The sequence below is a fragment of the Stenotrophomonas sp. S39 genome (assembly GCF_016624665.1).
In the GTDB taxonomy this organism is placed as follows: Bacteria; Pseudomonadota; Gammaproteobacteria; order Xanthomonadales; family Xanthomonadaceae; genus Stenotrophomonas.
The window spans coordinates 1-46,685 of the sequence record NZ_JACVTT010000031.1; the positions used below are offsets into that span (position 1 = coordinate 1).

Consider the following 46,685-nt stretch of genomic DNA (forward strand, 5'->3'; position numbering starts at 1 on the left):
GAGCCCATGCTCGGCTTTCCCGTGAAATGCAGCCGAGCATGGGCTCGGCTCTACAGTAGATCCACGCCATGCGTGGGTGAAGCCGTCCAGTAGATCCACGCCATGCGTGGATGGCGTCATTTCTGCAGCGTCATCTCATCCAGCACCCACATCGCCGGGCGCGTATCGCCGGTGAAGTTGATGCACAGATCGTCGCGACCCGAGATCCCCTTCGGCAGCGCCGCGCGCAGGGTGACAAAGCCATCGGCATCGGTGTTGGCCGGCAGCGGTACCTGGGCCACGACCTTGCCGGTGCAGTCACCGCGACGGACCAGCATCTCGCCGTTGCGGCTCCTGGCCTTCTCGAACTTGCGCGCGGGCTCGTCGTGGGCCAGCTGGAAGTAGTACGGAATGCGCCCGGCCCGGACTTCAACACTGCCGATGCCGTCCAGCTGTGCCGACGGCCAGCGCCAGCACGGCTGGAAGATGTCCACGGTGAAGACCGTGCGTGCGCCTTCGCGCGGGCCGTCGTCTTCCAGGCGCAGCACCAGGCCCTTTTCGCCCACGCAGCTGCGCAGTTCCTGGCTGTGGCGGCTGAGCAGCGACTGCGCGGTGAACGAGGCCACCGTCGGTGCGGCGGCCAGCGGCTGGCCCTGGAAGAACGCGGCCGCCTGCACGGTGGCCGGCAGCGGCTGGGTCAGCGGCTGCTGGTACAGCGGCGAGGACGCCGTCACCGGGCTGCCGTTGGTGCTGTAGCGCACTTCATAGCCCAGCGGGTTGGCCAGCGACACGGTCACCGTGTTCGCGGCGCGCTCGTCGGTATGGGCCACGCCCACTTCGAACGGTGTCTGCGCATAGGCCAGGCCCCAGGCGCGGTAGCGTTGCAGCTGCGCGGGCAGGCGGGCGAGGAAATCGCGGAAGTCGCGCTGCTCCGGCGTGCTCCAGCCGGTTTCGGCCACGGCGGCCAGGCGCGGGAACAGGTTGTGCTGCAGGCGTGCGTAGCTGCGCGTGTGCTCGGTGAACATGTTCGCCTGCAGGCCCAGGATGTGCCCGCGCTTGTCGGCGGCCAGCTCGGCCGGCACCGGCTCGAAGGCGTACAGCTTGGCCAGGTTGACCTGCGCCGGGCGGCCCGGCGGCTCGTTCGGCGAGCCGGTCTGCAGGTAATCCAGGTACAGGTGGCTGACCGGCGACATCACCACGTCATGGCCGCTGCTGGCTGCAGCCAGGCCGCCTTCGGTGCCGCGCCAGGACATCACCGTGGCCTGCGGCGGCAGGCCGCCTTCGAGGATCTCGTCCCAGCCGATCAGCCGGCGGTCGTGTTCCTCCAGGAAGGTCTCCAGGCGCTTGATGATGTGGCTCTGCATGGCCATCTCATCCTTGATGCCCAGTTCGCGCATGCGCTGCTGCACCTGCTTCGATGCGATCCACTGGTCCTTCACCGCCTCGTCGCCACCCACGTGCACGTACTTGGCCGGGAACAGCTGGATCACTTCTTCCAGCACGTTCTCCAGGAAGGTGACGGTGCCGTCCTCGACATTGAACAGGTTCGGGAACACGCCCCATTCGCTGATCGGCTTCAGCGGGGTGCTGATCGAGCCCAGTTCCGGGTAGGCCGCGATCGCCGCCGTAGCGTGGCCGGGCACGTCGATTTCCGGAATCACCTGGATATGCAGCGCGGCAGCATAGGCGATCACTTCACGGATCTGCTCCTGCGTGTAGAAACCGCAGTACGGGTATTCCTGCTTCGTCACCGGATCGATGCCGCCATCGCCGGCCGGCAGGCGGCAGCTGCCCACTTCGGTCAGCTTCGGGTAGCGCTTGATCTCCATGCGCCAGCCCTGGTCATCGGTCAGGTGCCAATGGAAGGTGTTGAGCTTGTGCGCGGCCATGGCATCGAGCACGCGCTTGATTTCATCCAGGCTCTGGAAGTGGCGTGCCGAGTCGAGCATGAAGCCGCGCCAGCTGAAACGCGGCGCATCCTGGATCTGCACGGCCGGCAGCACGCCCTGGCTGCCGCCGGTGGCCAACTGGGCCAGGGTGGTGGCGCCGTAGAACAGGCCGGTCTCGTTGCCGGCCTGCACCAGCACGCCCTGAGCGGTGCTCTCCAGCGTGTAGCCCTCGCCGCTGTCGCGGAAGGTGGGAATGATCTGGAAGCGGATGCCGCCGGCCTTTGCCGCGGTCTTGCCGCTGGCCAGCGCCAGGCGCGGGCCGCCACTGCGCGCCAGCAGGTCGGCGAACTGGGCTGCCACGCGCTGCTCGGCTTCGCTGTCGGCGTGCAGGGTCGTGCCTGCGGCCACGGTGATGCCGGCACCACTGCCACGCTGCACGTTGGCCGGCGCGGGGATCAGCATCAGGCTGCCGGCGCGCAGCTGCGGGCCGGGGCCGGTATCCAGTGCCGGCAGATCGGCAGCCTGGGCGGCGGCGGGAAGCAGCGCCAGGCCCAGCAGCATGCTGGCAAGGGGGAAGGGTCGCATCGTCTCACTCCTGTGGTGGGCGGCTCGCTGTGCCGCGCGTGGCCGCCGCGCAGGCGGCGATTCCGGTCTCCCATCGTACGACGGGCCCGGAAATCCGGGCCCGTCGCGATGTGCAGCTGGTGCAGTCTTAGAACTTGAAGTGCAGGGTGGCCATGTAGCGGCGGCCACTCTTGTACTTGCCAGCCAGGTGTTCCTTGTCGCCCAGGTACTGGAAGTAGGTCTCGTCCAGCAGGTTCTGTGCGTCCACCGTCAGCGACCAGTTGTCGTTGAAGGTGTAGCCGAAGCTGGCACCCAGTTCCGCGTAGTCGTCCACGCTGGACGGGGCGGCACCGGCCACGTAACCGCCGGCCAGGTAGCTGTCACGCCAGTTGTAGGTCAGGCGCGCATTGATCGGGCCCTTCTCGTAGTACGGGCTGAAGGCAATGGCATTGCGCGACTGGTAGGGCAGCGGATCGCCGGTGTTGTTCTCACCATTGGCGTAGGTGTAGTTGGCGGTCAGGCCGAAGCCGCTTTCGCCGAAGGGCTGCTGGAAGCTGATGTTGAAGCCCTTGACGTGGCCGCTGCCGGCGTTGCGCGGGCGCTGGATGCTGTAGTCGCAGTAGCCGTCGGCGGTGCAGCCGTTGGTACCGACGAGGTTCGCCCAGGTGGCCGGCGAGGTATCGCGGATCGAGTTGTACTGGCGCTCGATCGTGGCCGAGGTATCGATGTAGTTGTCGATCTTCTTGTAGAACACCGACCAGGCCACCACCGCCTGCGGCGCGTAGTAGTACTCGGCCGAAGCGTTGAAGTTCCACGACTCATACGGCGACAGATCGGCGTTGCCGCCCGAACCGGTCAGGGTGGTGTCGTTGAGGAAGGTGTTGTTGACCATCTGGTTGTACGGCGCCCAGGCGATCACCTTGGCCGCGGCGAAGCGGAACACCCAGTCGTTGTCGGTGTCCCAGGCCACGTTCAACGACGGCAGCACGAAGTCTTCCTTCTTCGTGCGGGTCTGCCACTTGCTGTCCAGGTCGGTCAGGGTGGGCGTGCCGCCGTAGACGAAGCCGCTGCCTTCGGTCTTGGAATCGACGTAGCGCACGCCCAGGTTGCCGCGCAGCGGGCCGTTGGAGAAGTTCAACTGCGCGTAGGCCGCGTTGTTGGTCTGGGTCAGCGCCCAGCTGTTGTTGAGGTAGCTGGCCGGATCGGGGTTGCTGTAGTCGATCGGGCTGTTGCGCACCCAGTTCAGCACGTTGTTGCGGCCGGCCTGCACGTGGTGGCCCTGGTCGCTGGTGAAGCCCTGGATGTCGGTCAGGCCGATGGTGCCCACGTCGGCCAGCGTGCCCGGGGTGACGCCGCCGTACACGTTGAGGGTGAAGGCCTCATCGTGCTTGCCGTGGCGCACGCCGAACTGCAGCTGGTTGAAGATGCTGTCGAACTGGACGTTGAAATCGAGCTGGGCGTAGGTGTCCTTGCTCTCGGTGGAGAACACGCCGTTGTTGCCGAACCAGCCACCGGCCGAGCCCCAGTTGGCCGGGTCGCGGGCGCCTGCCGGGTCATCGAAGGTGATGCCCTTGTCCATGTTCCAGCTGTAGCCGCCGTTGTAGAACGGCTCGATGAAGTACTGGGCCAGGTTCTTGTTGTCGGACTTGCTCTGGCCGGCCTGGCCGGTCACGCCCCAGCTTTCGCCCTTCCAGGCGCCGCGCAGGTCCACGCCCTTGGTGACCACTTCGGACAGGCGCACGTTGTTGTCATAGATCAGCGTGCCGCTGTTGGCGATGGCGCTGGGGTTGGAATGGCCGCTGGTGGCCACGCCATTGCGCACGTCGCCGAGCTGGTTGACGGCGTTGACGGTGCCCGGGTTCCAGGTCAGGAAGGAATAGAGCGACTGGTTGTAGTTGTCGAACTTTTCCTTGATGTACATGCCGCTCAGGTTGAACTCGAGCTCGTCGGTCGGCTTGAACTGCAGGTTGACCACGGCGCTGTCACGCTTGCGTTCCTGCTGGAACCAGGCGGCGTTGAACGAGTTCGGCACGTCCACGTCGGCGGCCACGCCGGTGGCGTTGGGGAAGGTGCTGGCCTTGGTGTAGCCGAACACTTCCTTGCCCTGGCGGTCGACGGCTTCTTCGTAATGCTGCGCCGACACGGCCACGCCGAAGGTTTCGTCGTTGTTCTTCCAGCTGTACAGCACGGCAGCGTTCGGCTTGCCTTCGCTGGCCTGCTGGCTGTAGCTGTAGCCCACCGAGGCGGCCACTTCGTTCTGCTTCAGGTCCAGCGGCTGGCGGGTGTGCATCAGCACGGTGCCGCCGAGGCTGCCTTCGGTCAGTCGCGCTTCGGACGACTTGATGATCTCGGCGCGGCCCAGGATCTGCGGGGCCAGCAGCGTGTAGTCGAAGCCGCGGTTGGGCTGCTCGCCATAGAGCCAGATGGCCTGGGCCACCGGGTGGTTGTCGAGGAAGGACAGGTTGAGGCTGGGGTCGGTGCCGTCGATGCTGACGCGCTCGCCCTGGCCGAAGCGGCGGTCCAGGGTGACGCCCGGGATCTGCGACAGCGCTTCAGCAACGTTGGTGCTGGGGAACTTGCCGATGTCCTCGGCGGTGATCGCTTCGGACACACCGACGTTGTTGCGCTTGGTGTCCAGCGACTTTTCCAGGCTGGCGCGGATGCCCACCACCTGCACGGTGTCCAGGTCCTGCGGGGTGGCCTGCTGGGCGTGCGCCGAGAAGGCGAGGCAGCCGACGATGGCTGCCGAAAGCAGAGTCTTGCGGGTGTTCATGATGTCTCTCCTCATCACTGATGTGCGTTGTCGGCGGCGAACGAATGGCAGGTCATGCCTGGCGCCAGCAGGGGCTGCCGGGCGCGATGGTGCGATTCCAGTGCGTCGTGCGTACTGCGGTGCTGCGTACTGCTTGCTGCGTACTGCGGTTCAGGCGTTGGCGTGGAGCAGGAACCAGCTGGCGGCGCCGATGACGCCCAGCTGCCCGTGCTCGACCACCTTCACCGGGATGCGTGCCAGCGCTTCGCCCATCGGCCCCTTCTGCAGGTAGCGTTCGACGAAGGTGCTGGCATGCAGGTATTCGCGGATCTGCGGCAGGATGCCGCCGGCCAGGTAGACACCGCCCTGTGCGCCATAGAACAGCGCCATGTCACCGATGGTGCTGCCGAGCAGGCCGCAGAACACATCCAGCGCCTGGCGCGCCAGGGCATCGGTGCCGGCCATCGCTGCGGCGGTCACCGCATCCGGGCTGGCCAGTACCGGTGCCTGCCCCTGCAGCGCGCAGATGGCGCGGTACAGGTTCATCAGGCCGGGGCCGGACAGCGCGTGTTCGATCGACACGTGCGCGCGGTCGCGCTGCATGTGGCGGACGATCGCCATTTCCAGTTCGGTGCTGGCCGCCAGCGTCGGCTGGCCGGCTTCGGTGGGCAGGACCACCGGGCCGTTCGGGGTGGGGATCCACAGTGCGGCGCCCAGGCCGGTGCCGGGGCCGACCACCAGGGTCGGGCCGCGCGGTGCGGTTTCGGGGCCGCACAGGTGCAGCACGCCGCTGGCATCCACCTGCGCGGCGGCATAGGCCACCGCTTCGAAGTCGTTGACGATGTGCACGTGCTGCAGCCCGACGTCCGCTTCCACCTGGCGGGCCGACAGCGGCCACGGCAGGTTGGCGGTGATCACCGTACCGTCCTCGCGGGCGAAGCCGGCGGTGGCCACCACGCACTGGCTGGGCCGCGCGCTGTCACCGAGGAAGTCGGTGAGGATCGCGCTGAGGCCGGCGTAGTCGGCGTTGCGGTACTTGCGGTATTCCAGCAGCTGCACCGGATGTGCCTCGTCTCCGCTGGCCTGGGCCCGGGCCACGCGCACATGGGTGCCACCGACGTCGGCAGCCAGGAACGAGGGCGCGACTCGGGACAGGACATGGGCCGGGGCGGGGTGGCTGGCGGTCACGCGGGCTCCTGCTGCAGGTGAGGGCCGGACCCACGAAAGGCCCGGCGATTGGGCGGAGTCTGTAACTGCGCTGACAACGATGTCAACGAGTTCGTGACACTTTCGTTGCTGCGCCGCAACGAATGAGAGACACGGTAAACGTTTACATGGTCTTGACCTGGCGTTAACCCGAAAGCCGTTGCGCCATGGGCCTCTAGGGCCAGAGCGCATTCAGCGCGGATCAGTTGTGTCGCCTTGCGCAGTGCAGCACGGCCGCATCGGGCCTGTGCAATCAAGTTGACAAACCGCTGTGGTCCATCGAAAGAATGTGACAACGTTGTTCCCAGCCACTCTCCGACCCCGCCTTCTGCGGTGGTCGCCGCAGGAGCCCACCCGATGTCCGCCGTCACTGCTGCAAGCGCGCGCCCGAACGTTGCCGCCTCCATCGCCATCGTCGGCGTGCTGTTCTTCCTGATCGGCTTCTTCACCTGGCTCAACGGCCCGTTGATCACCTTCGTCAAGCTGGCCTTCGAGCTCAGCGAAGTCGGTGCCTTCCTGGTGCTGATGGTGTTCTACCTGTCCTACTTCTTCCTGGCCTTGCCGTCGTCGTGGATCCTGCGCCGCACCGGCATGAAGAAGGGGCTCAGCCTGAGCCTGCTGGTGATGGCCGGCGGCGCGGCGCTGTTCGGTGAATTCGCCACGCAGCGCTGGTACCCGGGCGCACTCGGTGGCCTGTTCGTGATCGGCAGCGGCCTGGCCCTGCTGCAGACCGCGATCAATCCCTACATCTCCATCCTCGGCCCGATCGAAACGGCCGCGCGCCGCATTGCGCTGATGGGCATCTGCAACAAGATCGCCGGCATGCTGGCACCGGTGCTGATCGGCACGCTGGTACTGCATGGCATCGGCGATCTGTCGGCCACCGTCGCCACTGCCGACGAGGCCACCAAGGCGCAGCTGCTCAACGAATTCGCCGCCAAGATCCACGCGCCCTACCTGGCCATGGCCGGTGTGCTGGTGGTGCTGGCGGTGGCGGTGCTGTTCTCGCCGCTGCCGGAAATCAAGCCGTCCGAAGCCAATGCCACGCCGAAGGCCGCGGGTGCTGCCGAACGCCGCAGCATCTTCCAGTTCCCGCACCTGTGGCTGGGCGTGCTGTGCCTGTTCGTCTACGTCGGCGTGGAAGTGATGGCCGGCGATGCCATCGGTACCTATGGCCACGGCTTCGACCTGCCGCTGGACCAGACCAAGATGTTCACCTCGCTGACCCTGTTCGCCATGCTCATCGGCTACGTGGTCGGCCTGCTGCTGATCCCGCGGGTGGTCTCGCAGTCGCGCTACCTGACCCTTTCGGCGGTGCTGGGCGTGCTGTTCTGCCTGGGCGCCTGGGCCACCCACGGCTATGTCTCGGTGGCCTTCGTGGCGCTGCTGGGCTTTGCCAACGCGATGATGTGGCCGGCGATCTTCCCGCTGGCCATCCGCGGCCTGGGTCGCTTCACCGAAACCGGCTCGGCCCTGCTGGTGATGGGCATCGCCGGCGGCGCGATCATTCCGCAGCTGTTTGCGGTGCTCAAGCAGCACATCGATTTCCAGCTGGTGTTCGTCCTGCTGATGGTGCCGTGCTACCTGTACATCCTGTTCTACTCGGTGATCGGCCATCGCGCCGGCCTGCCGCAGGACAAGGTCTGATCGGCGATGATGGACGGCAGCCAACCCCAGGAAAAGCCGATGCGCAGAGCGACCATCAAGGACGTTGCCGAAAAGGCCAAGGTCTCGCTGAAGACGGTGTCGCGGGTCATCAACAACGAACCGTCGGTGATGCAGGCCACCCGTGCGCGGGTGCTGCGGGCCATCGCCGAACTCGACTACGAACCCGATCCGTCGGCGCGCAACCTGCGCAGCGGCACCACGTTCGTGATCGGGCTGGTGTACGACAACCCCAACCCGTACCACATCATCGGCGTGCAGAACGGCGTGCTCGCCGCCTGCCGCGAAACCGGCTTCGGCCTGCAGATCCATCCGTGTGATTCGAGCTCGCCGATGCTGGCCGATGAACTGGCCGACTGGGTGCAGCGTTCGCGCCTGGCCGGGCTGGTGCTGACCGCGCCGATGTCCGAGCGCCGCGACCTGATCCAGACGTTGACCGCGCGCGGCATCAAGCTGGTGCGCATCATCGCCGCCACCGAGGATCCGGCCGATGGCGCCTGCGTGTTCGTCGACGACCGCGAGGCCGCCTACGAAGTCACCGAGCACCTGATCCAGCTCGGCCACCAGCGCATCGGCTTCCTCTGGGGTGGCTCCTCGCACCGGTCTTCGGGTGAACGCTATGCCGGTTACGAAGCCGCGCTGAAGGACTACGGCATGACCGTGGACAAGCACCTGGTGGTGCAGGGCGACTACACCTTCGACGATGGCTTCCGGGGGGCGCGCCGCCTGCTGGCGCTGCGCGAACCGCCCACCGCCATCTTCGGGTCCAACGATGAAATCGCTGCCGGCGTGCTGGCGGCGGCCAAGTCGGCGGGCATGAACGTGCCCTACGACCTGTCCATCGCCGGCTTCGAGGACAGCCCGTTCTCGCGCCAGTCGTGGCCGCCGCTGACCACCGCCAAGCAGGCCACCGAGGACATCGCCCGCCATGCCGCGCGCCTGCTGATCGCGCAGCTGCGCAGCGATGCCTACGACGATGCCCCCGCCGCCCTGCAGAACCAGGGCTTCGTGCCGCAGCTGGTGGTGCGCGGTTCCACCGCACCGATGCGCCCGGCCAGCGTGCGCCCCCTTCCTTCCGATCCCGCCTGAGTCCGCCATGTCGCTGTCCGACCCCACCGCCACCCTGATGTTCGCCGAGGCTGCTGAAGCGGCCGACGTGGTTGCCCGCCAGTTCGCCCGCAACCACGCCACCCTGGAAACGCTGGCCGCCAGCCTGCGCGCGGCACCGCCGCCGTTCGTGGTGACCTGCGCGCGCGGCAGCTCCGACCATGCCGCCACCTACGGCAAGTACCTGCTGGAAACCCAGCTGGGCCTGGTGGTCGCCTCGGCCTCGCCGTCGGTGGGTTCGGTCTACGCCGCACCGCTGCAGCTGCGCGGTGCGTTGTTCATCGTCATCTCGCAGTCGGGCAAGAGCCCGGACCTGCTGCGCAATGCCGAGGCCGCAAAGGCCGCCGGCGCGCGCGTGGTTGCCCTGGTCAACGTCGAGGATTCGCCGCTGGCGCAGCTGGCCGACACGGTCATCCCGCTGCATGCCGGTGCTGAGAAGAGCGTGGCGGCGACCAAGAGCTACCTGGCCTCGCTGGCCGCGCTGCTGCAGCTGGCCGCCTACTGGAAGCAGGACAGCAGCCTGCGCGCCGCGCTGGACCTGCTGCCCGATGCACTGCGTGCCGCGTGGCAGTGCGACTGGAGCGCGGTCTCCGATGGCCTGGTCGATGCCACCAACCTGTTCGTGCTCGGCCGTGGCCTCGGCCTCGGTGCGGCGCAGGAAGCGGCGCTGAAGTTCAAGGAAACCTGCAGCCTGCATGCAGAGGCCTACAGCTCGGCCGAGGTCAAGCACGGCCCGATGGCGCTGGTCGGCCGCGGCTTCCCGGTGCTGGCCTTCGCCCAGCCTGATGAAACCGGTGCAGGTACGCGCGCGGTGGTCGAGGAGTTCAGTGCGCGCGGTGCCCAGGTGTGGCTGGCCGGCGCCGGGGGCGACCTGCCGGTGGCCGTGGCGCCGCACCCGCTGTGCGCACCGCTGCTGACCGTGCAGAGCTTCTACCGCGCCATCAACGCACTGGCGATCCGCCGTGGCTTCAATCCCGACCTGCCGCCGCACCTGAACAAGGTCACGGAGACGGTCTGATGGCCACGGTCCTGCGCAACGCCCGCATCCTCACCGGCGATGATTTCCGCGACGACCTGGCGGTGGTGATCGAAGACGGCCGCATCATCGCGCTGCTGCCCGATGCCGCCCCGCAGCTGGGCCAGGCCGACGAGCAGGTGGACCTCGGCGGCGGCTGGCTGCTGCCGGGCTTCATCGACGTGCAGGTCAACGGCGGTGGCGGTGCGCTGTTCAACAACACCCCGGATGTCGCCTCGCTGCGCACCATCGCGCAGGCCCACCGGCGCTTCGGCACCACGGCGATGCTGCCGACGCTGATCAGCGACGACGTGGCGGTGATGCGCGAAGCGATCGCGGCGATGCGCGAGGCGATCGCACAGGCGGTACCGGGCGTGATCGGCATCCATCTTGAAGGCCCGTACATCGCCCCGGCGCGCAAGGGCACCCATGACGCCAGCAAGTTCCGCGTGCCCGATGCCGAGGAAATCGCCCTGGCCGCCTCGCTGGACAACGGCGTGACCCTGCTGACCCTGGCGCCGGAACGCGTGCCACTTGAGACCATCCGCGCGCTGGTCGAGCGCGGGGTGATCGTCGCGGCCGGGCATACCGCAGGCACGTACAAAGAAATCCGCGATGGCCTGGATGCCGGCGTGCGCGGCTTCACCCATCTGTACAACGCGATGTCGCCGCTGCAGGGGCGCGAGCCCGGTGCCGTCGGTGCAGCACTGGAAGACCGCGACAGCTGGATCGGCATCATCGTCGATGGCGTGCACGTGCACCCGGCCAGCCTGCGCGTGGCGCTGGCCGCCAAGCCGCGCGGCCGCCTGCTGCTGGTGACCGACGCGATGCCGCCGGTCGGTGCCGATGACCCCAGCTACGTGCTGTACGGTGAGACCATCACCGCCATTGACGGTGTCGTGCGCAATGCCGCTGGCGCACTGGCGGGCTCGGCGCTGGACATGGCCACCGCCGTGCGCAACACCGTGCAGCTGCTCGGCCAGCCGCTGGCCGAGGCCGCGCGCATGGCATCGACCTACCCGGCGCAGTTCCTCAACGTGGATGACCGCTTGGGCCATATTGCCGAAGGCTACCAGGCCGACCTGGTGCTGCTGGACGATGCCCTGCAGGTGCGTGGCACCTGGATCGCCGGACAGTACGAGGCGGCCTGATGAACGCTGCGCCGCCACGCCGGCTGGGCTCGATCGACGCCCTGCGCGGGCTCACCGTGGCGGCGATGCTGCTGGTCAACAATCCCGGTGACTGGAGTGCGGTGTTCGCGCCGCTGCGCCACGCGGAATGGCATGGCTGCACGCCCACCGACCTGGTGTTCCCGTTCTTCCTGTTCCTGGTGGGCGTGTCGATGGCCTTCAGCGTGGCACCGCGTGCACAGGATCCCCTGGCACGCCCAGCGCTGGCCAAGGGCGTGCTCGAACGCGCGCTGCGCATCGCCATCGCCGGCGTGCTGCTGCACCTGCTGGTGTGGTGGGCGCTGCACACGCATCACTTCCGCATCTGGGGCGTCCTGCAGCGCATTGCGCTGTGTGCGGCGGTGGTCGGCGTGGTGGCGGTGTATGCGCGGCCACGCGTGCAGGCCGCGCTGCTGGTGGCGCTGCTGGTGGCCTATACGGTGCTGCTGCTGAGCATCGGCGATCTGGCACCGTGGACCAACCCCGCCAGCCGCCTGGACACCACGCTGTTCGCGCCCTTCATCTACCAGTGGCAGGCCGATACCGGCCTCGGCCACGACCCGGAAGGCCTGCTGAGCAGCCTCGGCGCGCTGGCCAGCACGGTGCTGGGCCTGCTGGCCGGGGCCCTGCTGCGCCATGGGCGTGCGGGCGCACTGGCCGGCCTGGGCGTGGCGACGGCCGTGCTGGGCCTGCTGCTGGCCAGCGTACTGCCGCTCAACAAGCAGCTGTGGACGCCGAGCTATGTGCTGTGGACCGGCGGCCTGGCCGCGCTGGCGCTGTGGCTGGCGCACCTGCTGATCGACCGCCGCGGCTGGCCCGCGCTGGGCCGCCGCTTCGGCGTGAATGCCATCACGGCCTACCTTGGCGCCTCGGTGATGTCGGTGCTGCTGTTGGCGACCGGCGCCTGGGGCTGGGTGTGGCAGCAGCTGGCCACCGCGCTGCCCGAGGCACAGGCGCTGGCGTCGATGCTGCAGGCGCTGGCGTTCGTCACCCTGTGGTGGGGCGTGGCGTGGTGGCTGGACCGGCGTCGCATCTACCTGAAGATCTGAGGGCACCTGTCCTTGGATTGGCCTGAACGCCTTCATGCACATGCACGCCACGTGATGCCCGCGCGATTTCACACTCGCACTGTGATGCTTCCGGCATAACGTCACACCTGAACCCTTCATGGCGCCCCAGCGGCGCCCGCAGTGTCCATATCCGCAATTCCTGACTTCCCGATCCAGGAGTGCCGTATGTCCGTTGCCGCACCGCGTCCGCGCCGCTTGACCCGCTGCCTGCTGCAGGCCCTGGCCGTTCCCGCCGCACTGGCCGCCACCGTGCCCATCGCCTGGGCAGGCTGCGACAGCGTCGCTCCGCTCACCGGGCAGACCGTCACCTGCAGTGCCGCTGCACCCAACCCGCAGACCGTGCCGGTCAGCGCCAGCGGCGAATCCGGTATCACCGTCACCGTCGCCAGTGGCGCCCAGCTGCAGCAGAGCGGCGGCGGCAGTGCCATCACCCTGGTCGGTGCCGGTGGCCACCAGCTCGGCAACCAGGGGGCGATCAGTTCGGCAGGCGGCGTTGCCGTTCAACTGGGCGGCGGCAGCCGCGTCGACAACCTCGGCAGCATCAGCGCCGGCAACAACACCGCGCTGCAGTTCGTCGGCGCCGGTGACAGCGTGCTGGTCAACCGCGGCACTCTCACGGGCCTTGCCGGCGTGCAGTTCGGTGCCGGCAACGATCGCCTGGAGATGCTCGATGGCAGCATCAGCGGCGGCGTGCTGCAGGGCGACGGCAACGACGTGCTGCTGCTCAGCGGCGGCATCGTCGACCGCGTCGACCAGGGCAGTGGCGATGACCAGATGACCGTCAGTGGCGGCACGGTCACCGGGCTGGTGACGCAGGGCAGTGGCCGCGATGATTTCGTCATGACTGGCGGCACGCTGGGCGCCCTGCAGCAGGGCGACAACATCGATACCTTCCGCATGAGCGGCGGCCGCATCATCGGCGCCTTCGAGGATGGCGACCAGGCCTGGATGACCGGTGGCCGCATCGGCCGGGTCAACATGAAGCTGGACAAGAACCTGTGGGACCAGTCCGGTGGCACCGTCGACGGCAACGTCGTCACCGGCTTCGACACCGACACCATCATCATTTCCGGCACCGCCTACATCGGCGGCAACATCAGCGTCAGTGGTGGCAACGACAGCGTGACCATCACCGACGGCACCGTGCGCGGCCAGGTACTGCTCAGCACCGGCAACGACACCTTCAACTGGAACGGCGGCGGCATCGTCTACGGCGCCATCGATGGCGGGCCCGACGACGACGTGGCCACGCTCAGCAACCTCAACCAGGCCAACCTGGGCGCAGTGCCGCTGTTCGATGGCGGCAGCGGCACTGACCGGCTCAGTTTCAACAACGTCAAGACCACCGGCGTGGCCCGCTTCCAGAACTGGGAGGCGATCAGCCTGGCCAGCAGCACCGAGCTGACCTTCGATGGTGACCTGGTGCTGGGTGATAGCGGCACTGGCACCGGTACGCTTACCCTGGACGACACCAGCACGCTCTACGCAGGCAATGGCGCGCATGCACTGCGGCCGTTCGCAGCCGGCGCGCTGGTGGATGTGGTCAACGCCGGCCGCATCGACCTGACCGGCAGCGGTGCCGGTGATGTCTTCAGCATCCGCGGCAACTACCGCGGCGAGGGCGGCGGCCTGTACCTGCGCACGGTGCTGGCGGGGGATGGATCGACCAGCGACCGCCTGGTGATCGACGGCGGCAGTGCCAGCGGCACCACCGGCATCGGCATTCTCAATGCCGGCGGGGGCGGCGCAGCCACGCTGGCCGACGGCATCCTGGTGGTGCAGGCGCTCAATGGGGGGACCACGGCGGCCAATGCGTTCTCGCTGTTCGCGCCGGTCGCGGCGGGCGCCTATGAGTATTTCCTGTTCAAGGGAGGTGTCAGTGCGGGCACGGGCGAGAACTGGTATCTGCGTTCGACGCTGGTGGCTGGTCCCGTTCCGGCACCCAATGGGATTGGCATCAATGCGGTGCCACCACCGCCCACGCCCGATGTCGCTCCGCCGCCGCCGATCACGCCCGCACCTCCGCCGCCGCCGGAGGGCGCGGTTGATCCGGACCTGACCGCGGGCGAAGCCGCACCGCCGCCACCGCCGCCCGAGCCCGCCCCTGTAGCGCCGCCCAGCGACCCGGCCGTGCCCGACGTACCGGTGGCCGGCAGCAGTCTGCCGGGCGCCGGCGCCATCCCGCCCAGCCCCGGTGCGCGCCCGGCACAGGGCGACGTGGTGCCGCTGTACCGGCTGGAAACCGCCGCCTACGCGGTCGTGCCCCCGCTGCTGCGCGAGACCTCGCTGGCCAGCCTCGGTACCTTCCACGAGCGCCAGGGCGAACAGCGCCTGCTCTACAGCAATGGCACCTTCCGCACCGCCTGGGGGCGGCTGGTGGGGCAGAGCAGCGACATCCAGTGGAAGGGCGACGCCCAGCCGGGCTTCGACGGTGACCTGATGGGCGTGCAGGCCGGCCTGGACCTGTGGGCAGGCGCGGGCGACCACCATCGCAACCAGATCGGCGTGTTCGTCGGCCGCACGCGCGCGCAGGGCAAGACCCTCGGCACGGCGCTGGGCTGGGAAAACGTGGAGGTCGGGCAGAGCCGGTTGGATGACAAGCACGTGGGCCTGTACTGGACCCTGACGGGCAGCGAGGGGGGCTACCTCGACGCCGTGGCCATGCAGAGCCGCTACGACGGCCGCACGCGGTCCTCGCGCGGGCTCGGCATCGACGTCAAGGGCGACGGCACCACGCTGTCGCTGGAAGCGGGCAAGCCCGTGCTGCAGTTCGGGCAGTCGTCGTGGTGGCTGGAGCCGCAGGTGCAGGTGATCTGGCAGCGCAGTTCGCTGGATGACCAGCGCGACCTGGTGTCGGCCGTGCGCTTCGACAATGACAACGCCTGGACCGGCCGCATCGGCCTGCGCCTGGCCGGCGATTACCAGCTGGCCGACAACGGCTGGCAGCCGTACTTCAAGGTGAACTACTGGCACGGCCGCACGGGCGAGGATCGCATCCAGTTCGACAGCGACACGATCATCAATTCGCAGCGCTCGCGCGCGCTGGAAGCCGGTGTCGGTGTGGTCGCGCGCTTCAACCGCACGATCAGCGCCTACGCCGTGGCCGACTACACGCGCGAACTGGGCGGCGACAGGAACGAGAAGCGCCGCATCATCGAAGGCAACATCGGCCTGCGCGCCGATTGGTAGCGCCGGGCCGTGCCCGGCGGTGGTGGCAGGCACGCAACACCCGCCGCAGGCGCGTATGCTGTTTCTGTAACCCACGACGAAGGAACGTCGAATGCACGTCGATCTGCGCGTCATGGCTGTGGCACTGTTCTGCGCCATGGCCTTGGCCGCCCCCGCTGCAGCCATCGAACTGCCCACCGCACAGGCGCGCATCGAACTGCTGGACATGCTGGAACGCGAGGCGCTGTACCGCGATCGCGTGGACTGGCCAGAGATGCGAGCGCGCTTGAGTGCCGCACAGGGCAACCCGGAGAAGATCCGTGACGTGCTCAAGGAAGCCATCGGCCGCAGCTCGGGCGGGCATGGCGCCTGGATCAGCGCGGAGCGGATGCAGGCGGAAGGGAAGCGGCTCGGTCGCGTCAACGCCGCCCGCACTGCCGCGCCTGGCGCAGTGGGCGCCCCTGTCCCTGCACCGCGCCTGGATCCGCGCATTGGCTGGGTGGACGTCGGCGGATTCTCCGTTGTTCCTGGCCCGGCCGCGCAGCAGCAGATGCAGGACCGCGCAGCGCGCTGGCAGGCGACCATCCGTGAGCAGGACAACGGCACCCGCTGCGGGTGGATCGTGGATCTGCGTGGAAACACCGGTGGCAGCATGTGGCCCATGTTGCTGGGCGTCGCGCCGCTGCTGAGGAGCACCGCCGTCGCCGACGAGATCGTGGGCGCGTTCGCTGAAGCAGATGGGCCGATGCTCTGGCATTCCACGCCTTCAGATGTACGTCTTGGTGCGGATGTGATCGTTGACCTCGGCCAGTCTGCCTATCAAGCGAAGCAGCGGGGTGCGCCCCTGGCTGTCCTTGTCGGGCCGCTCACAGCCAGTGCCGGCGAAGCGACGGTGCTGGCCTTCCGCGGTCGGCCGCAGACACGCAGTTTCGGCGAGCCGACTGCAGGCGTGTCCACCGCCAACGTGGTGCGTACTCTGGTCGACGGCAGTTCGCTGGTGCTGACCACCAGCGTGATGCAGGACCGCAACGGCCGCGGCGATGGACTGAAGATCACGCCGGATCAGCGCACCCGCAGCGACACCGCCACCATTTCCGCTGCACAGGCCTGGCTGCTGGCACAGCCGGCGTGCGCCATACGCTGACAAGGATTCAACAATGAACTCACGTTACCCCGCGCGCGCCGTCGTCGGCGCCGCCCTCCTGATCGCCTGCATGGGCCCGGCCTTCGCGGATCCCGCTCACAGCGTGGAATTGCCTTCCCCCGAAGCACTCGAACAGATGCTGCACCTGCTGGAAACACAGGCCCTGTATCGCGATCGCGTGGACTGGAACGATGTGCGCGCGCGGCTGGCCGCCGCAGGCGATGACCGTGCACAGCAACGACGCGTGCTGGATGAAGCGGCCACGCGCAGCAGCCGTGGGCATGGCCGATGGATATCGCCCAGCCAGCAGCGCGAACGCTCAGGCCGCGCCCAGCGCCTGAATGCCGGGCAGGGCGCTGCGTTGGCAGAATCCCCGGCCGTCAATGCCCGCATTGGCGTGCTGAAGGTCGGCCCGTTCGTGGAGGATCTGCAGCGCAGCGAGCAGGAGCGTCATGACGCGCGCAAGGCCTACGCGCTGGCGCTGCAGCAGCGCATCGTCGATCTGGATGACGGCACGCGCTGCGCCTGGGTGGTGGATGCAGGCAGCAACGGTGGCGGCAACATGTGGCCCATGCTGCTGGGGTTGTTGCCGTTGCTGCAGGGAACACCGGATGCCCAGGGGGCAGTGATCGGTGCTTTCCGCAGTGCCGATGGCCTGCAGTGGTGGCGGCAAGGGGAAGGTGAAGTGCGGCAGGACGGCACGCAGGGGCTGCGCTCGCGGCAGGCCGCTTATCGCCTGCGAGCAGGTAGCGCTCCGGTCGCGGTGCTGATTGGTGCACGCACCGCGAGTTCAGGTGAAGCCGTCGCGTTGGCATTCCGCGGGCAGGCGGGCAGCCGCAGTTTCGGCCAACCCAGCGCAGGCTTTTCCACCGGCAATCGGCCCGTGACACTGGTGGATGGCACCACGTTGCTGTTGACCCACAATGTGATGGCTGATCGCAACGGACAGGGTGACGGTGCCAAGCTGCAGCCCGACGAGACCACGGCCACCGGACCAGCAACCCTGGCCGCCGCCCAGGCCTGGCTGCTGGCCCAGCCCGCCTGCAAGGACGGCTGACCGATGATGATGATCGGCCAGCAGGAACGGGTGGTGGTGGTCGGCCCGACCGAGGCCCATCACTGCCTGCGCTGCCAGACCGAAACCGGCTTCGCCCCGCGGCTGCGCTACCGCATGGCGCGCATCGATCTGCTGTTCGGCTTCGTCTACCAGCGCCGCTACGAACTGGCCTGCACTGGCTGCGGGCATGGCTGGCTGCTGGATACCGACACCATGGACCAGCAGCTGGGCGGGGTGCCGATCCCGTTCCGCCACCGCTTCGGCCTGCCGGTGATGCTGGTGGTGGTGGCTGGCCTGGCGGTGGCCGGGTGGATGTGGCGGCAGGGCTATCTGGCCTGAGGCCCCGTCCTGCTAAAGTGACAGCCTGCAATCACGTACCGGAAGCGACCATGGACCACGACACGCCGTTCGAACCCCTCAACGACCTGGAGGTCCGCCTGCTGCAGGCACAGGACGGTACGCTGACCGCGTCGCAGTTCCTCGATGGCCTGCTGACCGCGCCGGTGTTCGTGCTGCTGGACAAGGCCATCGGTGAGGATGGCGCCTGGGACGAGACCATTTCGCCGTTGGTGCTGACCAGCGAGGGTGGCGAACCGATGTTCGCGGTGTTCACCGCGCCCGAGCGCGCCGGTCTCTGGCACGAGCAGCTGCCGCAGTTCGCCCATGCGATGCCGATTGCCGTGCACGCGCTGCTGGCCGGTATCGGCGAGGGCGTGGGCCTGGTGCTGAACCCGGGCCTGGATGTGGGCATGGAGATGATTCCCGATGCGGTGGCCCAGCTGAAGGATCGCGCTGCGGCGATTACCCGCGGGATGGCGCACTGACCGAGGGCCCGATCCGCCCGCTGTCGTTTTCAGACCGGCGTGGGCGATTGCGCGCCGGTTGCTGGGCCCGCCATGGGTGTTTCGTACTTTTTGTAAAGCGCTCAAAGGCCTGATGGTGTCAGCGTTTCGCGGGGGGTACGCCTCCCGTGTCGCATTTGCCTCTTCAACGAGCCGCTTTCCCGCAACACGCTCATGGCTCATTGGCTCTGCGCGCGTTGCTCCATGGATGGCTCCGCTTCTCGTCTGCACTGGCTTGCCCTGCGCTCGGCGCTGGCAAAGCCGCACGATGTGCATCGTTTCCTCAGGCTGCATACGACCTGCGGCCCCGATGTGCTGGTGGCCGAAACCCTCGATGGCGTCGAGCAGATCGACGGCATCGGCTTCCAGTGGACGATCACGGCGCTCTCGCTGGATGCGAGCCTGGCGCTGGCACCGCTGATCGGGCAGGGCGCGCTGCTGCAGCTGCAACAGGCCGACGGCAGCGTGCGACCGCTGCATGGACGCATCACCGCCGCCGAGCGGCTGGGCAGCAACGGCGGCCTGGCGCGCTACCGGCTGCGCCTGCAGCCCTGGCTGGCTTTCCTGTCGCAGCGCGTGGACAGCTACGTCTTCCATGACAAGACCGTGGTCGAGATCGTCGAAGACCTCTTCGCCGATTACGGCACGTTGGCGCCGGCCTGGCGCTGGTCGCTGGGCGATGCCAGCCAGTACGCGCGGCGCAGCCTGACCACCCAGTACCAGGAAAGCGACCTGGCCTTCATCCAGCGCCTGCTGGCCGAAGAAGGCATCTATTACTGGTTCGAGCATGCCGGCGAGCCCGGCGGCGCGGACTTCGGCACGCACACGCTGGTGCTGGCCGACCACAGCCACGACACCGCCGAGCTGGGCGTGGTGCGTTTCCACCGCCGCGACGAGAGTGAGCGCAGCGACAGCGTGCAGCAATGGTCCACCGCCAACCGCTGGCGGCCGGGCAAGGTCGAGCGCGCCACCTGGGATTACCGCACCCTGGAGCGCCGCCAGGCCAGTGCCGAGGCCGGGCAGGGCAACGACCTGGGCATCATCGACCGTGATACCTGCGGTCCTTACGGCTGGCAGGACAATGCCCGCGGCCAGCGCCGCGCACAGCAGCACCTGGATGCACTGCGCGTGCGCGCGCAGACCATCGACGGTGCCGGCCAGTGGCGCGTGCTGGCGCCCGGCGCACGATTCGGGCTGTCGCAGCACCCGCAGGTGGGCGAGGACGCTCGTTTCCTGTGCCTGTCGGTGCGGCACCAGGCGCGCAACAACCTCGATGCCGAGGTGTTTGATGCGCTGGAGAAGACTCTGGGCCCGGCCAGCGTCGCGGCCCCGGCACTGCCCGGCGCATTGTCCGGGCTGGCCTATGGCGATGCCCCCGGCGAGGTGTCCACCGCGTTCTACGACAACCGCTTCGTGGCCATTCCGGCTGAGGTGGTCTATCGCCCGCAGACCGAGGATGGCCACGGCGCGCACCTGCATCCGCGGCCGACGATCACCGGCACGCTCAGCGCGATCGTGGTCAGCGATGGCGACCCGCTGCTGTCCGACCGCGATCACCGCATCAAGGTACAGTTCCCCTGGCAGCGCGGCGGCAACGCCAGCAACGGTTTGGCCCACCCCGGTGGCGACGACAACGCCCCGGCCAACGGCGGCGCCTGGACCTGGGTGCGGGTGATGACCCCGTGGGCCGGTGACAACTGGGGCGGCGTGGTGCTGCCACGGCGTGGGCAGGAAGTGCTGGTGGCGTTCCTGGAAGGCGACATCGACCGCCCGGTGGTGGTCGGTGCGGTCTACAACGGCCGTGGCCAGCAGGATGCGCAGCACAACCAGATCAACGGCGGTGGCGGCAACGCCACCGGCAACGCGGCGGCGTGGTTCGAGGGCAATGACCACGCGGCGGTGTATACCGGCTTCAAGAGCCAGGCGCTGGCTGACAGCCAGGGCGGCACCGGCGGCTACCAGCAGCTTCGCTTCGACGACACGCCCGGGCAGGGCCGAGCCCAGCTGTCCACCACCCAGCACGAAACCACGCTGACGCTGGGCCACCTGAAGGGCGGCCAGGACAACGTGCGCGACGGTGAGCGTGGCTTTGGCGTGGAACTGGCCACGCAGGCACAAGGCGCACTGCGCGCGGGCCGCGGCCTGCTGCTGACCACCGAGCAGGGCACGCCGCAGATGGCCGCACCGCAGGCGCTGGCCCAGCTGCAGGAAGGGCAGCAGTTGCTGCAGCAGCTGGCCGAATCGGCGGCCAACCAGCAGGCGCAGCTGCCGAGCGACCCGGCCGAGCTGCCCGCGGACACCACGCTGGGCGAGCTGCAGGAACACCTGCGTGCGACCCACAGCGGCAGCACGGCCGGCAGCATCACCGGGGGCGATGGCGAAGCCCCCGGCTGGAGCGCCCCGATTCTGCTGGGCAGTGGCGTGGCCGGCGTGCTGAGCCTGACCCCGGCAGACCAGGTCTGGGTGAGCGGCACGCACACCACCCTGGCCAGCGGCGTGGCGCTGAACTGGATGACGCAGGGCTCGCTGACGCTGGCGGTTGCCGGCGGCCTGGTGCTGTACACCGCCGGTGTGCAGCCCAGCGGCGAGAGCCCGAACCAGGAACGCGGCATCGCACTGCACGCCGCGCAGGGCAAGGTCAGCGCACGCGCGCACAAGAACCAGGCGATCGTGGCGGCCAAGACCCAGGTGCGCATTGCCAGCACCGAAGCAGACGTGATGCTGTCGGCGCCGAGCAAGCATCTGCTGGCGACGGCGGCAGGGGCCTACATCCGCATTGAGGGCGACAACATCGAGCTGGGCGCGCCGGGGAAGGTGGAGTTCAAGGCGAGCCAGCGGGAGTGGGTGGGGCCGGCAACCAGTTCGGACGCGGCAGACGTACCTGCTGGGCAGTTCAAGGGCTGCGAACCGCACTTGACCGCAGCAGTGTGCCGGCACGAAGGATGCGCCGATGTCGGTTGAGTCGTTGTGCGAACAGCTGATTGGCATCGACCGCAGCAGCCCGGGGCAATGCCACCTGCTGATGCAGCCAGCGGTAGAGCGATGTGAGAGGGACGAGGCCTTCGACGCGCTGCTGGACTCGGCTGGAGTCCAACCGGTCCCGATCGTCATTCGGCAGATACCGGCTGCCATGTGGCCGTCCCTGATCCCGCTCGACCTGAGCAGAGGCATGCATTCCCTGCTGTCGGGCCAGGCGATGGCAATGGCGTTGGAGCAGCGCTCCCTGGCGTCACTGCTGACCGCACGCCCACAACGTGCGTGTGCGTGGCTATGGACGCCGCTGCTGACCCGGCAACTGGCCAACCAGCTAGCCGCGCAAGCGGTCGCTCACTGCCCGCACGCACAGGGTCGAAAGCGGTGGCTGCGCTTCTACGATCCGATGGTGACGGACCTGTTCCTGCACACCTCATCGCGTTCGCAACGGGCGTATCGCTTTGCCGGCGTCACAACGTGGATGTTCCTGGATCGCTGGGGACACTTGGCCATCAACAACATGGTCGCGCCTGCGCTGCCCGGTGACCCGGCCGTGTCCTGGCCGGAGGTGGAGTGCATTGGCGCATTGAACCAGGCTTGGATCGGAGCGCTGCAGACCGGCGACCTGCCCGACCGTTCCACCTTCGCCCACGTACAACGCTGTGTCGAAGAAGCGCACCGTCGTGGCGTGGCCAATGGACATGAGCTGGATCTGTTTGCAAGGCATGCGATCTCGCTTGGCGCTCACTTCCACAGGCATCCCACCGTTCAGAGGCTGCTGGCGCAGGTGGAGAAGGGCGAACGGTACGACGAACTGGCATGGCGCATTGAAGACGCAGAGTGGCAGGACATACGCGCGGCAGCGTCGGGACACGCAGCTGCGATCAAGGGAGGGTTGCACACATGACGCAGCATGGTGAGGAAGGAAACGACGTGAGCGGCTCCTACACCGGCACCAGCAACAGGGGAGTTCGCGGCAAGGACAGCCAAACCGTATCTGACCTTCCTGTTGTTACCGCCGCACCGCCGGAGTCGCAGAGCCGCGCGGTCTGCGACATCTGCTGCTCTACCGGACTCGCCATTCTGCCGGTGCGCTATACCTTGGTACCCGACAGTTGTGACGTCGACCTGGGCGGACTATCACCCTCACATATGCCCGACGCTGACATGAGTGCAGCGGGACTTGCGCATGCCCTCAGGACCATGCGCCAAGGCATGTTGTACCTGTACTACGAGAAGGGGCCTTACGGTCCTCAGTACTGGGAATGCTACGCCATCGCCGAGAACGGTACGTTGTGGCGGCAGCCTTCCGCAATGAGCGCCCGCCCTATCGTCGGAGCAGGGCTGCCGAGCTGTGGGCGCAGCGGTCACGATTACATGCGCACCGAGTTCATCACCATACCGCGGCCCGATGTGTGCGGGACGGTCTGGCTCGCCTACTCCCAGCACCCATGGACGCCCGCGACGCTGGACCGCTATGGGTCCGACCCGGTCCTGCGCGCCGAGCGGATGCAGTCGATCGAGCCTGCCAGATGGATCAGGTCGGCGAGAGCGGAGGGCGACCAAGCACCGTTGAAGGACGCCGCTGGGCTGGCCTCCATCATGGAATACCGGTTGCTGGACAATCCCTCGGGCGATCCGCCGGATCTCCCTTACATCAGCGCGCTCCCGGCGGCTTCCACGCTGGATGGCGCACTCAACGTCGCACGGCTGCGAAAGCATGGCACGCGTTACCCATGGTCACGGCGGGACTACCCCCGTAACGGCGGTATCGACCCTCGCGAGCACCGCTTCAAGCTGCTGCAGCAACACAGCAGTAACGGGCGAATCGGCAGTGATCGCCACGAGTACCCGCCCATGCTGCTGGGACTATGGGATGCGGTTGGGGCTGTGCATGAGCTCAGTGGCTACTGCAATGACCTCGCTGCCTGCATCGGCCAGTTCAAGCGTGAGCGCGAGCTGGAGGTTTCAGCGGTTGACCAGATCGAACAGATCTCGCGGCTGCTGGAACTCAATGGCGCGGTGATGGCTGGGAACTATGCAGCGCAGACCGTGCGGGAGGAGGAACGGCAGCTCCGTCTCGGGAATCCCTCGCTTCCGTCATGGGACCCGAGAGTGAAGATTCCTGACGAGGAAAAACGGAAGCGGGAGCAGGCATACAAGGACATGTTTCTGCCGCTCTATCTGCAGGATGCGCAGGAAGCGTGGAAGAACAAGTATTGGCCGCTGATTGATGAGCCTCGCTTTACCGCGTTCAAGAAGAACCTGGATGCAATGGCGCAGATGGTGCTCGACCGGTTGGGCCCAGAGATGGCTGTGCTGGTTGCCTGGCTCCGCCATGATCTGTTTCTGGCGACGCTTGAGGACTTTGACGGACAGTCTGCGGCGCAAGGCGTGTGGTTCGAAGAAGTAATCACCGATGCCATCGCGGCGCTCGGCATGCACGAGATCGGTCGTGCATTTTTGACTGAATCGGCCAACGACACAAAGGTTACCGGAAGAGGATCCCTGCTCTGGCGAGCGGTTGCCAAGAACCAGAAAGAGGCTCGCGAGGAGCTGGAGCAGACACTCTCGGCGGCGCAGGTCGGGGCCGACACAATTCTTGAGGTGGCCGGCGCAAGCTGGGCGGCATTTGTCGCAGGCACCGCACATCTGAAGTCTTTCTTGACCCTTCACCGCAAGTTGGAGGTGGCGCAGAAGGAGGCTGCGCCCTCCACCGCCAGTGCCCGCATCCTTCGCGACAGTGGCGTTGATCGCTTCGTCACTACCGCAGGTGCGTACCTCCTGAATCGATTCCCGATGAAGGGCATCCAGGATACTGTCGGCAATGCCATGGTCCGCGTTGTGCTCCTGACGCGGGCATTGATGGAGCGCGATGAGGCGATCAGCCTGGTGGCCGAAGAGCTGAGCAGTGGCCAGCAGGGCAAGCGCTATTTCCTGGAGCGCATCCAGTTCTATCGCAAGGAGGGGAGTGCACTGCCGATGCAGTTCGCACTCCGCGATCTGGAGCTGCACCACGGCGCGCTGGCGATGCGCAAGCGTTGGCAGGCAGCGGCGGAGAGCAGCCGTAATGTCGTCGGTCTGAATTCCCTTACGGGCGTGCTGGAGATGGTGAACTTCATCCATCTGGCAACCAAGGTCGATAAGGACACGCGCGACTATGCGACGTTATTGGCGTCCGGCATGTCGCTTTTGGCTGTGTACACCAGTGTGCATGAAACCGTAGCCAAGGAGTTCTTTGGGGAGGGCAGTGTCAGTGCCATTCGGATGAAGGCTGCCGGCAGTGTGCTTGCGGGGGCGGGTAGTTTTATTGGGGCGTATTACACCCTGGACGAGGCTAATGCGACCGTGAGGAAAGGCAACTACGCTCATTTCACAGCGCTCTTGGTCAAGGGTGGCGTGGCAGGAGCAGCCGGATCTGCTCATTTTCTGACGGCGCTTGCTTATTCCTCCCCGGTGATCGAACGGACTGTTGGGAGAAATGGACTAACTTTAGGTCTGAGGGGGCTGCATGCTGGACTTGAAGTTGCCGCAGGAAGAGAAGGCGGACAGATAGTCGCATCGCAGGCAATGAAACGCGTCGGCGTGTGGATCTTGCGGTTGAGTGGCTGGGAGGTGGCTTTGATTCTGTTGGCCATTGAGGCGCTGATCTGGGCGATCAGCCCAAATGAGCTGGAGAAATGGTGTGCGAAAAACTCCTTAGGAAGAGGGGCTGAAAAGAAGGTTGGAGGTTCTTATTCAACAGCTCGGGAGCAGCAGCTGGCGTTTGAAAAGGCTCTCGGTGCCGTGTCTGCGAGGGTGCAATGATTACTGAAATTCAGGTAGATCCTACTGGCAGTGGCCCGCTTGAAACTGAGGTTGGAAAAATTGTGGGTCTGAGGGTTCAGCATTGCGTAAAGAACGTGTTCTGGCGGGAAGGTGATCGGGAGGGGATGGCGGCCACCGGTGCATTAGCAGCGGCGCTGGGCCTTAGTGGGCCAGCAGCAGGCATGGCCATGATGTCTGTGGAGGAAATGGAAGAGCCAGTTACCAAAGTTGAGTTCAGACTTGGTGAAATGGATGTGGAAGGGCTTCTCTGGAACTGGCCTTTCAACGAGGGTGATGTTGTTCGAGTTGTCGGTGCACGGAACGACGAAGGAAGGTTCTTTGCTATCTCAGTTCTTGATGAAGATAGAAGGATCATTGTTTCCTATCCGCATGTTAGTGCTGGTACGTTGGCGCATTGGATTTCAGTGCTTAAATACTCGCTTGTGATCTCAATTCCGTGGTGGGGGTTGGTAATAGCTTTCTATGCATGGAAATTTTATGCGCCATTTCACCTGTTGGTTCAGTCATATTTCGTGGGCGTTCTTGTTTTTTGTGTGATTGGGTATCGAGTTGGTCGTAGATTTGTCAGTTACGCTAAATTGGCGGATTCGGTTTTTTCTACGCTTGGGTGGAAGGGGGCTAGGGGAATAAATCTTCGTAGATTGACCAAGAGGAAGCGACAGGCAGGTGATCATGTCGCTCTGGGTGATACCTATTTCAGATATTGAATTCTCTACATCAGTGTTGGGGCGATGACCGGCAGATGCTCGACCAGTTGGTCTGAAAGCAAAATTCCGCTGGATATAGAGGCTGGTGTGATCTCAAAACTTTTCGTTGAACATGCGTTCGAGGATGTTCTGTCCCGTTCTGACGATCGAGAGCAAATGGCCGCAGTGGGTGTAGTTGCAGCGGCGCTTGGCTTGAGCGGGCCATCAGCAGGCATGGCCGTGATGTCAAGCGAAGGGGGGGCGGAGCCAGTGGTACGAGTCAGGTTCATGCTGGGAGATCTATCGGTGTCTGCGCTGCTGTGGAACTGGCCGTTTAGGGAGGGGCAGAGCGTTAGAGTGGTGGGCAAGCGATGGCCCGACGGAACGTTCTTTGCGATCTCTGTATTGGACGAGGATGAGAGGCTGATCGTTTCCTATCCTCATGTTACGGCAGGCAGTACCTCGCACTGGCTGCGTGTCTTCTGGATTTCCTTGGCGATCTCAGTTGTTTGGTGGGGGGGGGGCGGCTGTTCTCGCAACTGCCTTTGTTTGGGACGTCAAATCCGATAGTAAGTTCGAAGTTATTTCTGGCACCTGTATTGCCGGAGCCTCAATTTTTGGAGTGATTGGATGGAGGATCGGGCGTCGTCTATCTGGATTTGCGAGGATGGCAGACCGCGTATTCACTGCGCTGGATTGGTGCGATCCCACGAAGATTAATCTCAGGTCTGGAAAGTTCGCTCAGGCGCGAAAGGGCGATTCTTCCGGCGTTGGGGATACCTACTTCAGATACTAGTTGCTATCAAATAGGCAGTGTGGGGGCGCTACTGGCCTGGTTTCGATCCGGTCCGTCAAGGAGTGGTATGCAAATGAGTGGCGGCAAAGAGGCTCTGCTTGAAATGGAGAGCGGAGTTATCTCCGGTCTCAAAGTTCAATACGTGATGGAAAACATTTTCTGGCGAGAAGGCGATCGCGTAGGAATGGCTGCGACCGGTGCGTTGTCCGCCGCATTAGGCCTCAGTGGTCCAGCAGCAGGTATGGCGATGATGTCTGCGGAGGAAATGGCGGAGCCGGTCACGAAAGTCGAATTCCGTCTTGGCGACCTCGCCGTGGAAGGTATTCTCTGGAACTGGCCCTTTAGCGAAGGTGACCTCGTTCGAGTTGTTGGGACACGGGGGCGCGAAGGTAAATTCTTTGCTATCTCAGTTCTTGATGAGGAGAAGAGATTGATCGTCTGCTATCCGCACGTCAGTTCTGGCACGTTGGCGCATTGGATTGTAGTGCTAAAACTATCGCTTGTGATTCTGATTCCTTGGTGGGGATTTATAATAGCTCTGTTTGCTTGGTTGACATCCGCGCCATTTTATTTCTTGGCTCGGGCGTATTTGATTGGTGTTCTTGTTTTCTGTTTAATTGGATATCGAATTGGTCGGCGGTTTGTTTGTTACGCAAAAATGGCGGATTCTATTTTTTCTACGCTTGGGTGGAAAGGTGTGAGGCGAATAAATCTTCGTGGAGTCACCAAGAGGAAGCGACAGGTAGGTGATCATGTCGCTCTGGGTGATACCTATTTCAGATATTGAATTCTCTACACCAGTGTTGGGGTGATGTCCGGCAGATGCTCGATCAGTTGGCCTGAAAGTGGAATTCCGCTTGATACGGAGGCTGGTGTGATCTCAGAGCTTTTCGTTGAGCATGCGTTCGAGGATATTCTGTGCTGTTCTGTTTGCCGGGCCGGATTGGAGCGATCCTAAAAAGATCAATCTCAGATCCGGAAAGTTGGCTCGAGCGCGAGAGGGTGATGGCTCCGGTATTGGGGATGCCTATTTCAGGCGCCAGGAATTATCAATGGCGCGGTATGGTGGCGGGTATGATTTGAAAATTGTTACGAGGTCATCGTCGTGAATGTTTCGCGGTCCCGGGCTTTGCAAGGAATTGGTCCGTTCGATACTGAAACTGGGATTATTTCCGGCCTGCGCATAATGCACGTTGTAGAAAATGTGTTCTGGCGTAGTGGCGATCGCGAGGGTGTGGCCGCCACTGGAGCCTTTGCTGCTGCACTCGGTCTCAGTGGTCCTGCGGCCAGCATGGCGATGATGTCCTCCGAGGAGATGGAGGAGCCAGTTGTCCGAGTTGAGTTCCGACTAGACGATTTGATCGTGAAAGGCCTGCTCTGGAACTGGCCCTACAAGGAAGGAGATCTCGTGAAAGTGGTCGGAAGCCGAAACCCGGACGGAGTATTTATCGCGTTCTCGGTATTGGATGAGCGCAAGAGATTGATTGTCTCCTACCCACACGTCAGTGCTGGCAGTCGCGCTCACTGGATCTCGGTCTGGAAGTACACGTCATTGATTTCGTTGCCGATATGCACATTTTCTACCGTAGGTATTGGCCTGAATTCTCTAGGCATCCTGGAGGACGGATGGTTGTTGTTGAAGTTGCTGCTTTGCATATTTGCTGGGCTCCTGCTCATCGCTGCCACTGTTGGGGTCAGTATTGGCTATCGATTTCACCGGTTTGCCCGGCTTGCTGACGGCATATTTGGCTCGCTTGGCTGGGGCGACAGTAAGAGTGTGAATCTAAGGCGTATTACAAAACTCAAAAGAAGCCCGAGTGATCCTGCTGCGCTTGGTGATACCTATTTCAGATACTGAGAATCTCTTGATGATTTCGATGGCGGATACGCGCCGGTCAGCGTGTGGCTTTTCCAAGGTGGATTTGCAGTGAATCGCAAACCTAAGCCGGGCTCGACCGGCAAGGTGCTGTTCGAGACGGAAACCGGCATCATTTCCAGTCTGCGGGTCAGACATGTGGTGCAGAACGTCTTCTGGCGCGACGGGGATCGCGAAAAAATGGCCGCCACGGGCACCGCTGCCGCCGCGCTGGGCCTTAGCGGGCCCGCCGCTGGCATGGCGATGATGTCCAATGAGGAAACGGAAGAACCAGCGACGAGGGTGGAGTTTCGATTCGGCGAAATGCTGGTGAAGGGACTGTTCTGGAATTGGCCCTTCAAAGAGGGCGACTCCGTGCGGGTGGTCGGGCGTCGGGACAAGGCGGGGAACTTCATTGCCTTGTCCGTCCTCGATGAGCAGAAGAGGCTCATCGTTTCCTATCCGTATGTCAGTTCAGGTAGCTGGGCCCACTGGATCGCGGTGGCCAAGTACTCGCTGGCGCTATCTGTTCCCTTGTACATGATCCACGTCGCGTTCTTCCTGATCGACGCTCTCACGGGAGACGGACTGCCAACCTTGGAGATGATCGCGGATGCGTACTTGATATGCGTTCTGGTCTGCTTCTACCTTGGATACAGAATTGGCCGCTATTTCACGCGGTTCGCAAAGATGGCCGATGCGATATTCGGAACGCTGGGTTGGCCCAATGCAAAGCGCATCAATCTGCGACGCATCACCAAGCGGAAGCGTCAGCCGGGCGACCACCCCGCCTTGGGTGATACCTATTTCAGGTACTGACCATCAGCGGCTGACACCACGCTTCCCCAGCAAACCACACATTTCTACCGCGCCGCCGCAATCGCCTTCACCCTGGCCCGCGCCAGTGCCTCGCCCACCGCAGGGCCCTTCAGGTGGCTCAGGTCCAGATCACGCGCCTGTACCGACAGCGCGGCCTGGTGCAGGCGCTTGAGCGTTTCGCCCTGCGGGTAATCGCCTTCTTCAAAGCCCAGACGGCCGCGCTTGTCGGCCTCGCAGCACAGGGCGATGCGGGCCACGCGCTCGGGCCGGCGCAGCGCATCGCAGCGGCCCAGCAGCTCCAGCACAGTGGCATCGCGTAGTTCGTCGATGCGGTGCACGTTCAAGTGTTCACGGCAGACGGCTTCGGCCAGCTGCTGATGCTCGGTGGGAATCTTCAAGCGCGCGCACAGCGCCTTGAGCGGCTTCAGACCACGCTGCTCGTGCATGATGTGGCGCGGCCATTCGTCCGGCGGGGTCAGGCCCTTGCCGAGGTCGTGGGTGAGTGCGGCGAAGCCGACCAGGTCATCGCCGGGTGCCAGGCGGGCGGCCATGTCGCTGACCATTTCCTGGTGGATGCCGGTATCCACTTCGGGGTGGAACTCAGCACGCTGCGGTACGCCGTACAGCGCTTCCAGTTCGGGAAGGATCGGGCCCAGCGCATGCGCGTCGTGCAGGGTGCGCAGGAAGGCCGACGGGCGTTCGCAGGCCAGTGCCTTGCGCAGTTCCTGCCACACGCGTTCGGGCACCAGCGCGTCCAGCTCGCCACTGGCGGCCACCTCGCGCATCAGCGCCAGGGTCTCTTCGGCAACGGTGAAACCCAGGGGGGCGAAGCGCGCCATGAAACGCGCCGCGCGCAGCACGCGCAGCGGATCTTCGACGAAGGCAGGGCCGACGTGACGCAGTACGCGCTGCTGGATGTCACGCGCGCCGCCATAGGGGTCGACCAGGGTGCCATCGGCTTCATCGCAGGCGATGGCGTTGATGGTGAAATCGCGACGCTGCAGGTCTTCTTCCAGGGTGACGGCCGGATCGGCATCCACCACGAAACCGCGGTAGCCGCGGCCGGATTTGCGCTCGGTTCGCGCCAGCGCGTATTCCTCACCGGTCTTGGGGTGCAGGAACACCGGGAAATCGCGGCCCACGGCGGTGTAGCCCTGCGCTTCCATCTGCGCGGGCGTGGCGCCGACCACCACCCAGTCACGGTCGCCGGCGGGGCGCTGCAGCAGGCGGTCGCGCACGGCGCCGCCAACAAGATAGATCTTCATGGGGGGATGATCGCACGGGCGTGTGTCGCCGCGCTGTGCGCTCGCCGGGCATGGCCCGGCGCTACCGGATCGGAAGGCACGACCCCGCGTCGATCAATCCCCGCCCTGGTCGGCGTCCGCCGCGCAGGTGAAGGCCTTGCGCTTGTCCACCAGGCGACCCATCAGCCGGTCGCTCAGCGGCAGCGCGTTGCCGTTGAGGCGCCAGTCGTAGATGACGCTGAAGGCCAGCACGCGGGCCACGTACTCGCGCGTTTCCTTGTAGCTGATCGTCTCGATCCACAGGTCCGGGTCGAAGCCCGGGCGCTGGGACTGCCAGCGTGCGGTCGGGGTCGGCCCGGCGTTGTAGGCGGCGATGGTGACGTAGGGCAGGCCGTCGTACTTGTTCATCAGCTGGCGCAGGTAGGCCGTGCCGATGGCGATGTTGGTGTCCGGGTCGTACAGGCTGTCGGCGCCGCCGTAGGCAGTCAGGCCGATGTTCTTCGCCACGCCCGCGCCCGTGGCCGGCAGCACCTGCATCAGGCCCATGGCATTGGCAGGCGAGCGCGCGCGCGGGGTGAAGGTGCTCTCGGCGCGGATCTCGGCGGCTACCCAGGCCGGGTCGATGGCATTGCGCGAGGATTCGCGGCGGATGGTGCTGTCGTGGTGCAGCGGGAAGCGCAGGTCGTACAGGCGCTGTTCCTGCGGCTGCTTGCCGAGTGCGAACACGGCGCGGTCGAACCAGCCATTGTCCTGTGCCACACGCACCGCCAGGCGGCGCTGGGTGTCATCGAAGCGGGCCAGCGCGCTGTTCCACTCGGCCACGGCCCAGCCGTTGCGATCGATCTGGTACAGCGCCATCGCGCGCTGGATGGCCGGGTCGCGGGCGACGGCGGCCTGCGCCTGGGCGCTGTCATTGGGCTTCCACGGGCACAGCGTGTAGTTCTGCTGCAGCTTGTCGGCGGCGAGGAAACCGTGGAAGGTCGGCGCGCGCGCGGCGCTGCGGAACAGCGACTGGGCCTGCTGCGCGTGCCCGGTCTTTTCCAGCATGCGTCCTTCGAAATACGCCCAGCGCGAATCCGTGCGCTGCTTGCTGCCCATCTTGCGGATGGCGGTGAGTGCGGCCGGCCAGTCGCCACGCGACATCGCCTCGCGCACGCGCCATTCGTGCAGGCGCTCGTCGTAGGCCGATTCGGGCACCGCGTTGAGGCGGCGCGCGGAGTCGGGCAGGTAGGAGGCTACTGTCCACAACGCGATCTGGTACCGCACCTGGGCCTGTTGTTCGGCACTCAGGCCCAGCGCCTGTGCGTACTGCGGCAGCTGCTGTTCGGTGGCGCCGGGGTCGGCCTTGGCCAGCTTTTCCAGCCCATCGGTGGCGATGCGCCGGCTGCGTTCATTGCGCGGCCAGTTCAGCGCGCTGGCATTGGGCTTGTCGACGAAGGCGGCATAGGTGTTGGCCAGGGTCAGATCGGCCGCGGGGAGGCCACGCGCGGCGCTGCGCATCACCGCGGGCTGCTGCGCGTCGGCAGCGGCGTCGACGCGTTCCCAACGCAGTGCATCGCTCATGCCGCCCTGCGCCTGCAGCACAGCGAACACCGCATCGCAGGCATCGGGCAGTGATTTGCCGTTCTTGCGCCACAAGTCCTGCGCCTCGCTGATCCACTGCGGGTCGACCTTGCCGGTGGCCTGGCGCGCGGTCAGCTGCGCGCAGCGCAGGCCGAGGTTGTCGGTCGGTGCCCAGTTGGCCAGCAGGGTAGGCCAGTCCTGGCGGCGGGCCACCGAGGGCAGCCAGACGCTGCGGAAGCTGTTGGCCACGGCCTGCCCCTCATAGCGCTTGAGGAAGGCCTGCGCCTGGCCGCTATCGACCGTATCGATGTTGCGGCGCAGCTGGGCGAACTCGACCCAGCCATAGGCCGGGTGGCGGCTGAGCGCGGCGGCCTGGCCCGGACCGAGCTGGCCGCGTTCGGCAGCGTCGATGGCGGCCTTGAGCTGGCCGCTCTGGGCGTCGAGTGACTGGGCGCTGGCGCAGCCGATCAGCAGCGATGCGGACAGCGGGAGCAGGGACAGGGCGGTCGAAGAGCGTCGGGTCATGGCGCCAGCATAGCGGGCGCTGGCTGAATTCAGTTTCTCGCCGCGTGCACGTCGCAGCGCGGGCAACGGCAGCTGAATGCTTCGTGGATGCCCACTGCCGTCGGCACATGGCGGCGGCGTACTGTCGGCTTGGGCGAACGGCCCGGGTGCAAGGAGTGGCACATGGCGTTCAACAGCGCAGGAAGAAGCGGTCCCTTGGCGGAGATCAATGTCACGCCGCTGGTGGATGTGATGCTGGTTCTGCTGATCATTTTCATCGTTACCGCGCCGATGCTGTCGCGGCCCATCGCGGTGCAGTTGCCGCAGGCCACCGACCGGGTGGTCGATCGTCCCGACCCACCGCCACCGGTCGAGCTGCGCCTGGATGCGTCCAGCCAGCTGAGCTGGAATGGCCAGCCGATGGCCATCGGTGATCTGCAGGCCCGCCTGCGCGCCCAGGCCAGTGAGCACGCCGGCAACCTGCCGGAGCTGCGCATCGCCACCGATCCGTCTGCCGAGTACGAAGGCATGGCGAAGATCCTGGCGGCGGCCGAGGCGACGGGGATGGAGCGGATCGCGTTCGTGCGATGACCGCTGGCGAGGACGGCCCGGCATCCGTGCGGGCCGTCCTTCGTCTGGGCGTGGCTGTCGTTTTGGCCCGCATCCGTTCAGCGCTCTTGATGGTGCATTGCCGCACCTTTTGCGCATTTCAGGACATTAATTGACGCGATCTCCGGTCTGTTCCGTCAATTCCACGTGAAATGGTGTCCGTCGTCACGTCGTGATTTTTACCGCTTGTTTACAAAGGAGACGCTGCCGCCATGCAGGGGGGAGCGCGGCAGTCCATGTCCCGACATTCCTTTGGAGAGAGAGCGAATGAATCACCTGCATTACCGCCCCTTGGCGGTCGCTGTTGCGCTGTGCGTGACGGCCCTGGCACCGCTGGGGGCAATGGCCCAGACGGCCACCACCCTGGATGCCGTCGAAGTCACCGGCACGCGCATCAAGCGCGCTGAAGTGGAAGGCCAGGTGCCGATCCAGACGTTGAGCCGTGGCGACATCGAGCGCACGGGCCTGAGCTCGATCGGCGAAGTGCTGCAGCAGCTCACCGGTTCGGGCTCGGCGCTGAACGCCAAGTTCAATTCGTCCGGCAACTTCGGCTTCCCGCCGGATGGCAGCGGTGTCGGCGCGGGTTCGGCCCAGGTCGACCTGCGCCACCTGGGCGCCAAGCGCGTACTGGTGCTGGTCGACGGCATCCGCTGGGTCAATGAATCATCGGCCTCCGGCGTGGGCGCGGCCACCGACCTGAACACCATTCCGCTGGCGATCGTTGAACGCATCGAAGTGCTGGAAGACGGTGCGTCGTCGCTGTACGGCTCCGATGCGATCGCCGGCGTGGTCAACATCATCACCCGGCGCGATTTCGATGGCGGGCAGGTGACCCTCAACTACGGTGAGTACAGCAAGGGTGATGGCACGCAGAAGGGCGTGGACCTGGCCTGGGGCACCAGCGGCGAGCGCTACAGCCTGTTCCTCGGCGCCAGCTGGACCCGGCAGGACGCGGTGTACGCACGCGACCGCGAGCAGTCGCGCTTTCCCATCCCCGGTACCGGGCTGGCCTTCGGCAGCGGTGGCATCCCGCAGGGGCGTTTCGCCTTCGTCGATCCCAACACCGGCGCCGAACAGGACATCGTGCCCAACACCGGCGTGAGCAACCCGCGCTATGACGGCAGCGCCGGCTGCAACCGCAGCGATGACTACCACTGCTTCACCAGTGCCGATCGCTTCAACTTCGCCGAATACAACATGGTGCTGACGCCGTCCGAGCGCAAAGGCGTGTTCGGCCAGTTCCGCTTCGACATCACCGACGACGTGCAGTGGTACGTCAAAGCGCTGGGCAACCGCCGCGAATCGACCAACCAGGCGGGCCCGGAACCGCTGTTCTTCGGCCCTGACGGCGCCACCGGCAATCCGCTGGCCGACAACATCGTGGTGTCGGCGCTGAACCCGTACAACCCGTTCGGCTTCGACCTGGCGTCCGGCGACAACATGACCCTGATCGGTCGTCGACCGGTGGAGGGCGGCGCGCGCGTGTTCGAGCAGGAGGTCAACACGACCTACTTCGCCACCGGGCTGGTGGGCAGTTTCCAGGCGGCGAACCGCAGCTGGTACTGGGACGTCAACGGCATGTACAGCAAGAACAAGGCCGAGCAGACCAACTACGGCAGCTACAACATCTACAACGTGAACCTGGCGCTGGGTGATCCGGCACTGTGCGCCGCAACCCCCGGCTGCGTGCCGCTGAACATCTTCGGCGGCGTCGGCTCGATCACCCCGGACATGCTGCGCTGGATCCAGCCGGTGGTGCGCGACCGCAGCCAGAACGAGCTGAGCCTGGTCACCGCCAACCTGTCCAGTGATCTGTTCACGCTGCCGGCCGGCCCGGTCTCCTTCGCCACCGGCCTGGAGCACCGCCGCTATGAAGGCTGGTACCAGCCGGATCCGCTGACGGTGATCGGCCACTACAACGGCGTGCCCTCGCAGCCGACGTCCGGTTCGTACGACGTCAACGAGGCCTACGTCGAGCTGAGCATCCCGATCTTCGCCGATTCGTCGCTGGGCAAGAAGCTGGACCTGAGCCTGGCCGGGCGCTATTCGGATTACTCCACCTTCGGTGGCGAGTTCACCCCCAAGTACGGCCTGCGCTGGCAGGTGACCGATGACTTCGTGCTGCGCACGACCTACGCCGAGGGCTTCCGTGCGCCGTCCATCGGCGAGCTGTACGGTTCGGCCGCGCGTGCGGACCTGCAGCTGTTCGATCCCTGCTCGGTGGGCCTGGGCGGCACCGCGCCGCGCGGCAATCCTGCCAACTGCGCCGCGCTGGGCGTGCCGACCGGCTTCCAGCAGGCCAACTCGCAGATCTCGGTGACCACCGGCGGCAACCGCGAACTGGAGCCGGAGCGTTCGCGCAGCTTCAGCGCCGGTTTCGTGTGGAGCCCGTGGTTCGGCAACGACACCTCGTGGTCCGAACGCTTCGACGTGGAGGTGACCTTCTATCGCCACAACATCGACGGCGCGATCCAGGCGATCAACGCACAGACCCAGCTGGACCTGTGCGTGGATACGCTGGACCCGATCTACTGTGATGGCATCACCCGCGCCAGCACCGGTGCGGTCAGCAGCTTCAACAACCGCCTGACCAACCTGGGTTCGATCAAGACCGATGGCTGGGACGTGGACATGTTCTGGACGCTGCCGCAGAGCGACATCGGCCAGTTCAAGCTGGGCTGGAAGAACACCTTCGTCGGCCGCTACGAGGCCACGGGTGCGGCCGGCCAGCGGCAGCCGCAGAAGCCGGGCGTGGAAGTGGCCGACAGCTCGATTCCGGAATGGACCAGCAACGCCAGCATCGGCTGGACGCTGGACAACTGGAGTGCCAACTGGACGGTGCGCCACATCTCCGAGCTGACCGAAGACTGCGGTGATGCGGTGGCCTTCCCGGTGTGCAGCAACCAGGCCGCCGGTACCAATACGCTGTCCGCCACCACCTACCACGATGTGCAGGTGGGCTACAAAATCAACTGGATGAAGGGGCTGCAGCTGACCGCGGGCCTGAACAACGTGTTCGACAAGGATCCGCCGATCTGCCTGTCGTGCTCGTTGAACGGCTACGACGCCTCGACCTATGACATTCCGCGTGGCCGCTACTGGTACATGCGCGCGGACCTGCGGTTCTAGGCTGACAGGCAGGTGCCAGGGAACGGCACCTGCGTTTCACTGGTAGCGCCGGGCCATGCCCGGCGGCTTTTCGCTGTTCTGTAGAGCCGAGCCATGCTCGGCTGCTTTGGTCGAAAGCCAGTCGAGCAAGCTCGACTCTACAAAGCACGGCGCCGGGGGTTGCCCGGCGCCCTCTGCATCAGAACGACCAGGTGAAGGTCAGCGAGCCATTGCGGCCGTCGCCGAATGCACCGTAGCCGTTGATCTGCGAGTAGTACTTCTTGTCCAGCAGGTTGTTCAGGTTGGCCTGCACGCTGAACTCCGGCGAGATGCGGTAGCGCACGAAGGCGCTGACCAGCGCGTAGCCGTCCTGCTCGATGCGGCCGTATGCCGGTACCGCGTAGTAGATGCGGTTCTGCCAGTTGGCACCGCCACCCACGGTCAATGCGGTCAGCGACTGCGGGGTGTAGCTGGTGAAAAGCTTCAGCGTGGTATGCGGCAGGTTGGTGTTGATGTCCGCGTCATTGATGTCCTTGGCCACGTAGCGCGAGGCGCCGAAGGTGGCATTCCAGCCCGGTGCCAGTTCGCCGTTCAGCTCGAACTCGAAGCCGCGGCTGACCGTGCCGCGAGCGGCGATGTAAGCCGTTTCGCCGCCGGTTCCGCCGATCACCGGTTCGCCGGTCGACTGGCCGACATTGTCCTGCTCAATGCGGAACACGGCCACCGAGGCATTGAGGCGGTTGTCGAACCAGGCACCCTTCACGCCCACTTCGTAGCTCTTGCCGTCGACCGGATCGAGGTAGCTGCCGTTGCGGTCCTTCAGCATCTGCGGCTGGAAGATTTCGGTGTACGAGGCGTAGGTCGAGTAGGTGTCATTGATGTCGAACACCAGGCCGGCATACGGCGTGGTCACCTTGTGCGAACGATCGGCGCCTTCGCCTTCGCTCTTCCAGTCGGTGTAGCGCGCACCGATGATCAGCTTCAGCGGATCGGCCAGCGACAGGCGCGTGGCGGCATAGCCGGCCTTCTGGGTGATGGTGCCTTCGCTGGCCAGGCTGAGCGGGTTCCAGTCCGGTTCGCTGATGTTGCCGGTCCAGTTCAGGTAGCTGGAGAAGGGATCCCAGGCAAGGCCGGCACCGCCGACCTGGTAGTCGCCGTAGTTGGCGTAGTCGCGCTTGTTGTAGCTCAGGCCCGCCATGAACTGGTGTTCGCGGCCGAACAGCTGGAACGGACCGTCAACGAAGCCATCGATCGCGTCGACCTTGCGCTCGGTGTTGTAGAAGCCGGCCGACGGCGAAATGCCCGCACCGGTGTTCCTGTCAAAGAACGAGGCGCCGGTAACCCAGTCGTTGTAGGCCGGGTAGAACAGCTTGTCGTCGGCCTTGGTCTCGTCATGCGTGGCGCCGATCTTGAACTTCCAGCCGTTGGCGAAGCCGTGCTCCAGGGTGGCGAAGGCGCGCTTGCTGGTGGTGTCCCAGTAGGTCCAGTTCGGGCTGGCATTGAACGACTCGTCGTAGCCGGTGCTGGTGCCATCGGAGAACAGCATCGGGAAGCCGCCCCAGGTCGCGCCGTTGGCGCGCTTCTGCTGGTAGTCGTAGCCCACGCTCAGCTGCGTATCGGGGGTCAGGTCGGCATCGATGACCATGTAGCCCAGCGTCTTGTGCTGGTTGTAGCGGTCCATCTGCGCATCGGTGTCCAGGTAGCTGCCGATGACGCGACCACGCACGGTGCCGCTGGCATTCAGCGCGCTGCCCACGTCCACGGTGGTGCGGGTGCGGCCCCAGCTGCCGACGTTGACCGAGACGCTGCCGGCCAGTTCGGCGCTGTCGGCGTGCTTGCGGATCAGGTTCACCGAAGCGGACGGGTTGCCGGCGCCGCTGAGCAGGCCGGTGGCACCGCGCACCACTTCCACGCGGTCGTACAGGGCCAGGTCCAGGCCGGAGTCACCGTAGCTCCAGTTCTGCACCATCTGCGTCGGCAGGCCATCGAACTGGTAGCTGTCGATGTAGAAGCCGCGTGCGTAGAACTCGGTGCGCTCGGTGTCGGACTGGGTGCTGCTCACGCCGGTGGTGTTGCCCAGCACGTCGATGATGTCGTCGAGGTTCTGGTCCTCGATGCGCTGGTGGCTGATGATGCTGACCGACTGCGGGATCTCGCGCGGGGCCAGGTCGAAGCGGGTACCGGCCGAGGTCCTGCGCACCGAGTAGCCTTCGGCGCGCTCACCCTTCACCACCACCTTGTCGAGCGTGGTCGGGTCGGCGGCGGTTTCGGCGAAGGCGGCCGGCACGGCGGCCAGGCACAGGGCGGAGAGCACCGCCGCGGACAGGCGATGCGGCAGGAGAGCAGGGGTCGAGCGGATCATGTGGGTTCCTGGACGGGCACGTGCGTGCGTCCGACCGGCTTCCCGGATGGTCTGGCGCCGCGGCTGGTGGGGTTCTCACGCCGCTGGCGGGGCCCTGCGCTGCAGGACGGTGGCTGGGCAATGCGAGGAGGGCGAACCGTCCTGGCTGCCCGGAAAACGCAAATATCGTAATGCGAATTGTTTCTATTTACAAATGGGCGAGGTCGTGCCCACATGCGGCCAGTCCGTCGTAGAGTCGAGCTTGCTCGACTGCACTGGACTGCAGGCCTTTCAACGCAGCAGCGGCAACGGGTCGCGGGCGCCGTCCGTGCCGTAGATGCCCCAGTGCAGGTGCGGCGGCGTGCCCTTGGCATTGCCACTGTCGCCCACGTAGCCCAGCAGCTGGCCGGCCTGCACCACCTGGCCTCGCGCCAGGCCCTCGGCCCAGTCTTCCAGGTGCGCGTAGTAGTAGCGCTCACGACCGGGCCCGATCACCCACACCTGGCGTCCGCCCAGCCCGCTTTCGCGCACATCGGCGATGACACCTGCGGTAACGCTGCGCACGGGCGTGCCGCGCTTGCCGAAGATGTCGATGCCGGCGTGGGTGCGGTCACGGCCGCGGGGCGCACCGAACGTATCGGCGATCTGCCGCGGGCACACGCCGTCCACGGGCACGGGCAGCTCGGTGGCCGGTGGCATGCGTCCCAGCGCCCACAGCATCTTCGGTGCCGCCGCCCACGGGCTGTTCCACAGCGAAAGCACGGCAACGCCGGCGATCAGCAGCAGCGTGGCGCGCAGCAGCCAGCGGCGCAGGCGTCGGGCAGGGGAGGGCGGTGTGGTCATGTCAGCGGCACCGAGAAGCTGCGCTTCAACGTGCCCAGCGCCACCGAGGTACGGAAGCGCTCGATGTTGTCGTCGCCGCCGAACAGTCGCTCGGTGATCGCTTCGTACTCTTCCATCGAGGCCGCCGAAAGCAGCAGCAGGAAATCGCCGTCGCCGGTGATCGAGTAGCACTGCTGCACGGCCGGGTCATCCTGCACGCGGCGGCGGAACGGGGCGACCTTCTCGCGCTGCTCGCTGACCACGCGTACCTCGACGATGATCGTGAGCGGGCGCCCGACCCTGGCCGCGTCGAGCACGGCCACGTTGGCGGAAATCACGCCGCTGTCCTGCAGCCGCTTGATGCGCCGCTGCACGGCGGGCGTGGACAGGTGCACGGCCTCGGCAATCTGCCGCTGCGGCAGGGCGTTGTCCCGCTGCAGCAGGTCGAGGATGGCGTGGTCGAAGCTGTCCAGCACGGGGGCGGTGGCCATGGCGAGCAGAAATTGCGCGGACGGGCCCCCAATTGAGCCAAGTGCTCACCGCCAGCGCAATAGACTGGGCGCATGCAGACTTCCCGATTCGCGCCGATGTTGCCGGCGCTGGCGGTGCTCGGCTCGGTTACCGCGCTGGCCATCGGCACTTCCTATGCCAAACACCTGTTCCCCCTGGTCGGCGCGCAGGGCACCAGCGCGTTGCGCGTGGGCTTCTCAGCCCTGTTGCTGCTGCTGTTCTGGCGGCCGTGGCGCTGGAAAACCAGCCGCGTGGATGCGATGACCATCCTCCGCTACGGGCTGACCCTGGGCCTGATGAACCTGCTGTTCTACATGGCCATCCGCACCATTCCCTTCGGCATCGCGGTGGCCATCGAGTTCACCGGCCCGTTGACGGTGGCGATGCTGTCCTCGCGGCGGCCGATCGATTTCGTCTGGGTGGGCTGCGCGCTGCTGGGCCTGTTGCTGCTGCTGCCGCTGGGCGGCGGGCCGGCGCTGGATCCTGCCGGCGTGCTCTACGCCATGGGCGCCGCGGCGTGCTGGGGCCTGTACATCGTCTTCGGCAAGCGCGCCGGCCACCTGCATGCCGGCCATACGGTTTCGCTGGGGCTGCTGGCCGCGTCACTGGTGGTGGTGCCGGTGGGCGTGGCCCACGCCGGCATGGCGCTGCTGGAGCCGAAGATCCTGCTGGCGGGCCTGCTGGTGGCGCTGGTGTCCAGCGCGATCCCCATGTCGCTGGAAATGATGGCGCTCAAGCGCCTGCCCAAGGAAACCTTCGGGATCCTGATCAGCATGGAACCGGCGGTGGCCGCGCTGTGGGCGATGCTGTTGCTGCACGAGCAGCTGGCCGGCGTTCAGTGGCTGGCAATCGGCTGCACGGTGGTGGCTTCGGTAGGCAGCACGATGACCGCGCGGCGGTTGAGAACGCCGGTGGTGCAGGCGGGGTAGCGCAGGGTTGTGCCCGGCGGAGAGCGTGCGGACCAACGGTCCGCACCCACCAGAGCAGTGGAAGTCCGCACCCACCAGAGCAGTGGAAGTCCGCACCCACCCGCGCGGCGGGTCAGCGCAGGGCGTCGGCGGGGACGTCGATGGCCATGGCCAGGGCCAGGTGGTCGGAGAACGCGGCCGGTACGGCTTCCACGCTGCGGGTCTGCAGGTTGCTGCTGACCAGGATGTGGTCGATGGCCCGGTCCGGGCGCCAGCTGGGGAAGGTCGGCACCACGCAGCCTGGCGGCTGCAGCCGGGTCTTCTGGTACAGCACCTGCATTTCCGGGCGCTCGGCCAGGCAGTTGAAATCGCCCATCAGCACCGCGTTGGGATGGTCGGACAGCAGCTCGGCGATGAAGCCGAGCTGGGACATCCGCGAACCCGCACCCAAGGACAGGTGGGCCACCGCCACGGCCAGGCCGTCCTCGCCATCGCCGAACTTGGCCAGCAGTACGCCGCGCCCGCCGATACGGCCGGGCAGGGCGTGGTCCTGTACTTCCACCGGTTCCAGCTTGCTCAGCAGGCCGTTGGCGCTGGACGCCACCCCGCCCATACGCCGGTTCGGCTGGTGGCTCCAGTAGTTGAAGCCGGCGCGCTGGGCCAGGTAGTGGGTCTGGTTGGTGAAGCCCGACCGCAGGCTGCCCGGGTCGGCCTCCTGCAGGCCGACGATGTCATGGCCGCGCGCCAGGGTGGCGATCGCGTCCAGGCTGCTGCGCTTGCGTCCCGCCGGCAGCGCATGTGACCAGCTGCGGGTCACATAGTCGCTGTAGCGGCGGGTGCTCGAGCCGGCCTGGATGTTGGCCGTCAGCAAGCGCAGGGTCCGTGTGTGGGGGGAAGTCACGGCCGGCAATGCTTTCTCTCTGGATCAGTGCGCCTGGGCCGCACCGCGTTCGCGGGCGATCAGGTGGTCGGCGATGCGCAGCATGTCCGGGAAGGTCTTGCCCTTCACCAGGTACTTGCCGTTGATGATGATCGACGGGGTGCCGCTGATCTGGCTGCGCTGGGCGAACTGCTTGGCCGAGTTGGTCTTGGCATTCACCGCGAAGCTGCCCATGGTGGCGGCGAACTGCTTCGGATCCACGCCGTAGCCGGCGTAGAACTTGGCGATGTCGTCGACCGAGTCGGCGCCGCGCTCACCCTTCAGGGTCTGCTGCGAGTGGATGGCGGCGTACAGCGCCTCGTGGGTCTTCTCCTGCACGCCCAGGGTCTGCGCGGCGTAGAAGGCACGGGCGTAGTTGTCCCAGGTGCCGCCGAACATGGCCGGCACGTAGACGAAGTTCACGTCGCTGGGCAGGCCGGCCTTCCACGGGCCGACCAGCGGCTGGAAGGCGGCGCAGGCCGGGCAGACGTAGCCGAAGATCTCAACCACTTCGACCTTGCCGGCAGCCGGCTGGAACGGCTGGCCGTTGCTGATCAGCTGGTAGTCGGCGCCTTCCACCGGGGCCGGGCCGGTCAGCGCGGTGGTGGTCGGGGCCGGGGCCGCAGCGGTGTCGGTGGCGGCCGGGGCAGCGCCTTCGGCGCCGGCAGCGGGCTCGGCGGCGGGGGTCGCGGCAGGCTCGGCGGCAGCCGGGGTCGCGGCCGGTTCAGCCGGGGCGGTGGTGTTGGTGGTGCCATCGTCGGCCTTGCAGGCCGCCAGGATCGGCAGCAGGGCTGCAAGTGCGAAAGCAGCGATACGGGTCTTCATTGAAACGTCTCCAGCATCTGGAAAGGTGGGGCCGGCGGCGGGCGCCGGCCAAGGGGAAATGATGACATGCGGCGGCGACAGCGCCGTGTCGATGGTCGGGATTGGTTCAGCGGCGGGCGCGGGCTTCGGAAATCAGCTTGGACGCGATGCGCAGCTGGTCCTCGAAGCTGTTGCCACGCACCAGGTACTGGCCGTTGATGATGATGGCGGGCGTGCCCGGCACCTGGGTGCGCTGGGCGAAGGCACGGGCCTCGGCGACTTTCTTCTGCACCGCATCGCCACGCAGGGCCTGCTTGTAGCGGTCGGCGCTCACGCCATAGGCGCTGTAGAAGGTGGCGAGCTCATCGGCCGAGACGTTCTGCATCGGCAGCGAACCCTGTTCGTGCAGGGCCTTGAACACGGCGGCGTGGCTGCGCTTGGCCACGCCCACTTCATCGGCGGCGTAATAGGCCAGGGCCCAGGCATCCCAGGCACCGCCGAAGGCGGCCGGGACCGGGGTGAAGCGCACGTCGGCCGGCAGCTTGGCGGCCCAGGCTTCCAGTTGCGGCTCGAAGTGGGCGCAGTGCGGGCAGGTGTAGCCGAAGACTTCAACGACTTCGATCTTGCCGGCCAGGGGCTGGAACGGGCCGGACTTGGCGATGCGTTCGTAGTCTTTGCCTTCAACCAGCGGGGCATTGGCGGGGGTGGCGGCGTAAGCGGCCAGCGGCAGCATCACCAGCAGGGACAGCAGAAGGCGGGGAATCAACCTCATCGACACGCATCTCCATTGAAAATAACAACGCCGGCGCAGCCGCCGGCGTGAAGGAAACATACCGCAGCCGCGGGCCGCCGTGGCGACCCGGGCCGACCAGTGGCGGTCAGGGGGCGGCGGCCGGTTGCGCGGCGGCGGCTTCGGCGGCGATGTCATCGGCCTTGTTGTGCAGGCCCTGCAGGTAGCTGGAGAGGGCCTGGACTTCCTGTTCGCTGAGCTTCTGGGCCACGGCGGCCATGATCTGGAAGTGCGCCTTGTCGGTCTCGTTGGTCTGGCCGGCCTGGTACTCCTGCAGGCGGCGAGCGACATAGCTGGCGTGCTGGCCGCCGATATGCGGATAGGCCGGGCCGGGGTTGCCGGCGCCGCTGGGGCCGTGGCAGGCCATGCAGGCCGGCAGGCCGCGCGTGGCGTCGCCGCCGCGGTACAGCTGCTGGCCGATCTCGTAGAACTTCATGCCCTTGTAGGGGCCATCGGTCACGGCGGTATCGTCGGCGATGCCGGCGGTGGCCTTCTGGGTGGCGAAGAACGCGCCGATATCGCGCATGTCCTGCGGGGTGAGGTTCTGCACGAAGGGCACCATCGCCACCGATGCGCCGGAACTGCGCTGGCCGTTGGCGATGAGGGCCATCTGCTGGGCCACGTAGCGCTCGCTCTGGCCGGCGATGGACGGGTACATCTCCACCGTGGAATTGCCGTCGGCCCCGTGGCAGGCCGCGCAGGCCGAGGCCTTGGTCTGGCCGGCCTTGGCGTCGCCCCAGGTGGTCTTGCTGAAATCCACTTCCAGCGAGGCGGTGCGGATCGGCCCGTTGTCGGGCAGCGGGGTCAGCGTGGTCTGCGCGAAGGCAGCAGCGGCAACGACGACGGCAGTGGCAAGAGCGGATACGGCAAGAACGCGAGCGTGGCGCATGCTAAAGCTCCGTATGGACCGGGCCGGGCGGTGGCCGCCGGCATCGCCCGGATTATCAACGCCGTTTCCGCGCACGGTCAACGCAGCAGTGCAGCATTTTCCCGGCCAGCGGCGCCGGGAACGGGCGCGCGGCGCCGCAACATGCGATCCTAGGCGCATGTCATTGCTCATCGAACGCGCCCGTTACCACCTCTCGGCCCATAACGTGCGGCAGCTGCCGCCCGATGAAGGGGCCGAAGTGGCTTTCGCCGGCCGCTCCAACGCCGGCAAGTCCAGCGCCCTCAACGCGCTGACCCGGCAGAACTCCCTGGCCCGTGTGTCCAAGACCCCCGGCCGCACCCAGCAGCTGGTGTTCTTCCAGATCACCCCGGAAGCGCACCTGGTCGACCTGCCCGGCTACGGCTATGCCAAGGTGCCGCTGGACCTGCAGGCGCACTGGCAGGCCTTCATCGACCGGTATTTCCGCACCCGCGAAGCCCTCAAGGGCCTGGTGGTGGTGATGGACATCCGCCACCCGCTGAAGGACTACGACCGGCAGATGCTGTCCTACGCCGTGCAGCGCGGCATGCCCGCGCACGCGCTGCTGACCAAGGCCGACAAGCTCAGCCGCAGCCAGCAGATGCAGACCCTGCAGAAGGTGCGCAAGGACCTGCATTCGGCCTACGGCGACAGCGTCAGCGTGCAGGTGTTCTCCGGTGAGGACCGCACCGGCGTGGATGAAGCCCGCGGCGTGATCGGCGGCTGGCTGGGGCTGGCGTAATCGATGTAGCGTGCCGGGCGTTGCCCGGCAGAATTCCTGTAGAGCCGAGCCCATGCTCGGCTGCCGCGCCCAGCGCGGTGCGGCCCCGGTAGCCGAGCATGGGCTCGGCTCTACAAGGGCTCACCGGCTCACTTCAACGGCGAATACTCCGCCGGTACCCATGCATAGGCCTCGCCCTCGCGGCGCACGTGGCCCAGGCCGGGGAACGGCAGGTGCGCACCGGCCACCCACCAGCCCTGGGCGGTGGCCTGCTGCAGCAGGGCGCGACGGCTGGCGATGGCCGCCGTGCGGTCGGCATCGGCCTCGAACGCCGCTTCCGGGTGTGCGAACTGCACCGCGTGGAAGTGCAGCACATCCCCCCACACCAGCAATGACTGACCCTGGCTGTCGAACCGGTAGGAGACATGGCCGGGGGTATGGCCGTGGCTGTCCATCGCCACCGCGCCACCGGGCAGGGCGTCGCCGGGGCTGAAGGTGCGCAGGTGACCGCTGGCCTGATACGGCGCCACCGCGTTGCGCGCCAGCGGGAAGGCGAAGCGCACGCCCTGCGGCGCCCGGGCTTCGCTGGCCGGGTCCAGCCAGTAGTCCGCATCGGCCCTGGACAGCCACACGGTGGCATTGGGGTAGGCCGGCTGGCCCTGCGCATCCAGCACGCCGCACATATGGTCCGGGTGGGCGTGGGTGAGCAGCACGTCGTCCACCTCGGCCGGGTCCACGCCTGCCGCGCGCAGGTTGCCCAGCACCTGGCCCAGGCCGGGACCGAAGCACTGCGCGGTGCCGGTGTCGACCAGGGTGAGGTGGTTGCCCTGGCGGACCAGGAAGGCGTTGACCGCGGTCTGCAGGCCTTTGCTGTCTTCGGGTACATAGCGGCCATCGAGCAGGCGGGTGACCAGGGTGGGCGCGACACCCACCACTTCCTGCCGGCCCAGCGCGACCACGCCATCGAACAGGGCGGTGACCTGCAGGGCGCCGACGCGCTGGTGGTAGACGCCGGGCACCTGTTGGGCGGGGGGCGGCGAGGTGGCTTCGGCCATGGCAGCCAGCGGCAGGGAGGACAGGGCCAGCAGCAGCGAGGCGCGCAGGGGCAGGTGATGGAGGTTCATGAGGGGCTCGGCAGGGCGGGGGATTCCGTTGCCGTGCAGCGTGCCGGGTGGCGCGCGCGCGATGCGCTCAAACCACTGCGTGGAATGCTCAGGGGGGTGTGTGCGGCAGGGCTTGCAGCCCTGCACCTGCTGCAGATCAGCGTCAACGTCAACGTCAAAAGCAGAAGCTGGCTTCCTGTGGGTTGGGCGGGGGGGGGGGGGGGGGGGGGGGGGGGGGGGGGGGGCGC

At 66.3% G+C, this 46,685-nt stretch carries 34 protein-coding genes; 21 read left to right on the top strand and 13 right to left on the bottom strand.

From position 1 onward, the window contains the following. Nucleotides 1-116: 116 nt before the first annotated feature. From IAE41_RS10130 to IAE41_RS10140, 3 genes are all read right to left on the bottom strand, one after another. On the bottom strand, nt 117-2,453 hold the full coding sequence (locus tag IAE41_RS10130) for a family 20 glycosylhydrolase (protein ID WP_200733029.1): 2,337 nt from the start codon (nt 2,451-2,453) through the stop codon (nt 117-119). A 127-nt stretch (nt 2,454-2,580) separates the two neighbouring features. Further along, nucleotides 2,581-5,205 carry a TonB-dependent receptor gene (locus IAE41_RS10135; RefSeq protein WP_200733030.1) on the bottom strand — a complete coding sequence of 875 codons (2,625 nt, stop codon included), beginning with the start codon at nt 5,203-5,205 and terminating at the stop codon, nt 2,581-2,583. A gap of 150 nt (nt 5,206-5,355) precedes the next feature. Further along, nucleotides 5,356-6,372, bottom strand: a complete 1,017-nt coding sequence (locus tag IAE41_RS10140) for a glucokinase family protein (protein WP_079223355.1) — start codon at nt 6,370-6,372, stop codon at nt 5,356-5,358. Nucleotides 6,373-6,747: 375 nt separating this feature from the next. Between IAE41_RS10140 and IAE41_RS10145 the strand changes: the two genes are divergently transcribed. The 17 genes from IAE41_RS10145 (at nt 6,748) to IAE41_RS22530 (ending at nt 29,584) form a co-directional block, all read left to right on the top strand. Then, on the top strand, nt 6,748-8,037 hold the full coding sequence (locus tag IAE41_RS10145) for a sugar MFS transporter (protein WP_200733031.1): 1,290 nt from the start codon (nt 6,748-6,750) through the stop codon (nt 8,035-8,037). Between the two features lie 39 nt (nt 8,038-8,076). Beyond that, on the top strand, nt 8,077-9,144 hold the full coding sequence (locus IAE41_RS10150; RefSeq protein WP_079223351.1) for a LacI family DNA-binding transcriptional regulator: 1,068 nt from the start codon (nt 8,077-8,079) through the stop codon (nt 9,142-9,144). Between the two features lie 7 nt (nt 9,145-9,151). Next, nucleotides 9,152-10,180: an SIS domain-containing protein gene (locus IAE41_RS10155; RefSeq protein WP_108747373.1), complete on the top strand. Its 1,029-nt coding sequence runs from the start codon at nt 9,152-9,154 to the stop codon at nt 10,178-10,180. Next, nucleotides 10,180-11,328 carry an N-acetylglucosamine-6-phosphate deacetylase gene (nagA, locus tag IAE41_RS10160; RefSeq protein WP_200733032.1) on the top strand — a complete coding sequence of 383 codons (1,149 nt, stop codon included), beginning with the start codon at nt 10,180-10,182 and terminating at the stop codon, nt 11,326-11,328. Before IAE41_RS10155 ends, nagA begins: the two co-directional genes overlap by 1 nt. Then, complete coding sequence (locus tag IAE41_RS10165; RefSeq protein ID WP_200733033.1) at nt 11,328-12,395, top strand: DUF5009 domain-containing protein; 1,068 nt, start codon at nt 11,328-11,330, stop codon at nt 12,393-12,395. Before nagA ends, IAE41_RS10165 begins: the two co-directional genes overlap by 1 nt. A gap of 186 nt (nt 12,396-12,581) precedes the next feature. Beyond that, the gene (locus tag IAE41_RS10170; RefSeq protein ID WP_200733034.1) at nt 12,582-15,605 is read left to right on the top strand and encodes an autotransporter domain-containing protein; all 3,024 of its coding nucleotides are present in this window, start codon (nt 12,582-12,584) and stop codon (nt 15,603-15,605) included. A 91-nt stretch (nt 15,606-15,696) separates the two neighbouring features. After that, nucleotides 15,697-16,728, top strand: coding sequence for a S41 family peptidase (locus tag IAE41_RS10175; protein ID WP_200733035.1), 1,032 nt, complete (start codon nt 15,697-15,699; stop codon nt 16,726-16,728). A 13-nt stretch (nt 16,729-16,741) separates the two neighbouring features. Next, complete coding sequence (locus tag IAE41_RS10180; protein ID WP_200733036.1) at nt 16,742-17,785, top strand: S41 family peptidase; 1,044 nt, start codon at nt 16,742-16,744, stop codon at nt 17,783-17,785. A gap of 3 nt (nt 17,786-17,788) precedes the next feature. Further along, nucleotides 17,789-18,124, top strand: coding sequence for a hypothetical protein (locus IAE41_RS10185; RefSeq protein ID WP_200733037.1), 336 nt, complete (start codon nt 17,789-17,791; stop codon nt 18,122-18,124). Nucleotides 18,125-18,174: 50 nt separating this feature from the next. Then, entirely contained in the window at nt 18,175-18,609 is a 435-nt protein-coding gene (locus IAE41_RS10190) for an SseB family protein (RefSeq protein ID WP_079223343.1), read from the top strand. 222 nt (nt 18,610-18,831) lie between these two features. Continuing rightward, entirely contained in the window at nt 18,832-21,588 is a 2,757-nt protein-coding gene (locus IAE41_RS10195; protein ID WP_200733038.1) for a type VI secretion system Vgr family protein, read from the top strand. Continuing rightward, nucleotides 21,578-22,507: a DUF4123 domain-containing protein gene (locus IAE41_RS10200; protein ID WP_200733039.1), complete on the top strand. Its 930-nt coding sequence runs from the start codon at nt 21,578-21,580 to the stop codon at nt 22,505-22,507. Before IAE41_RS10195 ends, IAE41_RS10200 begins: the two co-directional genes overlap by 11 nt. Then, nucleotides 22,504-25,407 (top strand): T6SS effector BTH_I2691 family protein, encoded by a 2,904-nt coding sequence (locus IAE41_RS10205; protein ID WP_200733040.1) that lies wholly within the window; start codon nt 22,504-22,506, stop codon nt 25,405-25,407. Before IAE41_RS10200 ends, IAE41_RS10205 begins: the two co-directional genes overlap by 4 nt. Beyond that, the gene (locus IAE41_RS10210) at nt 25,404-26,135 is read left to right on the top strand and encodes a putative type VI secretion system effector (protein ID WP_200733041.1); all 732 of its coding nucleotides are present in this window, start codon (nt 25,404-25,406) and stop codon (nt 26,133-26,135) included. The genes IAE41_RS10205 and IAE41_RS10210 overlap by 4 nt, the downstream gene beginning before the upstream one ends. Before the next feature lie 848 nt (nt 26,136-26,983). Further along, complete coding sequence (locus tag IAE41_RS22520; RefSeq protein ID WP_234458419.1) at nt 26,984-27,697, top strand: putative type VI secretion system effector; 714 nt, start codon at nt 26,984-26,986, stop codon at nt 27,695-27,697. Between the two features lie 318 nt (nt 27,698-28,015). Next, a complete protein-coding gene (locus IAE41_RS22525) occupies nt 28,016-28,768 on the top strand; it encodes a putative type VI secretion system effector (RefSeq protein WP_234458420.1) in 753 nt (250 codons plus the stop codon). A gap of 69 nt (nt 28,769-28,837) precedes the next feature. Beyond that, nucleotides 28,838-29,584: a putative type VI secretion system effector gene (locus tag IAE41_RS22530; protein WP_234458421.1), complete on the top strand. Its 747-nt coding sequence runs from the start codon at nt 28,838-28,840 to the stop codon at nt 29,582-29,584. 44 nt (nt 29,585-29,628) lie between these two features. Here IAE41_RS22530 and IAE41_RS10230 read toward each other — a convergent pair whose 3' ends face one another. Together IAE41_RS10230 and IAE41_RS10235 are read right to left on the bottom strand one after the other, a co-directional pair. Beyond that, the gene (locus tag IAE41_RS10230) at nt 29,629-30,849 is read right to left on the bottom strand and encodes a multifunctional CCA addition/repair protein (protein ID WP_200733042.1); all 1,221 of its coding nucleotides are present in this window, start codon (nt 30,847-30,849) and stop codon (nt 29,629-29,631) included. Between the two features lie 93 nt (nt 30,850-30,942). Continuing rightward, on the bottom strand, nt 30,943-32,916 hold the full coding sequence (locus IAE41_RS10235) for a transglycosylase SLT domain-containing protein (protein ID WP_200733043.1): 1,974 nt from the start codon (nt 32,914-32,916) through the stop codon (nt 30,943-30,945). A gap of 162 nt (nt 32,917-33,078) precedes the next feature. Here IAE41_RS10235 and IAE41_RS10240 point away from each other — a divergent pair, with 162 nt between their 5' ends. Both IAE41_RS10240 and IAE41_RS10245 read left to right on the top strand, forming a co-directional pair. Further along, nucleotides 33,079-33,486: a biopolymer transporter ExbD gene (locus tag IAE41_RS10240; RefSeq protein WP_200733044.1), complete on the top strand. Its 408-nt coding sequence runs from the start codon at nt 33,079-33,081 to the stop codon at nt 33,484-33,486. A 360-nt stretch (nt 33,487-33,846) separates the two neighbouring features. Further along, nucleotides 33,847-36,633, top strand: coding sequence for a TonB-dependent receptor (locus IAE41_RS10245; RefSeq protein ID WP_234458423.1), 2,787 nt, complete (start codon nt 33,847-33,849; stop codon nt 36,631-36,633). Between the two features lie 178 nt (nt 36,634-36,811). On the opposite strand, the gene fhuE is transcribed toward IAE41_RS10245, so the two are convergent. The 3 genes from fhuE to IAE41_RS10260 all read right to left on the bottom strand — a co-directional run bounded on the left by fhuE (nt 36,812) and on the right by IAE41_RS10260 (nt 40,266). Beyond that, complete coding sequence (gene fhuE, locus IAE41_RS10250; protein WP_200733045.1) at nt 36,812-38,974, bottom strand: ferric-rhodotorulic acid/ferric-coprogen receptor FhuE; 2,163 nt, start codon at nt 38,972-38,974, stop codon at nt 36,812-36,814. Nucleotides 38,975-39,244: 270 nt separating this feature from the next. After that, nucleotides 39,245-39,796, bottom strand: a complete 552-nt coding sequence (locus tag IAE41_RS10255; RefSeq protein WP_200733046.1) for a M23 family metallopeptidase — start codon at nt 39,794-39,796, stop codon at nt 39,245-39,247. Next, a complete protein-coding gene (locus IAE41_RS10260) occupies nt 39,793-40,266 on the bottom strand; it encodes an Lrp/AsnC family transcriptional regulator (protein WP_200733047.1) in 474 nt (157 codons plus the stop codon). The genes IAE41_RS10255 and IAE41_RS10260 overlap by 4 nt, the downstream gene beginning before the upstream one ends. A gap of 72 nt (nt 40,267-40,338) precedes the next feature. On the opposite strand from IAE41_RS10260, the gene IAE41_RS10265 reads away from it, so the two are divergent. Next, on the top strand, nt 40,339-41,214 hold the full coding sequence (locus tag IAE41_RS10265; RefSeq protein WP_079223325.1) for an EamA family transporter: 876 nt from the start codon (nt 40,339-40,341) through the stop codon (nt 41,212-41,214). A 112-nt stretch (nt 41,215-41,326) separates the two neighbouring features. On the opposite strand, the gene IAE41_RS10270 is transcribed toward IAE41_RS10265, so the two are convergent. The 4 genes from IAE41_RS10270 to IAE41_RS10285 form a co-directional block, all read right to left on the bottom strand. Further along, on the bottom strand, nt 41,327-42,064 hold the full coding sequence (locus IAE41_RS10270) for an endonuclease/exonuclease/phosphatase family protein (RefSeq protein ID WP_174208737.1): 738 nt from the start codon (nt 42,062-42,064) through the stop codon (nt 41,327-41,329). A 54-nt stretch (nt 42,065-42,118) separates the two neighbouring features. Next, nucleotides 42,119-42,937, bottom strand: a complete 819-nt coding sequence (locus tag IAE41_RS10275; protein ID WP_079223323.1) for a thiol:disulfide interchange protein DsbA/DsbL — start codon at nt 42,935-42,937, stop codon at nt 42,119-42,121. Nucleotides 42,938-43,043: 106 nt separating this feature from the next. Beyond that, a complete protein-coding gene (locus tag IAE41_RS10280) occupies nt 43,044-43,688 on the bottom strand; it encodes a thiol:disulfide interchange protein DsbA/DsbL (protein ID WP_079223321.1) in 645 nt (214 codons plus the stop codon). Nucleotides 43,689-43,794: 106 nt separating this feature from the next. Next, nucleotides 43,795-44,595: a c-type cytochrome gene (locus tag IAE41_RS10285; protein ID WP_108747359.1), complete on the bottom strand. Its 801-nt coding sequence runs from the start codon at nt 44,593-44,595 to the stop codon at nt 43,795-43,797. A gap of 157 nt (nt 44,596-44,752) precedes the next feature. Here IAE41_RS10285 and yihA point away from each other — a divergent pair, with 157 nt between their 5' ends. Next, nucleotides 44,753-45,355: a ribosome biogenesis GTP-binding protein YihA/YsxC gene (gene yihA, locus IAE41_RS10290; RefSeq protein WP_108760333.1), complete on the top strand. Its 603-nt coding sequence runs from the start codon at nt 44,753-44,755 to the stop codon at nt 45,353-45,355. Between the two features lie 128 nt (nt 45,356-45,483). On the opposite strand, the gene IAE41_RS10295 is transcribed toward yihA, so the two are convergent. Next, nucleotides 45,484-46,458: an MBL fold metallo-hydrolase gene (locus IAE41_RS10295; protein ID WP_200733048.1), complete on the bottom strand. Its 975-nt coding sequence runs from the start codon at nt 46,456-46,458 to the stop codon at nt 45,484-45,486. Between the last annotated feature and the right edge of the window lie 227 nt (nt 46,459-46,685).

Bases quoted from the DNA above. Each gene is read 5' to 3' on its own strand.
- IAE41_RS10295 (WP_200733048.1), bottom strand. From the start codon at position 46,458: ATGAACCTCCATCACCTGCCCCTGCGCGCCTCGCTGCTGCTGGCCCTG.
- IAE41_RS10280 (WP_079223321.1), bottom strand. From the start codon at position 43,688: ATGAGGTTGATTCCCCGCCTTCTGCTGTCCCTGCTGGTGATGCTGCCG.
- IAE41_RS10130 (WP_200733029.1), bottom strand. From the start codon at position 2,453: ATGCGACCCTTCCCCCTTGCCAGCATGCTGCTGGGCCTGGCGCTGCTT.
- IAE41_RS10175 (WP_200733035.1), top strand. From the start codon at position 15,697: ATGCACGTCGATCTGCGCGTCATGGCTGTGGCACTGTTCTGCGCCATG.
- IAE41_RS10185 (WP_200733037.1), top strand. From the start codon at position 17,789: ATGATGATGATCGGCCAGCAGGAACGGGTGGTGGTGGTCGGCCCGACC.
- IAE41_RS10195 (WP_200733038.1), top strand. From the start codon at position 18,832: ATGGATGGCTCCGCTTCTCGTCTGCACTGGCTTGCCCTGCGCTCGGCG.
- IAE41_RS10155 (WP_108747373.1), top strand. From the start codon at position 9,152: ATGTCGCTGTCCGACCCCACCGCCACCCTGATGTTCGCCGAGGCTGCT.
- IAE41_RS10275 (WP_079223323.1), bottom strand. From the start codon at position 42,937: ATGAAGACCCGTATCGCTGCTTTCGCACTTGCAGCCCTGCTGCCGATC.
- yihA (WP_108760333.1), top strand. From the start codon at position 44,753: ATGTCATTGCTCATCGAACGCGCCCGTTACCACCTCTCGGCCCATAAC.
- IAE41_RS10145 (WP_200733031.1), top strand. From the start codon at position 6,748: ATGTCCGCCGTCACTGCTGCAAGCGCGCGCCCGAACGTTGCCGCCTCC.
- nagA (WP_200733032.1), top strand. From the start codon at position 10,180: ATGGCCACGGTCCTGCGCAACGCCCGCATCCTCACCGGCGATGATTTC.
- IAE41_RS10285 (WP_108747359.1), bottom strand. From the start codon at position 44,595: ATGCGCCACGCTCGCGTTCTTGCCGTATCCGCTCTTGCCACTGCCGTC.
- IAE41_RS10235 (WP_200733043.1), bottom strand. From the start codon at position 32,916: ATGACCCGACGCTCTTCGACCGCCCTGTCCCTGCTCCCGCTGTCCGCA.
- IAE41_RS10245 (WP_234458423.1), top strand. From the start codon at position 33,847: ATGGCCCAGACGGCCACCACCCTGGATGCCGTCGAAGTCACCGGCACG.
- IAE41_RS10165 (WP_200733033.1), top strand. From the start codon at position 11,328: ATGAACGCTGCGCCGCCACGCCGGCTGGGCTCGATCGACGCCCTGCGC.
- IAE41_RS10205 (WP_200733040.1), top strand. From the start codon at position 22,504: ATGACGCAGCATGGTGAGGAAGGAAACGACGTGAGCGGCTCCTACACC.
- IAE41_RS10210 (WP_200733041.1), top strand. From the start codon at position 25,404: ATGATTACTGAAATTCAGGTAGATCCTACTGGCAGTGGCCCGCTTGAA.
- IAE41_RS10230 (WP_200733042.1), bottom strand. From the start codon at position 30,849: ATGAAGATCTATCTTGTTGGCGGCGCCGTGCGCGACCGCCTGCTGCAG.
- IAE41_RS10180 (WP_200733036.1), top strand. From the start codon at position 16,742: ATGAACTCACGTTACCCCGCGCGCGCCGTCGTCGGCGCCGCCCTCCTG.
- IAE41_RS10265 (WP_079223325.1), top strand. From the start codon at position 40,339: ATGCAGACTTCCCGATTCGCGCCGATGTTGCCGGCGCTGGCGGTGCTC.
- IAE41_RS10255 (WP_200733046.1), bottom strand. From the start codon at position 39,796: ATGACCACACCGCCCTCCCCTGCCCGACGCCTGCGCCGCTGGCTGCTG.
- IAE41_RS10150 (WP_079223351.1), top strand. From the start codon at position 8,077: ATGCGCAGAGCGACCATCAAGGACGTTGCCGAAAAGGCCAAGGTCTCG.
- IAE41_RS10200 (WP_200733039.1), top strand. From the start codon at position 21,578: ATGTCGGTTGAGTCGTTGTGCGAACAGCTGATTGGCATCGACCGCAGC.
- IAE41_RS10260 (WP_200733047.1), bottom strand. From the start codon at position 40,266: ATGGCCACCGCCCCCGTGCTGGACAGCTTCGACCACGCCATCCTCGAC.
- IAE41_RS10135 (WP_200733030.1), bottom strand. From the start codon at position 5,205: ATGAACACCCGCAAGACTCTGCTTTCGGCAGCCATCGTCGGCTGCCTC.
- IAE41_RS10240 (WP_200733044.1), top strand. From the start codon at position 33,079: ATGGCGTTCAACAGCGCAGGAAGAAGCGGTCCCTTGGCGGAGATCAAT.
- IAE41_RS22520 (WP_234458419.1), top strand. From the start codon at position 26,984: ATGAGTGGCGGCAAAGAGGCTCTGCTTGAAATGGAGAGCGGAGTTATC.
- IAE41_RS10170 (WP_200733034.1), top strand. From the start codon at position 12,582: ATGTCCGTTGCCGCACCGCGTCCGCGCCGCTTGACCCGCTGCCTGCTG.
- fhuE (WP_200733045.1), bottom strand. From the start codon at position 38,974: ATGATCCGCTCGACCCCTGCTCTCCTGCCGCATCGCCTGTCCGCGGCG.
- IAE41_RS10190 (WP_079223343.1), top strand. From the start codon at position 18,175: ATGGACCACGACACGCCGTTCGAACCCCTCAACGACCTGGAGGTCCGC.